Annotated in this window: 54 protein-coding genes (1 of these 54 running past the window's edge); 24 read left to right on the top strand and 30 right to left on the bottom strand. The window is 73.2% G+C overall.

Annotated elements, in window-relative coordinates:
* From AC6H2I_RS26075 to AC6H2I_RS26050, 6 genes are all read right to left on the bottom strand, one after another.
* Positions 1-421, bottom strand: partial view of a hypothetical protein gene (locus AC6H2I_RS26075; protein ID WP_497503693.1) — the 5' portion only. It extends 206 nt beyond the left edge of the window; only the first 421 of its 627 coding nucleotides appear in the window; the start codon lies at positions 419-421; its stop codon lies off the left edge, out of view.
* A gap of 24 nt (positions 422-445) precedes the next feature.
* Positions 446-1,264, bottom strand: a complete 819-nt coding sequence (locus AC6H2I_RS26070) for an ABC transporter permease (RefSeq protein WP_497503692.1) — start codon at positions 1,262-1,264, stop codon at positions 446-448.
* On the bottom strand, positions 1,261-2,067 hold the full coding sequence (locus tag AC6H2I_RS26065; RefSeq protein WP_497503691.1) for an ATP-binding cassette domain-containing protein: 807 nt from the start codon (positions 2,065-2,067) through the stop codon (positions 1,261-1,263). Before AC6H2I_RS26065 ends, AC6H2I_RS26070 begins: the two co-directional genes overlap by 4 nt.
* Positions 2,064-3,038 carry a PQQ-dependent catabolism-associated beta-propeller protein gene (locus tag AC6H2I_RS26060; protein ID WP_497503690.1) on the bottom strand — a complete coding sequence of 325 codons (975 nt, stop codon included), beginning with the start codon at positions 3,036-3,038 and terminating at the stop codon, positions 2,064-2,066. Before AC6H2I_RS26060 ends, AC6H2I_RS26065 begins: the two co-directional genes overlap by 4 nt.
* A gap of 52 nt (positions 3,039-3,090) precedes the next feature.
* The gene (locus AC6H2I_RS26055; protein WP_497503689.1) at positions 3,091-4,437 is read right to left on the bottom strand and encodes an ABC transporter substrate-binding protein; all 1,347 of its coding nucleotides are present in this window, start codon (positions 4,435-4,437) and stop codon (positions 3,091-3,093) included.
* Between the two features lie 73 nt (positions 4,438-4,510).
* On the bottom strand, positions 4,511-5,770 hold the full coding sequence (locus AC6H2I_RS26050; protein WP_497503688.1) for a methyl-accepting chemotaxis protein: 1,260 nt from the start codon (positions 5,768-5,770) through the stop codon (positions 4,511-4,513).
* Between the two features lie 235 nt (positions 5,771-6,005).
* On the opposite strand from AC6H2I_RS26050, the gene AC6H2I_RS26045 reads away from it, so the two are divergent.
* The 3 genes from AC6H2I_RS26045 to AC6H2I_RS26035 are packed head-to-tail and all read left to right on the top strand — an operon-like array spanning position 6,006 to position 7,461.
* Positions 6,006-6,452, top strand: a complete 447-nt coding sequence (locus AC6H2I_RS26045) for a c-type cytochrome (RefSeq protein WP_497503687.1) — start codon at positions 6,006-6,008, stop codon at positions 6,450-6,452.
* A gap of 29 nt (positions 6,453-6,481) precedes the next feature.
* Positions 6,482-6,937 carry a cupredoxin domain-containing protein gene (locus tag AC6H2I_RS26040; protein WP_497503686.1) on the top strand — a complete coding sequence of 152 codons (456 nt, stop codon included), beginning with the start codon at positions 6,482-6,484 and terminating at the stop codon, positions 6,935-6,937.
* Positions 6,937-7,461 carry a DUF2380 domain-containing protein gene (locus AC6H2I_RS26035; protein ID WP_497503685.1) on the top strand — a complete coding sequence of 175 codons (525 nt, stop codon included), beginning with the start codon at positions 6,937-6,939 and terminating at the stop codon, positions 7,459-7,461. The genes AC6H2I_RS26040 and AC6H2I_RS26035 overlap by 1 nt, the downstream gene beginning before the upstream one ends.
* A 22-nt stretch (positions 7,462-7,483) precedes the next feature.
* Here the strand turns inward: AC6H2I_RS26035 and AC6H2I_RS26030 are convergent, their stop codons facing one another.
* The 4 genes from AC6H2I_RS26030 to AC6H2I_RS26015 all read right to left on the bottom strand — a co-directional run bounded on the left by AC6H2I_RS26030 (position 7,484) and on the right by AC6H2I_RS26015 (position 11,383).
* Positions 7,484-8,107, bottom strand: coding sequence for a rhodanese-like domain-containing protein (locus AC6H2I_RS26030; protein ID WP_497503684.1), 624 nt, complete (start codon positions 8,105-8,107; stop codon positions 7,484-7,486).
* Between the two features lie 14 nt (positions 8,108-8,121).
* A complete protein-coding gene (locus tag AC6H2I_RS26025) occupies positions 8,122-9,012 on the bottom strand; it encodes a substrate-binding domain-containing protein (protein ID WP_497503683.1) in 891 nt (296 codons plus the stop codon).
* The gene (locus AC6H2I_RS26020) at positions 9,009-9,470 is read right to left on the bottom strand and encodes a c-type cytochrome (protein ID WP_497503682.1); all 462 of its coding nucleotides are present in this window, start codon (positions 9,468-9,470) and stop codon (positions 9,009-9,011) included. The genes AC6H2I_RS26025 and AC6H2I_RS26020 overlap by 4 nt, the downstream gene beginning before the upstream one ends.
* A gap of 110 nt (positions 9,471-9,580) precedes the next feature.
* Positions 9,581-11,383 (bottom strand): methanol/ethanol family PQQ-dependent dehydrogenase, encoded by a 1,803-nt coding sequence (locus tag AC6H2I_RS26015; protein WP_497503681.1) that lies wholly within the window; start codon positions 11,381-11,383, stop codon positions 9,581-9,583.
* A gap of 311 nt (positions 11,384-11,694) precedes the next feature.
* Between AC6H2I_RS26015 and AC6H2I_RS26010 the strand changes: the two genes are divergently transcribed.
* From AC6H2I_RS26010 to AC6H2I_RS25990, 5 genes are all read left to right on the top strand, one after another.
* Positions 11,695-12,654 carry a quinoprotein relay system zinc metallohydrolase 2 gene (locus tag AC6H2I_RS26010; protein ID WP_497503680.1) on the top strand — a complete coding sequence of 320 codons (960 nt, stop codon included), beginning with the start codon at positions 11,695-11,697 and terminating at the stop codon, positions 12,652-12,654.
* A 23-nt stretch (positions 12,655-12,677) separates the two neighbouring features.
* Entirely contained in the window at positions 12,678-13,598 is a 921-nt protein-coding gene (locus AC6H2I_RS26005) for a quinoprotein dehydrogenase-associated SoxYZ-like carrier (RefSeq protein WP_497503679.1), read from the top strand.
* 128 nt (positions 13,599-13,726) lie between these two features.
* Positions 13,727-14,038, top strand: coding sequence for a hypothetical protein (locus tag AC6H2I_RS26000; RefSeq protein WP_497503678.1), 312 nt, complete (start codon positions 13,727-13,729; stop codon positions 14,036-14,038).
* A gap of 37 nt (positions 14,039-14,075) precedes the next feature.
* Complete coding sequence (locus AC6H2I_RS25995; RefSeq protein WP_497503677.1) at positions 14,076-14,621, top strand: SRPBCC family protein; 546 nt, start codon at positions 14,076-14,078, stop codon at positions 14,619-14,621.
* Positions 14,622-15,629 carry a YVTN family beta-propeller repeat protein gene (locus tag AC6H2I_RS25990; protein ID WP_497503676.1) on the top strand — a complete coding sequence of 336 codons (1,008 nt, stop codon included), beginning with the start codon at positions 14,622-14,624 and terminating at the stop codon, positions 15,627-15,629. It begins immediately after the preceding gene.
* A 63-nt stretch (positions 15,630-15,692) separates the two neighbouring features.
* Here the strand turns inward: AC6H2I_RS25990 and AC6H2I_RS25985 are convergent, their stop codons facing one another.
* The 6 genes from AC6H2I_RS25985 to AC6H2I_RS25960 all read right to left on the bottom strand — a co-directional run bounded on the left by AC6H2I_RS25985 (position 15,693) and on the right by AC6H2I_RS25960 (position 22,264).
* Positions 15,693-16,031, bottom strand: a complete 339-nt coding sequence (locus AC6H2I_RS25985; RefSeq protein ID WP_497503675.1) for an EAL domain-containing protein — start codon at positions 16,029-16,031, stop codon at positions 15,693-15,695.
* Positions 16,032-16,258: 227 nt separating this feature from the next.
* Positions 16,259-16,759: a PAS domain-containing protein gene (locus AC6H2I_RS25980; protein ID WP_497503674.1), complete on the bottom strand. Its 501-nt coding sequence runs from the start codon at positions 16,757-16,759 to the stop codon at positions 16,259-16,261.
* 44 nt (positions 16,760-16,803) lie between these two features.
* Positions 16,804-17,325 carry a GNAT family N-acetyltransferase gene (locus AC6H2I_RS25975; protein WP_497503673.1) on the bottom strand — a complete coding sequence of 174 codons (522 nt, stop codon included), beginning with the start codon at positions 17,323-17,325 and terminating at the stop codon, positions 16,804-16,806.
* 79 nt (positions 17,326-17,404) lie between these two features.
* Entirely contained in the window at positions 17,405-20,131 is a 2,727-nt protein-coding gene (locus AC6H2I_RS25970; RefSeq protein WP_497503672.1) for a NahK/ErcS family hybrid sensor histidine kinase/response regulator, read from the bottom strand.
* A complete protein-coding gene (locus tag AC6H2I_RS25965) occupies positions 20,094-21,290 on the bottom strand; it encodes an FIST N-terminal domain-containing protein (RefSeq protein ID WP_497503671.1) in 1,197 nt (398 codons plus the stop codon). Before AC6H2I_RS25965 ends, AC6H2I_RS25970 begins: the two co-directional genes overlap by 38 nt.
* A gap of 158 nt (positions 21,291-21,448) precedes the next feature.
* Entirely contained in the window at positions 21,449-22,264 is an 816-nt protein-coding gene (locus AC6H2I_RS25960) for a DeoR/GlpR family DNA-binding transcription regulator (RefSeq protein ID WP_497503670.1), read from the bottom strand.
* Positions 22,265-22,393: 129 nt separating this feature from the next.
* Here AC6H2I_RS25960 and AC6H2I_RS25955 point away from each other — a divergent pair, with 129 nt between their 5' ends.
* The 8 genes from AC6H2I_RS25955 to AC6H2I_RS25920 all read left to right on the top strand — a co-directional run bounded on the left by AC6H2I_RS25955 (position 22,394) and on the right by AC6H2I_RS25920 (position 28,506).
* Positions 22,394-23,023: an SLOG cluster 4 domain-containing protein gene (locus AC6H2I_RS25955; RefSeq protein WP_497503669.1), complete on the top strand. Its 630-nt coding sequence runs from the start codon at positions 22,394-22,396 to the stop codon at positions 23,021-23,023.
* 106 nt (positions 23,024-23,129) lie between these two features.
* Positions 23,130-23,915, top strand: a complete 786-nt coding sequence (locus tag AC6H2I_RS25950) for an ABC transporter permease (protein WP_497503668.1) — start codon at positions 23,130-23,132, stop codon at positions 23,913-23,915.
* Positions 23,912-24,979, top strand: coding sequence for an ABC transporter ATP-binding protein (locus tag AC6H2I_RS25945; RefSeq protein ID WP_497503667.1), 1,068 nt, complete (start codon positions 23,912-23,914; stop codon positions 24,977-24,979). The genes AC6H2I_RS25950 and AC6H2I_RS25945 overlap by 4 nt, the downstream gene beginning before the upstream one ends.
* On the top strand, positions 24,976-26,064 hold the full coding sequence (locus AC6H2I_RS25940) for an extracellular solute-binding protein (protein WP_497503666.1): 1,089 nt from the start codon (positions 24,976-24,978) through the stop codon (positions 26,062-26,064). The genes AC6H2I_RS25945 and AC6H2I_RS25940 overlap by 4 nt, the downstream gene beginning before the upstream one ends.
* A 26-nt stretch (positions 26,065-26,090) precedes the next feature.
* Positions 26,091-26,915, top strand: a complete 825-nt coding sequence (locus AC6H2I_RS25935) for an ABC transporter permease (protein WP_497503665.1) — start codon at positions 26,091-26,093, stop codon at positions 26,913-26,915.
* Complete coding sequence (locus AC6H2I_RS25930; protein WP_497503664.1) at positions 26,902-27,522, top strand: TIGR00725 family protein; 621 nt, start codon at positions 26,902-26,904, stop codon at positions 27,520-27,522. The genes AC6H2I_RS25935 and AC6H2I_RS25930 overlap by 14 nt, the downstream gene beginning before the upstream one ends.
* A 121-nt stretch (positions 27,523-27,643) precedes the next feature.
* Positions 27,644-28,075 carry an Xre family toxin-antitoxin system antitoxin gene (locus AC6H2I_RS25925; RefSeq protein WP_497503663.1) on the top strand — a complete coding sequence of 144 codons (432 nt, stop codon included), beginning with the start codon at positions 27,644-27,646 and terminating at the stop codon, positions 28,073-28,075.
* Positions 28,075-28,506 (top strand): RES family NAD+ phosphorylase, encoded by a 432-nt coding sequence (locus tag AC6H2I_RS25920; protein ID WP_497503662.1) that lies wholly within the window; start codon positions 28,075-28,077, stop codon positions 28,504-28,506. The genes AC6H2I_RS25925 and AC6H2I_RS25920 overlap by 1 nt, the downstream gene beginning before the upstream one ends.
* Before the next feature lie 24 nt (positions 28,507-28,530).
* Here the strand turns inward: AC6H2I_RS25920 and AC6H2I_RS25915 are convergent, their stop codons facing one another.
* Positions 28,531-29,436, bottom strand: coding sequence for an SDR family oxidoreductase (locus tag AC6H2I_RS25915; protein WP_497503661.1), 906 nt, complete (start codon positions 29,434-29,436; stop codon positions 28,531-28,533).
* 128 nt (positions 29,437-29,564) lie between these two features.
* Between AC6H2I_RS25915 and AC6H2I_RS25910 the strand changes: the two genes are divergently transcribed.
* Complete coding sequence (locus tag AC6H2I_RS25910) at positions 29,565-30,524, top strand: AraC family transcriptional regulator (protein ID WP_497503660.1); 960 nt, start codon at positions 29,565-29,567, stop codon at positions 30,522-30,524.
* Positions 30,525-30,548: 24 nt separating this feature from the next.
* On the opposite strand, the gene AC6H2I_RS25905 is transcribed toward AC6H2I_RS25910, so the two are convergent.
* The 3 genes from AC6H2I_RS25905 to AC6H2I_RS25895 form a co-directional block, all read right to left on the bottom strand.
* Positions 30,549-31,487 (bottom strand): ParB/RepB/Spo0J family partition protein, encoded by a 939-nt coding sequence (locus AC6H2I_RS25905; protein ID WP_497503659.1) that lies wholly within the window; start codon positions 31,485-31,487, stop codon positions 30,549-30,551.
* Positions 31,480-32,430, bottom strand: a complete 951-nt coding sequence (locus tag AC6H2I_RS25900) for an AAA family ATPase (protein WP_497503658.1) — start codon at positions 32,428-32,430, stop codon at positions 31,480-31,482. The genes AC6H2I_RS25905 and AC6H2I_RS25900 overlap by 8 nt, the downstream gene beginning before the upstream one ends.
* 106 nt (positions 32,431-32,536) lie before the next feature.
* Positions 32,537-33,439 (bottom strand): LysR family transcriptional regulator, encoded by a 903-nt coding sequence (locus AC6H2I_RS25895; RefSeq protein ID WP_497503657.1) that lies wholly within the window; start codon positions 33,437-33,439, stop codon positions 32,537-32,539.
* Positions 33,440-33,584: 145 nt separating this feature from the next.
* Between AC6H2I_RS25895 and AC6H2I_RS25890 the strand changes: the two genes are divergently transcribed.
* The 3 genes from AC6H2I_RS25890 to AC6H2I_RS25880 all read left to right on the top strand — a co-directional run bounded on the left by AC6H2I_RS25890 (position 33,585) and on the right by AC6H2I_RS25880 (position 36,142).
* The gene (locus AC6H2I_RS25890; protein ID WP_497503656.1) at positions 33,585-34,595 is read left to right on the top strand and encodes an aldo/keto reductase; all 1,011 of its coding nucleotides are present in this window, start codon (positions 33,585-33,587) and stop codon (positions 34,593-34,595) included.
* A gap of 103 nt (positions 34,596-34,698) precedes the next feature.
* The gene (locus AC6H2I_RS25885) at positions 34,699-35,433 is read left to right on the top strand and encodes an extensin-like domain-containing protein (protein WP_497503655.1); all 735 of its coding nucleotides are present in this window, start codon (positions 34,699-34,701) and stop codon (positions 35,431-35,433) included.
* A gap of 79 nt (positions 35,434-35,512) precedes the next feature.
* Positions 35,513-36,142: an FMN-binding negative transcriptional regulator gene (locus tag AC6H2I_RS25880; protein WP_497503654.1), complete on the top strand. Its 630-nt coding sequence runs from the start codon at positions 35,513-35,515 to the stop codon at positions 36,140-36,142.
* 31 nt (positions 36,143-36,173) lie between these two features.
* Here the strand turns inward: AC6H2I_RS25880 and AC6H2I_RS25875 are convergent, their stop codons facing one another.
* From AC6H2I_RS25875 to AC6H2I_RS25845, 7 genes are all read right to left on the bottom strand, one after another.
* Complete coding sequence (locus AC6H2I_RS25875; RefSeq protein WP_497503653.1) at positions 36,174-37,874, bottom strand: methyl-accepting chemotaxis protein; 1,701 nt, start codon at positions 37,872-37,874, stop codon at positions 36,174-36,176.
* A 215-nt stretch (positions 37,875-38,089) separates the two neighbouring features.
* Entirely contained in the window at positions 38,090-38,878 is a 789-nt protein-coding gene (locus AC6H2I_RS25870; RefSeq protein ID WP_497503652.1) for a MetQ/NlpA family ABC transporter substrate-binding protein, read from the bottom strand.
* 20 nt (positions 38,879-38,898) lie between these two features.
* The gene (locus AC6H2I_RS25865) at positions 38,899-39,567 is read right to left on the bottom strand and encodes a methionine ABC transporter permease (RefSeq protein ID WP_497503651.1); all 669 of its coding nucleotides are present in this window, start codon (positions 39,565-39,567) and stop codon (positions 38,899-38,901) included.
* Complete coding sequence (locus AC6H2I_RS25860; protein ID WP_497503650.1) at positions 39,533-40,597, bottom strand: methionine ABC transporter ATP-binding protein; 1,065 nt, start codon at positions 40,595-40,597, stop codon at positions 39,533-39,535. Before AC6H2I_RS25860 ends, AC6H2I_RS25865 begins: the two co-directional genes overlap by 35 nt.
* A 159-nt stretch (positions 40,598-40,756) precedes the next feature.
* The gene (locus tag AC6H2I_RS25855; RefSeq protein ID WP_497503649.1) at positions 40,757-41,395 is read right to left on the bottom strand and encodes a DUF6064 family protein; all 639 of its coding nucleotides are present in this window, start codon (positions 41,393-41,395) and stop codon (positions 40,757-40,759) included.
* The gene (locus AC6H2I_RS25850; RefSeq protein WP_497503648.1) at positions 41,395-42,384 is read right to left on the bottom strand and encodes an aldo/keto reductase; all 990 of its coding nucleotides are present in this window, start codon (positions 42,382-42,384) and stop codon (positions 41,395-41,397) included. The genes AC6H2I_RS25855 and AC6H2I_RS25850 overlap by 1 nt, the downstream gene beginning before the upstream one ends.
* Before the next feature lie 18 nt (positions 42,385-42,402).
* Positions 42,403-43,713, bottom strand: a complete 1,311-nt coding sequence (locus tag AC6H2I_RS25845) for a pentapeptide repeat-containing protein (protein ID WP_497503647.1) — start codon at positions 43,711-43,713, stop codon at positions 42,403-42,405.
* A gap of 401 nt (positions 43,714-44,114) precedes the next feature.
* On the opposite strand from AC6H2I_RS25845, the gene AC6H2I_RS25840 reads away from it, so the two are divergent.
* Positions 44,115-44,894 carry an HAD family acid phosphatase gene (locus tag AC6H2I_RS25840; RefSeq protein WP_497503646.1) on the top strand — a complete coding sequence of 260 codons (780 nt, stop codon included), beginning with the start codon at positions 44,115-44,117 and terminating at the stop codon, positions 44,892-44,894.
* A 45-nt stretch (positions 44,895-44,939) separates the two neighbouring features.
* Here the strand turns inward: AC6H2I_RS25840 and AC6H2I_RS25835 are convergent, their stop codons facing one another.
* The 3 genes from AC6H2I_RS25835 to AC6H2I_RS25825 all read right to left on the bottom strand — a co-directional run bounded on the left by AC6H2I_RS25835 (position 44,940) and on the right by AC6H2I_RS25825 (position 49,566).
* Positions 44,940-46,937: an ATP-binding protein gene (locus tag AC6H2I_RS25835; protein ID WP_497503645.1), complete on the bottom strand. Its 1,998-nt coding sequence runs from the start codon at positions 46,935-46,937 to the stop codon at positions 44,940-44,942.
* Positions 46,934-47,449: a TOL_0243 family YfiR-like periplasmic protein gene (locus AC6H2I_RS25830; protein ID WP_497503644.1), complete on the bottom strand. Its 516-nt coding sequence runs from the start codon at positions 47,447-47,449 to the stop codon at positions 46,934-46,936. Before AC6H2I_RS25830 ends, AC6H2I_RS25835 begins: the two co-directional genes overlap by 4 nt.
* Before the next feature lie 92 nt (positions 47,450-47,541).
* Entirely contained in the window at positions 47,542-49,566 is a 2,025-nt protein-coding gene (locus AC6H2I_RS25825) for a TonB-dependent receptor plug domain-containing protein (protein ID WP_497503643.1), read from the bottom strand.
* 189 nt (positions 49,567-49,755) lie between these two features.
* Here AC6H2I_RS25825 and AC6H2I_RS25820 point away from each other — a divergent pair, with 189 nt between their 5' ends.
* From AC6H2I_RS25820 to AC6H2I_RS25810, 3 genes are all read left to right on the top strand, one after another.
* Positions 49,756-51,381, top strand: a complete 1,626-nt coding sequence (locus AC6H2I_RS25820) for an alpha-amylase family glycosyl hydrolase (RefSeq protein ID WP_497503642.1) — start codon at positions 49,756-49,758, stop codon at positions 51,379-51,381.
* Positions 51,382-51,474: 93 nt separating this feature from the next.
* The gene (locus AC6H2I_RS25815; RefSeq protein ID WP_497503641.1) at positions 51,475-53,412 is read left to right on the top strand and encodes a sensor histidine kinase; all 1,938 of its coding nucleotides are present in this window, start codon (positions 51,475-51,477) and stop codon (positions 53,410-53,412) included.
* Between the two features lies 1 nt (position 53,413).
* Positions 53,414-54,497, top strand: a 1,084-nt coding sequence (locus AC6H2I_RS25810; protein ID WP_497503640.1) for a DUF3369 domain-containing protein, incomplete at its 3' end; no start/stop codon positions are given.

Raw genomic sequence — 54,497 nt, 5'->3', positions numbered from 1 at the left:
CGCTGATCTGGTCGGCCAGGGTGTTGAGGCTCCCGGCGTGCTCGCGGATGGCGGCGATGGCGGTGTCGCGGTGGGCGTTGGTGCGCTCCAGCACGCCGGCGAACAGCCGGGTCAGCCGTTGCTCGCGCTCCGCCGGGTCGGCGATGGACTGGGCGAAGGCGGCGACCGTCGCGTCGACCTCCGGGTCCGGGGCGGCCATCAGCGCCTCCACCAGGCGGGCCACCTCGGCGTCGCCCCGCCACGCCACGCCGTCGAGCGGCGGGCCGTCCCAGAACGCCGAGGCGGACACCGCCGGCACGAAGCGCTGGACGCACGGCCACAGCGGGTCGGTGGCGTCGACCGCGGCGGCGGGGCCGGTGGCGACCGGGACGGCGGCCAGCAGCAGGACGGTTGCGGCAAGGAAGGCGGCGGGCGGCGGCATGGATGGGCTCTCCGTCGGTCGGGGTCAGGCCGTCTGCTTGCGCTGGGTGAAGCCGCGCGCCGGGTCGTAGCCGATGATGGCGGCGCTGAGGAACACCGCGAGCGCGGCGGCGACGACGCCCAGCGCCGTCCCGTTGAGGTCGAGGTAGAGGGCGAAGCGGATCAGCTCCACCGCGTGGGTGAACGGGTTGACGGCGCAGATGTCGGCCAGCAGCGGGCTCGAATCGCGCAGCCGCCACAGCGGGTAGAGGGCGGTCGAGGTGAAGAAGAGCGGGAAGATGACGAAGTTCATCACCCCCGCGAAGTTCTCCAGCTGCTTGATCGCCGAGGACAGCAGCAGCCCCAGCGCGCCCAGCATCAGCCCCGACACCACCAGCGCCGGCAGCGCCGCGAGGTAGCCGAGCGGCTCCAGCTCGATCCCCCAGGCCCAGGCGATGGCCAGGAACACGTACACCTGGACCAGCGACACCGCCACCCCGGCCAGCAGGCGGCACACCAGCAGGTACCAGCGCGGCAGCGGGCTGACCAGCAGGGTGCGCATGCTGCCCATCTCGCGGTCGTAGACCATCGACAGCGAGCTCTGCATGCCGTTGAACAGCTGGATCATCGCCACCAGCCCCGGCACGATGTACACCTCGTACAGCACGTACGTCTCGTACGGCGGGATGATCGACACCCCCAGCACCTGGCGGAAGCCGGCGCCGAAGATGAACAGCCACAGCAGCGGCCGCACCAGGGCCGACAGGAAGCGTTCGCGCTGGTGCACGAAGCGCAGCACCTCGCGGGTGAGGATGCCGTTGAAGCAGCGCAGGGCGTGGACCGCGGTGGGATGGCGTCCGCTCATGGGGCGCCCCCGCCGGCCAGGGCCATGAAGGCGTCGCGCCGGTCGCCACCGTGCCCCTCCAGGGCGTCGGCGACGGTGCCGTCGAAGCGCAGGCGCCCCTGGTGCAGCACCACCAGCCGGTCGCCCGGCTCCGCCTCGTCGGTCAGGTGGGTGGCCCACAGCACGGCCAGCCGCTCGGTGGCGCACAGCGCGCGCACATGGGCCTCGATGTCCTGGCGGCTGCGCACGTCGAGGCCGACGGTCGGCTCGTCCAGCAGCAGCAGGTCGGGGCGGTGCAGCAGCGCCCGGGCGATCTCGACCCGGCGCCGCTGGCCGCCGCTCAGGGAGCGCACCCGGTCGCCGGCGCGGTCGGCCAGGCCGTTGCGCTCCAGCTCCTCGGCGCTGCGGCGGCGCGCCTCGGCGCGGGCCAGGCCGTGGAGCGCGGCGTGGTAGTCCAGGTTCTGGCGCACCGTCAGATCGAGGTCGAGGGTCGATTGCTGGAACACCACGCCCAGGCGCGCCAGGGTGGCCCCGGGCTGGCGCTCCAGCTCGTGGCCGAGGATGCGGATGCTGCCGTGGCGGGTCGAGTAGAGGCGGGTGAGCAGCGAGAACAGGGTCGTCTTGCCGGCCCCGTTGAGGCCGAACAGCACCGCGAAGCGCCCGGCCTCCAGGGTGAAGGACACGTCGTCCAGCGCCTTGCGCGCGCCGAAGGCGTAGGAGACGTGCGCCACCGCCAGCGCCGGTTCCCCGGCGGCGGCGGCGGTGGCGGCGGTCCGCCCCTCCGCCGCCTGGCGCAGGGGTCCGGGCAGGGCGGCCGCGTTCATGGCCGCACCACCACCCCCCACGGCATGCGGCCGACCGGCACGGACTTGATGGCGCGCAGCCGGTCGACCTCGATCACCGTGACGTCGTTGCTGACGCCGTTGGTGGTGAACAGGCGCTGCCCGTCGGGCGCCAGCGCCACGTTCCACACCCGCTGCCCCACCAGCACGTATTTCGTCACCTCGTAGGTGGCGGTGTCGACCACGGCGATGCGGTTGGCCGGGCCCAGCGCCACGAAGGCGTACTTGCCGTCGGCCGACATCTCGATCCCGACGGGCTGGATCGCCTCCGGCTTGATGCCCTGGATTTCGAAGGTGACGGTGTGGACGATGGCGCGGGTCTCGGCGTCGATGACCGAGACGTCGCCGCCGATCTCCGCCGACACCCAGGCGTGGCGGCCGTCGGTGGAGAAGCGGGCGACGCGCGGGCGCGAGCCGACCACCACGTTGTCGACGATCTCGTAGGTCTTGGTGTCGATGAAATGGGCCATGTTGGTGGTTTCCGAGGTGTTCACCAGCAAGGTGCCCGCGGGGTTGATGCCCATCCCTTCGGGCTCCACGCCGACCGGGATCTCGGCCAGCGCCTTGCCCTCCGCGACGTCCACCACGGTGACCATGTTGTCGTTCTCGTTGGCGATGTAGAGATAGCGCCCGTCGGGGTGCAGCGCGAACAGCTCGGGGTCCGGCCCCGACGGCAGGGTGCGCACCACCGTGTTCGTCTCCAGGTCCAGCACCTCGATGTGGTTGTCGTCGCTGGTGCAGATGTAGAGGAAGTTGGTGTCCTTGGAGAGCGTGATGCCGCGCGGCCGCTGCCCGACGGGAATGGTCGCCGTCACCTCCAGGGTGTCGCCGTCGATCACGCTGATCGTGTTGTCCTTCTCGTTCGAGGTGTAGATCGTGTAGGCGCCGGCGGCCGGCGCCATCATCAAGGACGCGGCGACGGCGGCCCCCGCGACGGTCACTGTGCGGATCATCTCTTCCCCCCTGGCCTTCGGCCAATTGTGGTGTGGCGTGCCCCGGTCCCGGTCAGCCCGGTCGTGGGCCGAGGCGGCACGCGCTTTCCGGCTCGTCGTAGCCCAGCGTGTCGAGCTCGCTGCGCTGGTGCAGGAAGCCCGGCTGCGGCGACACCGACACCAGCAGCCGCGGCCCGGCCAGCAGCACCGGCTGCCGGTACTGGCCGTTCCACGGCCGCACCGTCAGCCCCAGCCCCTTGAAGGCGGCGAGGGTGAAATCGGGGCCGCGGACATAGGCGGCGATGGCGGCGGGGTCGGCGGAGCGGGTGCGGGTCGCCGCCTCGCCGACGCTGCGCACCGCCACCCAGGCGGCGTAGTCGCGCTCGCCCATGGTCCGGCCGGCCAGCTTTTCGAAGCGGCTCTGGAACTGGGTGGCGCCCCACTGCTCGTGCACCCGGGCCCACGGCGTCGGCACCAGCCCGTGGGTGCCCGCCACGGGGCGCGGCCGGTAGGTGCGGTAGGCCAGGTACTCGCCGAACGCCTCGCCCTCGTCGGCCACCACCATGACGTCGTACTCCGGCCCCTGGGTGAAGGCGGGGATCTCCGTCTGCTCGGTGGTGTGGCCGCTGTCGGAGCGCCGCGACCCCGCGGCGAACTCCCAGGTCTTCTCGTCGACGATCTTGGCGCCGAACCGCTTGGCGGCGCGCCGCAGGGCGGCGGCGTAGAGCGCGTCGTCGGCGCCGCGGCCCTGCACCAGGTACCAGGTCGACCAGCGCTTGAAGGCGAGGTACTGGGCCAGGGCGTCGGCCAGCATCGCGCGGCTGGGGATGGTGTGCAGCACGTTGGCCCGGCAGTCGGCGTTGCGCAGCCGGTCGTCGGTGGCGCGGGCGTTGAATACCAGCGCGTCGGCCAGCTCCGGCAGGTCGGCGACGGCCAGCAGGCGGTCGGCGCTGAGGTCGGCGACGAAGAACCGGTGCCCCTCCCGGGCCAGCCCGCGCACGGTGTCGGCGGCGCCGGCCCCCTCGGGCAGCACCACCTCGACCAGCGTGAAGTCCTGGCCCATGAAGCGGCCGGTGGTGCGGTTGTCGGCGATGGCCAGCCGCGCCCCCTGGACCGCCGGATCCTCGACCACCGGGTCGAGCAGCGACAGCGGGATCGCCGGCTCCTCCGCCTCGCGCAGCAGGACGACGGGAATGCGCGCCGGCTCCTTTTTGGCGGGGCCGGCTTTGGCGGGTGCGGCGTTGGCGGGGCCCGCCCCGTCCGCGGCGGCGGCCGGGGCCGTGGTGGCGGCGACGCCCGGTCCGGCGGAGGCCGCGACGGACAGGGCGGCGAGGGCGCCGGCCAGAACGGCCGCCCGCGCCCGGCGGGCGGCGCGGTGTCGGATTCGGTCGGCGAGACGGGAGGTCGTCGAATGATCCATGCGACGCATCTTCCGGTGTTCGGCCTTTTCGTTCAATCGCCTGCCGTTTGAACTTTAGTCCAAGGGTGGCGCCTCACCGCCCGGCGGCGAGGGACCCCAGGAAGCTGGCGACCTGCCCGTCCAGGCGCGCGATCTGGTCGGACAGGGCCGAGGCCTCGCCCAGCACCCGCTGCGCCGCGGCGCCGGTGCCCCGGGTGGCGCGCAGCATGGCCGCGACGTCGCCGCCCATGGTGCCGGCGACGCCCCGCGCCGCCTCGATGTTGCCGACCATGGCCCCGGTGATCCGCGCCTGGTTCTCCACCGCGCCGCCGATCGAGCCGACCAGCTGGTCGATGCGGTCGATGGTCTGGACGATGGACTGGGTGACCCGCACCGTGTCGGAGGTGACGGACTGGATGCTGGCGATCTGGGTGGAGATGTCCTCGGTGGCCTTGGCGGTCTGGGTGGCGAGCGTCTTCACCTCGTTGGCGACCACCGCGAAGCCCTTGCCCGCCTCGCCGGCGCGCGCCGCCTCGATGGTGGCGTTCAGCGCCAGCAGGTTGGTCTGGGCGGCGATGCTCTGGATCAGGTTCACCACCTCGCCGATGCGCTGGGCGGCGTCGGCCAGCCCCTGCACGGTTTCCCGCGAGGCCCGCGCCTCGCTCACCGCCGCCCCGGCGATGGAGGCGGATTCGCCGGCCAGCGTGCCGATCTCGCCGGTCAGGTTGCCCAGGGAGTGGGCGGCGTCGGCGGCGGCGCGCACCTCGCCGTCGATGGCGGCGGCCCCGGTGGAGACGGTGTCGGCCAGGCGCGCCGTCGTCCCCGCCGTCTCGTCCATCTCCACGGCCACGCCGCGGAGCTGCGACGCCCCGCCGGCCAGACCGCCGACCATCGTCTTGATGGTCGCCTCGAAGGTCTCGGCGGTGCGCACCCGCTCGGTCACCGGCTGCCAGGTGAGCATGGCGCCGCAATAGGATTTCCCGTTGTCGAACACCGCGGCGACCCGCAGGTCGATGCATTCGTCGCCGATGGCGAGGCGCGCCGTGAAGGGCAGCCGGTCCGGCGCCGGCAGGGCGCGGCGCAGGGCGTCGCCGACGGCCGGGAACAGGTCGGCGGCGTGGCGCCCGGTGACCGTCTCGGCGGTGGCCGGGAAGGCGGCGCCGATGCGCTCCATCAGGGCGCGGCTGGCGGCGTTGACGTAGGTGACGGAGAAGCCCTGGGCCGTGTCGCACCACATCAGCGGGATCGGCACGACGTCCACCATCATCATCGCCGATTCGAACCAGGTCGTCAGCTCGGTGTGCCGGTTTTCCAGCTCCGCCAAGCGGCGTGCCAACGTAAACGGGTTGTTCATCACCCTATCCTCCCTACGCCATCACCCCTCGCAGGACATCACGATAGGACGAATTTGTTAGGCAATGGTGTGTTGTGTGACGGTCTCTCCTTCGACTTTCGTCCAGCGTCGCCGATGCTGCGCTGCGGCACGGTTTGATTTGCTCATTGGACGAAAGTCGGATTGGCAAAGCGGCGCGGCGATGCGGTAATTCGCTCACCAAACGAATTCCGGGAAAAGACCATTGAGGGGAGCGATGATCCTGCGAACCGTGCCGACCGCCGTCATCGGACTGGCCGCCTTCCTGTGGGGGGCGCCGGCCTTCGCCGCCGCCTGCGCGCTCACCGGCGACGCCGAGGCGGGAGCCAAGGTGATCACCTCCTGCAAGGGGTGCCACGCGGTCGAGGCGGACGCCAAGCCGCGCGCCACCGGCCCGAACCTGCACGACGTGTTCGAGCGCAAGGCCGGCAGCGACTCCGGCTACACCCGCTATTCCAAGGCGATGCAGGCGGCCTCCGACGGCGGCCTGGTGTGGGGCGAGGACGACCTCGCCGCCTACGTCGCCGATCCCAAGGCCTACCTTGCGGACAAGAACGGCAAGACCCTGCCCCATGGCATGTTCTTCCAGCTGAAGGACGCCGCCAAGGCCAAGCAGGTCGCCGCCTTCCTCAAGGCCATCAAGGGCAACGCAGACTGCCCGTGACCACCAAACCCGCGACAGGAGAGCCGACCATGCTGTGGAAGCCCTTGATCCTCGCCGCCGCGCTCGCCGCCGGCCTGTCCATGCCGGCCGTGGCCGACGACGACGACGATGACGACAAGCCCGGCTTCACGCCGAGCCTGCGGTCCGAGCAACTGCCCGACCTGGTGCTGGGCAGCGCCAGCGAGGACTTCGTGATCTCGCAGAAGGCCTACGAGCTGAAGCGCGGCCAGCCCTACCGCCTGAAGGTCACCGCCGCCGGGTTCAAGGAGTACATGTTCCGCGCGCCGGAACTGTTCCGCGATTCCTGGGTGCGCCAGATCGTCATCGACGACCTGGAGGTCCACACCTCGTCGTTCTACGGGGTCGAGTTCGACCGCCAGGGCACCATCGAGATCTTCTTCACACCCCAGCAGACGGGCTTCTACGAGTGGTACGTGCCGGGCTTCGAGAAGCGCGGCATGACCGGCACCTTCCAGGTGAAGTGATGGCGCGGCGGCTCGCCGCGGCGGCGGCGGCGGCGGTGCTCCTCGCCGCCGCGCCGGCCGCCCGGGCGGCGCAGGAGCCCTCCCTGGTCGTCTTCGAGGTGGAGGTGGAGGGCGACCTCTCCGAGGCCGCGCGGCGCCCGGAGTGGGCCGGGCGCGCCGCGACGCTGACGGCGCACCTCAAGGACGTCCTCGACGACGAGGGTCTCTACCGGGTCGTCGACACCGCCCCGGCCGCCGACCTGCTGGCCGACCTGGGCATGCGGCGCGAGGCGCACGCCTGCGCCCCCTGCCTGGTCGAGGTGGCGCAGCGCCTCGACGCCGACCGCACGCTGGCGGCCTGGGTGTTCCGGGTCAGCAATCTGGTCCTGGTGCTGAATCTGGAGCTGCGCGACGGCCGCACCGGCGAGATGCTGGCCCGCAAGGTGCTGGACTTCCGCGGCGACAACGACCGCTCCTGGCTGCGCGCCGCCGACTATTTCGTGCGCTGGCTGCGCGAGGAGAAGAGCGCCGCGGCGCGGCCGTGAACGCCCCCCGGTCAGCGGAACGTCAGCGGAACTCCTCGGGACGCACCGCCGGGGTGGCCGGCGCCGTCGGGTGACCGGCCCCGGTCCAGCCCTCGGTTCCCTCGGGGTACCAGCGGACGTCGGCGAATCCCCACGCCGCCAGGCGCCGGGCCGCGTTCCACGAGAGCCAGCAATCGGCCAGGCAATAGGCGACGAGGGTGCGCCCGGCGTGCGCCGCCAGAACGGCGCGGAACCGCGCCTCCCGCGCGGCCGACAGGGTGGGCAGGCCGAGATCGGGAAGCCACAGGCTGCCGGGAATGTCATGCCGCTCCGGCGGCAGCCACAGGCTGCCGGGGCGCAGGGTCGGCGGGCGCGGCGGCGTCGGCAGCACGTCCACCGCCAGCGCGCCGGCATCGAGCAGGTCCCGCACCGCCTCGGTGTCGACGGTGCGCGCCCCGGCGGGCGGGCGGGTGCCGGTCGGGCTGCGGAAGTCCCGGGCCCGGTAGCCGTCGCCGGTGAACAGCGCGCTGTCGAACGGCGGGGGGGCCGGCTCGGCGGCGGGCTGTCCGGGCGCCGCGTCCACGGCCGATGCCGATGCCAACGCGAGGGCGATCGCGAGCGCCCCGCGCAGGAGGAGAAGGTGGCGCCCGGGGGCGGTCGTCCGCATCGCCCGCGCCCGCCCTACTGGGCCGCCTGGCCGATCTGCGCGCGGTCACCGAGCAGCGGCACCCCGTACTCCGTCAACAGCGCCTCGATGCGCGGCCGCAGCGTCTCCAGCGCGGCGTTGAGGGTGTGCTTCCACGTCAGCTGGCCGTAGCGGACGCCCAGCGACACCCGGTAGTCCAGGCGCACGTCGCCGCCCTCCCCGGTCAGCGGCACCACCGTCATCGGGGCGTCCTGGCGGGCGGCGAAATAGCCGCCGATCGGCCCCCACAGCACGGCGGCGTCGAGCGTGCCGGCGGCGAGGTCGGTGATCATGGTGCGCCCCGGCTTGTCGTAGCGGGTGTCGACCAGCAGATGGTAGGGCCGCACCTCCTGCAGGCGGCCGAGCGCCGCCAGCCGGCTGGCCGGCGGCGTGCCGGCGATCACCCCGATCCGCTTGCCGGCGAGCTGCGGGTCCCCCAGGGTGCGGGCGTCCAGGCCGGAATCGGCGCGGTACACCATCACGTAGACAGAGCGGTAATAGGGGTTGGTGTTCAGCACCATCTCCGACGTGGTGGTGATCCCCATCACCACGTCGCAGCGCAGGGCCGACAGGGTGTTGCGCACGAAGCCGATGGTTTGCGGGTACCAGTGATAGGTCACCGGGATGCCCAGCTCGGCCCCGACCATCTCCGCCAGCTTGTTCTCGAACCCCTGGCCGGCGGCGTTGGAGAACGGCAGGTTGTCGGGGTCGGCGCACACCCGCAGCGACTCGTGGCCCCGCACCTCCGGCGTCGCCGTCTGCGCCGCGGCCGGGCGTGCCGCCGACAGCGCGACGGCCAGCACCATGGGCAACGCCAGGAGCAGCGCCGTTCCGGCCGGCGCCAGCCGGCGCCGCGGGACGACCCGGGGGCGGCGCCGGGCGGTCATTTCTGGGCCATCCGTTCCGGGCGGCCGCGGCCGATGGCGCCGTCGGACCGGGCCTTGAGGTAGCCGTAGATGTCCTGGATGTGGTCCATCACGTTGGGGTCGTGGGCGAACGCCGGCATGACGCTCTCGCTGCTCGCCGAGACGTTCTGGCGGCCCCCCGCGACGATGCCGATGAACTCCTCGAACGACAGCCGCTTCAGCGACTCCGTGAGATTCGGGGCGAAGCTGCCGCCCAGGCCGTCGGGGCCGTGGCAGGTGTGGCAGATGCTGTGGTAGCGGCGGAATCCGTTGTACGTGCCCTTGTCGACCTTGCCGTCGACGACGGTGTACGGCTTGTCCCCCTCCACGGTCTTGGCCTCGGCCTCGCCCTGGGCCAGGGCCGCGGCCGGAACGGCCAGGGCCGCAGCACAGAACAGGGCCGCCGCGGCGACGACCGGGATGCACGGGGTGCGCTTCATGGACATGCTTCCTCGTGGATTCGCGAAGACGCTCGTGAATGGCGGAGTCGGGAAAGCGCCCCGGCGCTCCCCCCGGAAGGGGATGCGCCGGGGCAAGGCCCCAGTGAGGGTCAGTCGACCGTGAACACCGTCAGCGTGCCGCCGAGCTGGGTGTAGCTGGACAGCTGCTTGTAGGCGCCCACCGCGCCCAGGCCGGCGGTGTCCTCGGACAGGCCCGCGGCCATGCCGATGCCGGCCCAGCCGCCCACGCCCGACAGCACCGCGACGTACTGCTTGCCTTTGTGGGTGTAGGTGTTGATGTTGCCGATGATGCCGGACGGCGTCTTGAAGCGGTACAGCTCCTTGCCGGTTTCGGCGTCGACCGCCTTCAGGTAGCCTTCCAGCGTGCCGTAGAACACCACGTCACCCGCCGTCGACAGGGCGCCGCTCCACACCGAGAACGGCTCGGGGATCGACCACTTGATCTTGCCCGCCGAGGCGTCCCAGGCGATGAAGTTGCCGAGATGGTCGCCGCCCGGCGCGGGGTACATGCTGAGCGTGGCGCCGACATAGGGCTGGCCGGCCACGTAGGACACCTGGAACGGCTCGTAGTCCATGCAGACGTGGTTGGTCGGCACGTAGAAGGTGCCGGTCTTGGGCGAGAAGGACGCCGGCTGCTGGTCCTTGGTGCCCAGCGCCGCCGGGCAGATGCCCTTGGAGTTGGTGTCCTCGCCGTTCTGGTGGGTGCTGTACTGCGCCACCACCTGCGGCCGACCGGTCTTCATGTCGACGTGGGTGGCCCAGTTCACCGCGGGATCGTACTTCTCGGCGACCAGCAGGGCGCCGTTGGTGCGGTCCATGGTGTAGGCGAAGCCGTTGCGGTCGAAGTGGACCAGCGCCTTGGTCGGCGTGCCCTTCACGTCGATGTCCGCGAGGATCATCTCGTTGACGCCGTCGTAGTCCCACTCGTCGTGGGGCGTCATCTGGTAGACCCACTTCGCCATGCCGCTGTCGGCGTCACGGGCGAAGACGGTCATCGACCAGCGGTTGTCGCCGGGACGCTGCACCGGGTTCCAGGTCGACGGGTTGCCGGAGCCGTAATAGACAAGGTTCAGCGCGGGATCGTAGGTGAACCAGCCCCAGGTGGTGCCGCCGCCGATCTTCCACTGATCGCCTTCCCAGGTGGCGGTGCCGCTGTCCTTGCCGACCGGCTCGCCGAGGTGGGTGGTCTTCTCCGGGTCGAGCAGCGTGTCGCTGTCCGGACCCATGGAATAGCCCCGCCACACCTGCTTGCCGGTCTTGATGTCGTAGGCCGTGAGATGGCCGCGCACACCGAACTCACCGCCGGACGTGCCGACGAAGACCTTGTCCTTGACCACCAGCGGGGCGGCGGTCAGCGTCTCGCCCTTGCTGGGATCGCCGTTGGTGACCGACCACACCTTCTTGCCGGTCTTGGCGTCGAGCGCCACCAGGTTGGTGTCGGCCTGGCTGAGGAAGATCTTGCCGTCACCGTAGGCGACGCCGCGATTGACGGTGTCGCAGCACATCACCGGGATGACGTTCGGGTCCTGCTTCGGCTCGTACTTCCAGATGATGCGCCCGTTGTCGTTCAGGTCGAGCGCGTAGACGATGTTCGGGAAGGGCGTGCTGAAGTACATCACGTCCCCGACCACCAGCGGCCCGCCTTCGTGGCCGCGCAGCACGCCGGTCGAGAAGGTCCAGGCGACCTTCAGATCCTTGACGTTGTCCTTGTTGATCTGGTCGAGCGCGCTGTAGCGCTGGCCGGCGTAGTTGCCGAGCGGCATGACCCACTGGTTGGGGTCCTGCTGCAATTTCAACAGTTCGTCGTTGGCGAACGCCGCACCGCCGGCCGCCGTCATGGCCGCGCCGACGACGGCGCCGGCCAGCAGAACGGCCCTGAGCTTCCCTGTCATCTGGTTTCCTCCCGCATGTTCGTTCAGCACTCGGGCGACGAAGGGCAGACGGCAGGCATGCCGTCGTCACGCTTCTCTGAGGCGCGCCTCGCAGACGAAGCGGATATTGCGTTGGCCATGCGAGCGAAGTGCCAGGAAGTGACGGTTAGAGACTGGCGCGGCCCTTCATTGCACCAAGAGCATACGGGCGACCGCCGACGTTTCAAATTGTACCTTCGTCCAATGGTTTGCATGCCGTGCATTGGTTTACAGTAAGTAACATGGAATCGTTGTTCTCTTGCGCCGGCCGCCGCCGTCCCGGTGCCCGGCGCGTGGCGGTGTGGCTGATCGCGGCGGGCCTGGCCGGTCTGGGGGCCGGCCCGGGGGCCGCGGCGGACGCGCCGTTCGGCGCTGCGGCGGACGCGCCGCCCGGCGCTGCGGCGGACGCGCCGCTGGCGGTGGCGGAGGTCGCGCCCGGGGTTTGGGTGCACCAGGGTGTCCATGCCGAGATCGACGCGGGAAACCAGGGCATGATCGCCAACGTCGGGTTCGTGGTCGGCGACGATGCGGTGGCGGTGATCGACACCGGCGGCAGCGCGGCCGGCGGGCGCCGCCTGCGCGCGGCGGTGCGCGCCGTCACCGGGCGGCCGATCCGCTACGTCGTCAACACCCACGTCCACCCCGACCACATCTTCGGCAACGCCGCCTTCCTGGCCGACGCCCCGGCGTTCATCGGGCACCGCGGCCTGCCCTCGGCCCTGGCCCGCCGCGGCGCCCACTACGCGGCGGCGCAGCGCGCGGCCTTCGGGGCGGAGGCCGCAGCCGTGGTGGGGCCGACGCGGCTGGTGGAGGACCGCCTCGACCTCGACCTGGGCGGCCGCACCCTCACGGTGCGCGCCCACCCCACGGCGCACACCGACAACGACCTGTCGGTGTTCGACCCGCACACCGGCACCCTGTTCGCCGCGGACCTGCTGTTCGTCGAGCGGGTGCCGGTGGTGGACGGCAGCGCGCTGGGCTGGCTGTCGGTGCTGGACGGCCTGGCCGCCCTCCCCGCCCGGCGCGTCGTTCCCGGCCACGGGCCGGTGTCGCTCTGGCCCGAGGCCCTGGCCGGCGAGCGCCGCTATCTGGAGGCCCTGGTGCGCGAGATCCGCGCCCTGCAGAAGGCCGGCGGCACCATCGAGGAGGCGGTGACCAGCGTCGGCCGCGGCGAGGCCGGGCGCTGGGCGCTGTTCGACGCCTACCATGGACGCAACGTGACCGCCGTGTTCGCCGAGCTGGAGTGGGAGTGACCCTCAAGGAAGGAGGCCGTGCCATGACACGCCACCATGCCATCCGCCGTGCCGTCCGCCGCATCATCGCCGCCCTGGGCGCCACCTGGGGCACCGCCGGGAGTGTCGTCCGGGGCGCCGCCCTGGTGGCCGCCCTGTCGGCCGCCCCGGCGGCCGCCCCGGCGGTCGCCGCCGACCCCGCCACCCCCGCGCCCGACCCCCTCGCCCGTGACGACGGGCGCTGGGCGGAGATCCGCGTCGCGCTGTTCGGCGACCGCGCCATCGAGGACGCCGGCGACCGGCTGGTGCTGGAGGCGCCGCAACGCGCCCTGGACGCCGCCATCGTGCCCGTGTCCTTCACCGCCCGCGCCCCGCACAGCAGCCCGGACGGGGTGACCCGCGTCCACCTCATCATCGACAACAACCCGGCGCCGCTGGCCGCCGTCTTCCAGTTTCCGCCGGGCGGCGCGGCGCCGGCCATCGCCACGCGCGTCCGCATCAACGCGTACACGCCGGTGCGCGCGGTGGCCGAGACCGCCGACGGCCGGCTGCTGATGGCCGAGCGCTTCGTCAAGGCCTCGGGCGGCTGCTCGGCGCCGGCCGGCAAGGACCAGGAGGCGGCAATGGCCCGTCTGGGGCGCATGAAGCTCAACGGTGTCGCCGGCGCCGAGGCGGGCCGGCCGGTGACCGCCCAGCTCCTGGTCAGCCACCCCAACAACTCCGGCCTGCAGTTCGACCAGATCGCCCGCACCTACGTCCCGCCCCACTACGTCACCGAGGTGGCGGTGGCCCATGCCGGCCGGCCCCTGTTCTCGGTCGCCTCCGACATCTCGATCAGCGAGGATCCCAGCTTCCACTTCACCTTCGTGCCCGACGGACCGGGCGATCTCACGGCCCGCGTCACCGATACCGAGGACACGGTCTTCCAGGGGGCGTGGCCGGTCGCCGCCGGGTCCGGCGGGTGACTCCCCGCGTTCGCGATTGAACCAAAGTACCGTTGCGGCGCGCGCTCGGCCCGGCACACACTTCCGTCGAATAACGGGCGCCGGTGCGCAAAAGGCGGCCCGACGACAAGCGGCGGGAGGACAGGGCGATGGATGGTGTTCGCGAAGACCCGGCGATCGCGCAGCTCATGGCGTCTTCCATCGGCGGCGCGAAGGATTTCGGACTGCGCGAGATCCTGGCGCGCCATCTGGGCTCCTGGGTGCGGGTGAACCTGGCCGACATGGGGCAGTTCCGCCGCGCCGCGATCGTCGGGGTGGGGCGGGATTGCGTGACCGTCTACGACGGGGAACGCAGCTACACCCTCGCCTTCTCGTCGGTCCTGGCGGTTTCGGAGACCGTCGAGGCCGGCGACGTGGCGGTGGTGGTCAACCCGCTGGCCGTCACCCGCCGCTCCATCTGATCCGACACGGACGTTCACGAAGAAGAGGACACGACTCATGAGAGGACTGGGGCTGCTGCTGGCCGCCACCACCGCCGCGGTCGTCGCGGCGACGCCGATGCACGCCGACGCCCACGGCCCGACGCGCCAGAAGGTGACCAAGACCGTCGCGGTCGCGGCACCGCCGGAGACGGTGTGGGCGCTGATCGGCGACTTCGGGGCGATGGAACGCTGGCACCCCGTGGTGGAGACGACGGAGGCGACCGACGGCAACACCCCCGGCTCGGTGCGCGTGCTCACCCTCAAGGGCGGCCCGACGATCACCGAGACCCTGGAGAAGCACGACCCCAAGGCGATGATGTACTTCTACCGCATCACCGACGTGGACATCGACGTGCTGCCGGTGACCAATTATTCGTCCTGGCTGTCGGTCAAGCCCGGCGACGGCGGCGGCTCGGTCGTGGAATGGAAGGGTGCGTTCTACCGCGGCTATCCCAACAACGACCCGCCCGAGAAGTACAGCGACGACGCCGCGCGCGCCGCGGTCTCCGGCGTCTACGAGGCCGGCCTGGCCAACATCAAGACCCTGGCGGAACGCAAGTAGATGGCGGCGCCGGCGATCGCCGCCGTCCTGGCCGTTCTCCTGCTCGGCGGCCGCCCGGCGGCGGCGCAGCTCGCCTGGATCACCAACCAGGCCGCCAACACCGTCTCGGTGGTCGACACGGCGACCCAGACGGTGGTGGCGACGGTGCCGGTCAGCGGCGCCCCGGCCGGGGTCGCCGCCGGACCCGGCGGGCGCCACGTCTTCGTCACCGGACCGGACGACCGCAGCGTGCAGCGCATCGACGTGGCGGGCCGGGTGGTCGACCTCCACCGCGCCGTGGGCGAGGGGCCGCTCGGCCTGGCCGTGGCCGGCGACGGCAGCCGCGTCTACGTCGCGGACTGGTACGGCAACCGCCTCTTCGTGCTCGACGCCGACAGCCTGGAGACCCGCGCCGAGATCCCGGTGGGCCGGGCGCCCGCCGGGGTGGCCGTCGCCGCCCGGCGCGGCCTGGTCCTGGTCGCCAACCGCGACGACAGCACCGTGTCGGTGGTGGCGGGCGAGCGCGTGGCGGCCACCGTCCCCGTGGGCAACCATCCGTTCGGCCTGACCGTCGGTCCCGGTGAACGCCGCGCCTGGGTCGCCAACGTCGGCAGCAACGACGTCAGCGTGCTCGACCTCGACACCCTGGCGGTGGTGGCGACCGTTCCCGTCGGCGCGATGCCCTACGCCGTCGCGGTCACCCCCGACGGCGGGCTGGCGTTCGTCACCGACCAGCTCGGCAACGCGGTGACGGTGATCGACACCGCGACCCTGGCGGTGCGCGCCACCATCCCGGTGGGCGAGTACCCCGAGGGCATCGCCGCCCACCCCGACGGCCGCCGGGTGTTCGTCGCCAACTGGTTCAGCAACGAGCTCAGCGTCATCGACACGGCCACCCTGGCGGTGGTCGCCACCATTCCCACCGGCGACGGCAGCCGCGCCTTCGGGGCCTTCATCGGACCGGCCACCGGCCCGGCCGCGGCGACCGACCCGCCCCCGCGCCGTGACCCGGTGTCCCCGTTGCCATAGGTCGAGGGGGCCCGGCCCCGCTGTCGCCCCCGCGGCACCGAGCCACAGGCGGGCCGGACGGGATCATTGCGCCACCGGAACGGACGGGGCGGGGGCCGCGAGGGCCATCGGGTGGCCGCCGACGGTGAGGCTGGCGACCGGCGCGGGGCGGCCGATCAGAAAGCCCTGGACCTGGTCGCACGCCTCGTCCTTCAGCATCTGGAACTGGGCCGGGGTCTCGACGCCCTCGGCGGTCACGGTGATGCCGAGACTGCGGACCAGGGCGAGGATGGTGCGGATCGAGGAGGCCGCGCCGTCCCGCCGGAACGGCACCGGCGACAGGTTGACGGCGACGCGCACGTCGTTCGGCCACGACACCGCCTCGCGGCAGGCGGTGCGCAGCACGTAGTCGCCCAAGGGCATGATCAGCCCGGCTTCTTCCGCAAGCGGAATGAAATCGGACGGGGGGAATCATGCCATGCTCGGGATGCTTCCACCGAACCAGCGCCTCGAAGCCGCCGACCGCCATCCGCTGGCCGCCCAGGTCGAGGGAGTGGACGCCGACGCAGTGGCCCTGCCGCCCGGCGTTGCCCAGCGCCACGTCGATCCGGTATCGAAACAAGGTTCGGTTGGGAAGGCCCGTCAGCGCGTCATGGGTGGCCATGCGGCGGATCGCCGCGCGATGCTCCGGTGCCACGAACTCCAGAACGGACCGGCCGATGAAATGCTTCTGGGGGGTGCCCGAGCAGGCTGGCGAACGCCCGGTTGGCGTCGAGGATGACGCCGCCGCGGTGGATGATGATCCCCTCCGAGGTCGCGTCGGCGCGTTGCCGGAACCGCTCCTCGCTTGCCCGGAGAAGGGTCGTGTCGCGAGCGGAATGATCGGCGAGGCGCTGGTCGACGGCGGGGCTCGCCAGGCTGAGCGCCATGATCACCGTCGCAATCACCGCGACCGCGGCGGCCGGCCATGCCGATGCCCGGCGCCCGGTCGACGGCACCGGCAACGGGTCGGGGGGCAGCACGGCCGCGGGCATGCCGGTGACGTGCAGGCCGCGGATGGCGGCCGCCAGCAGCACCGCGCGGCACACCGGGCGCTGGTGCCGGCGAACAACCTTCACGAAAAGGTTGTGACTGCCCGTGCGGGTCGACAACGGATGGACGTGCGGCGCCGGCCCTCGACGCGCGTGGCGGCGGGCTACGGGCGCTTGGATGACGTGGAGCGCCCGGCAACGCTCTGGCGGGGCGGCGGCGCCTCGCGCGCCAACCGCATGGCGACGTGAGGGATGCCGACGTCGTCGTAGGGTTCGCCGGTGCGGCGGAACCCGAAGCCGGTGTAGAATCCCTCCAGGTGGAGCTGCGCCCCGATCGCCACGGGGTGGCCGGGCCAGGTCTCGTCCAGGCACTCCAGAGCGGCGGCGACCAGGCGCCGGCCCAGGCCCGTGCCGCGCGCCGCGGGGTGGACCGCCAGCCGGCCGAAGCGGACGGCGGCGACCGGCCCGGTCTCCGGCGCGCCCTCGGGGCCGAGGCAGCGCACGCAGCCGATCGGCGCCCCGTCGCCGGGCGACAGGGCGACGAGGTGGATGGCGCCGGCATCCTGGCCGTCGATGTCGGCGTAGGGGCAGGCCTGCTCCACCACGAACACGTCCTGGCGCAGGCGCAGCAGGTCGTGGACCGCGCGGGCGGTCAGGGTGTCGAAGGTCACGCGTCGGATGTCCATGGCGGCGGTCCCGGGGGCTGGTGGCGGGTCGGCGCCGATGCTCCCACGCCGGCGGCCGCGGGGCAAACGCCGCGCCGCCCTACACCCCGCGGCGGTTCAGCAGGTGGGCCACGGTGGCGCGCAGGCGGGCCGGCTTCACCGGCTTGGACAGCAGCTGATGCCCGTGCTCCTTCACCGCGGCCTGCATCTGCGGGGTGCGGTCGGCGGTGATGACCACGGCCGGGATGTAGCGGCCGCAATGCTCGCGGATGGTGCGGATGGCGTCCAGCCCGGTGCGGTTGTCGTGCAGGTGGAAATCGGCGACGATCAGGTCCAGCGCGTCGCGCCGTGCGCCGATCACCGCCCTGGCCTCCTCCTCCGTCTCCACCGTCAGCACCTCGCAGCCCCATTCCTGGAGCAGCGAGGCCATGCTGGTCAGGGTCGCCGGCTCGTTGTCGATGACCAGCAGGGAGGCTCCGGCGATGGCCCCGGCCCCCTTGGCCGGGCACGGCGGCGCCCCCGGTTCGATGAAGCTGCGGTCGCCGTAGGGGACGCGCACCGCGAACATGGAGCCGCGGCCCGAGGTCGAGCGCAGCAGCACCGGGTGGTCGAGGCGGCGGGCGATGCGCTCGACGATGGCCAGGCCCAGGCCGGCGCCCCGGCTCAGCTTGTCGGACCCGCCCTTGAGGCGGCGGAACTCCTGGAACACCTCCTCCAGCTTGTCCGGCGGGATGCCCACCCCGGTGTCCCAGACGCCGATGCGCAGCCCCTCGGCGTCGCGCCGGCAGCCCAGCACGACGCGCCCCGAGGGCGTGTAGCGGATGGCGTTGGTCAGGAAGTTGCGCAGGATGCGCCCCAGCAGGGCGGCGTCGCTCTTCACCACCAGGCCGCAGGTGTGCACCTTGAGGGCCAGCCCGCGCTCCAGCGCCAGCGGCTGGAACTCGGTGGCGAGGTGGCGCAGCAGGGTGTCGAGCTCGAAATGGGCGATGCAGGTGGGCAGCACCCCGGCGTCCAGCTTGGACATGTCGAGGAGCGTCGTCAGCATCTCGTCGACCGTCTCCAGCGACTGGGTCAGGTTGTCCACCAGCTCCATGTTGCGCTGGCCCAGCCGCCGCTCGGCCAGCGCCGCGGCGAAGACGCGGGCGGCGTTCAGGGGCTGCAGCAGGTCGTGGCTGGCCGCCGCCAGGAACTTCGTCTTCGACAGGTTGGCCCGCTCGGCCTCCGCCTTGGCGATGCGGAGCGCGACCTCGGCCGCGGAGCGCTCGGCCACCTGCTGGCGCAGCTCGTCGTTGACGGTCGTCAGCTCCGAGGTGCGCTCGGCGACCCGGCGCTCCAGGGTGCGGTTGGCCTCTTCGAGCTGGGACGCCGTGCGCTTGCGCTCGGTGATGTCCTGGATCAGCGCGAAGAAGCCCTGCACCGTGCCGTCGGGGGCGCGGTGCGGCACGTAGATGGCGTGGGCGTAGGTCGGCCCCTCGCCGCCCCGGCCGTCGCGGTCGGGCAGGTCGGAGACGAAGTCGAACTCCTGGGGCTCGCCCTTCAGCACCTTTTCCACCTGGGGCTGGCGCAGGCTGTACTGCCGGTCGTCCAGCACCTCGGCCATGCGGCGGCCGTCGATCTCGCTGCGCGGCCGCCCGAACCACCCCTCGTAGGCCTTGTTGGTGAAGCAGTAGCGCTCGTCGGTGTCGAGGTAGGCGATCAGCGCCGGCATGGCGTCGGTCACCAGGCGGATGCGCCGCTCGCTGTCGCGCAGCGCCTCCTCGGAATGGCGGTGGTCGGTGATGTCGGTGTAGGTGGTGACGAATCCGCCGGTGGGCATCGGGTTGCTGCGCACCTCCAGCGCCCGCCCGTCGGCGCAGGCGATCTCCAGGGAGCGCGGCGGGAAATGGCGGGCCGCCTTGAGGTCGCGCTCCAGCTCGCGCGGCGCGATGGCGTCGTCGGTGAACTGGCGGCGCACCGCGGGGATGTGCAGGAACTCCTCCAGCGCGGCACCGCTGTGCAGCCGGTCCTCGGGGATGCCCAGCAGCTCGGCCAGGCGGCGGTTCCAGGCCACCAGCTCCAGGTTGGCGTCGAACACCGACACCGCCTGGGAGAGGTTGTCGAGGGTCGCCTGCAACAGCGTCGACTTGGCGGCCAGCTCGCGCTCCCGCCGCCGCCGCTCCAGCGCCTTGATGGACGTCACGTCGCTGTGGATGCCGACCGACCCGCCCTCGCGGGTCTGGCGCTCGGAGATGCGCAGCCAGGTGCCGTTGGCCAGCTCCAGCACCAGCGGCGTCTGGCGGAACCGGCGCCGCGCCCGCATGTCCAGCCAGCGCCGCGCCTCCTTGTCGTTGCGCACCAGGGCGCCGTCGATGGCCTGGGCGATCAGCCGGTCGAACGGCTCGCCCGGCCGCAGCACCTCGCCCATGCCGCGCCACAGCTCGCGGAACTTGGCGTTGAAGACGACGATGCGGTCGTCGACGTCGCACAGCACGAAGCCGTCGGAAACCGCCTCCAGGGCGTCGTTCAGGCGGTCCTGCGCGGTCTCCAGCTCGCGTTTGGCCGCCTGCAGGTCGCGGATCGAGCCGGCATGGTCGCGCAGCACCGCCTCCAGGGCGCGGGTGCGCTCGCGGACCTGCTGCTCCAGCAGGGTCGCCGTCTGGAACAGGGCGAAGGCGCTGCCATGCAGCTCCATGTTGCGCTCGACCCGGTCCATCAGCGCCGTGTTCACCCGGGTCAGCCGCTCCACCTCGCTCTCCAGCGCGGCGATGCGTTCGGCCGCGGCGGGATCCGGGCGGCGGTCGCCGGCGGGGTCAGGCCGGCCGATCCGTTCCAGGGTCGAACTGGGCAATCGCCACTCCCGTGAAGGTCTGGTTGATGTGCATGGATTTGAACTGCTCGCCGTAGGTGCAGAAGCCGACGACGTTGTTGTCGGCGAGGATGCGCCCGGCCTGGGCGGTGAGCTGCTTCTGCTGCAGCTCCAGGAAGCGCAGGATGCATTCGCAGCCGATCACCAGCTGCAGGGTGCCCAGCCGCTCGCGCAGTTCGGCCAGGCGCCGCTCCAGGTCCTCGATGATCCCGATGTTCCGGCCCAGGCGCAGCACCAGCCCCTCGTCGATGGCGCACATGAAGGTGAGGCTGCCGTCCGGGTTCACCTGCTGGATGGAGCGCACGTAGTTGCCGCCGCCCGAGCGCACCAGCAGCGGGTTGGCGGCGAACACCGCCGGCGTCAGCTCCTCGGGGCCGACCCCGGTGAGGCGGGCGTACTCGGCCGCCGCCGGGCGGCCGTTGATGCCGTAGACGATGCGCCGGTCCGGCGCCGCCGCGGTCACCACCAGGCGCTTGTCGGACGCCACGAAATGCTCGGTCTTGAACACCTCGAAGGGGTGGTGGGTGGCGACGAGGATGAGCACGGCGCTCTTGTCGTGGAATCCGTCGCCGTGCAGCACCCAGCTGTTCTCGAACGCCAGGTCGTCGCCGGCCGAGCCGCCGACCAGCGGGATGTGGCCGAGCACGCTCTGCAGCGAGCTCACCACCGTCTCCTCGCAGCACGACAGCCCGTCGATCAGCAGCATGGCGAAGATCTGCACCGGCCGGCGGGCCGGCTGGGTGCGCTCCGACATCTCGTCCAGTGCGTCGTCCACCAGGGTCTGGCCGCGCTCGATGCCGAAGGTGGTCAGGTCGTCGATGCGCCGCGTCACCGCGAAGAAGTCGGGGCGGCCCAGGCCGATGCCGATGATCGAGTTGGCGGCGTAGCCGTCCGGCGTGATCTCCCGGGTGGTGGTGCAGCCCGCGATCTCCGCCTCCGGCCAGCGCGCCCGCAGCGCCGGGCCGAGGCGTGCGCGGTCGGAGGTGGCGGAGCAGAAGAACAGCATCAGCGACGGGTCGTCCTGCTGCAACCCCGCCGCCAGCTCCTCCACGGCCTCCGCCGCGTCGGTGCGGCGGGTGACCGCCAGCCGCACGCAGGACGTCCCGGCGCGGTCCTGGAGCGTCGCCCCGGAACCTTCCATGGCCTTCCCCCCTTCGGTCCGCCGGGTCCCCCTCCCCGGCGGTCGGCGGGCGGCGCGGCGGCATTGTGTTCGTTGACGGATAATATGATCGCCCAACAGTGATCCTGCAAGGGTGTGCGGGCCGGCCTGGCAGGGCGCGTCGGGTGGCGCGCCGGCCGTCAGCCGATGACGAGCTCGACCGCGCCGGCGTCGAGCAGGTCGGCGACGCGCCGCGGCGGCGGTGCGTCGGTGACCAGGCAGTCGAACTGGGAGGGCGATGCCACGCGGACCAGGGCCGAGCGGTGAAGCTTCGAGGCCTCGCCGACGGCGGTCGTCCGGCGCGCCGCGGCGAGGGCGGCCTGCTTGACGGCGACCTTCTGCAGGTCGAAGTCCATCAGCGTGGCGTCGTCGTCGATGCCGGAGAAGCCGATCACCGCCAGGTCGAACCGGAAGCGGCGGAGACTCGCGGTGGCCATGTCGCCGATCAGCGAGCCGTCGGCGCCGCGCAGGATGCCCCCGGTGACGACCACCTCCGCGCTGGGATGGCCGGCGAAGACCATGGCGGCCGGCAGGCTGCTGGTGACGATGCGCAGTCCGGAATGACCGGTCAGCGCCCGGGCCACCGCCTCCACCGTCGTGCCGACGTCGAGGAAGAGCGCCGCGCCGTCGGGAACCGTGGCCGCCAGCCGCTCGGCGATCCGACGCTTGGGCTCGGCCGCCCGGCCGCGCTTTTCGGTGTAGCCGAGGCGCACCGTCGCCTCGCGCGGGCCGGCACCGCCATGGAACCGCTGCAACAGCCCCGCCCGGTCCAGGCGGATGATGTCGCGCCGGATCGACTGGGCCGACACGTCGAACTCCCGCGCCAGCGCGTCGACGGTGGCGAAGCCCTGGCCGGCGACGATCGCCAGGATGCGTTTCTGCCGGGCGGTCACGCCGGCCGCCGCGCCCGGCCCGGCGTCGCCGTGGTCGTCGGTGGAATCGGCGGCATCGTGCATCGGTCGATCCGGAAGTGAAGGCGGCGGGCGCGACGATCCTATATCGCCATGGCGGCGGCGGCGATGGTAATCTGCCGCCGCGCGTGTTGGTTTTCTTCCATATGAGCGGCGCCCCCGGACGGAACGACCATGTCCACCCTCCTGCATTCGCCCGGCCAGGGCTCCCTGCACCGCGAGACCGCGCGATTCGACGGCTGGTCGCTGCGCTGGAGCGAGGCCGGGCCGCCCCCCGGCGACGCGCGGCCGGTGGGGGCGGTGGCGGCGCTGGGCCTTCTCTACGGTGGGGCGGTTCCGGCCCGCCGTGTCCCGCTGGGCGTCATCGGCCCGCGCGACGCCACCGACGCGCAGCGCCGGCTGGCGGACCGCCTCGGCCACCGGCTCGGCGAGCTGCGGATACCCCTGCTGACCGGGGGCGGTGCCGGCATCATGGACGCCTGCAGCCGGGCCTGTCTGGCGGCCGGCGGCTTGCCGCTGGCCCTGCTTCCCGGCGAGGACTGGCGGTGGGCCAACGACGGTGTGGCGGTGCCGATCGCCACCGGGCTCGGTTCCGCCCGCAACGCGGTGATCGCCCGCGCGGCGCTGGCCCTGGTGGCGGTCGGCGGCGGTTACGGCACCCTGTCGGAGATCGCCTTCGCCCTCCATTTCGGGCGCCCCGTCTTCGGCATCGGCGATCCCCCGGCGGTGGACGGACTGCGGCTGTGCGCCGATGTGGAGGAGGTTCTGGAGGGGGTGGCGGCGGTCTATCTGGGCCTCGGCTGACCGGCGCCAGGCCGCCGAAGGAATCCGGCGGCATGTCATCAAACGGTCATTCCGGCGTGATATGTAAGTTTTCGTTCAGAACGCCTGATCGGACGGGAACGCCGCCGTGGCCATCGTCACCTGGATCTACCTCGCCTATCTCCTCGCCCCGATGCTGCTGCTGGCGCTCGGCTCGGTGGGGGAGGCCTGGACCAACACGCTGCTGCCGACCGGGCTGACCGGGCGCTGGTACGCCGACCTGCTGGCCGATCCCAGCTTCATCCGCGCCTTCCGGTCCAGCCTGATCGTCTGCGCCGCGACCTGCGCGGTCACCGCCGCCATCGGGCTGCCGCTGGCCTACGCCATCTACGCCACCGCCCATCGCGGCGTGCGGGTGGCGGCCCGCATCCTCTACCTGCTGCCGATCGCGGCCCCTCCCCTGGTGCTGGGCTTCGGCTTCATCCTGGTCTTCTCCTCCGACGCCCTGCCCTTCCTCGGCAGCACCTGGCTGCTGGTGGCGGCCCATGTGGTGCTGACCCTGCCCTATCTGATGCAGACCCTGGTCGCCGACATGCGCCACCTCGACCTGGCCACGCTGGAGGCGGCCGCGGAGTCCCTGGGCGCCGGAGTCTGGGCGCGGTTTCGCGACGTGGTGATCCCCAGCGTGCGGCACAGCCTCGCCTCCGGCCTGATCATGGTGGCGGCGCTGTCGATCGGCGAGTTCCAGATGTCCAACCTGATCGCCGGCTTCCTGTCGCGCACCTATCCGGTGGTTCTGCTGCAGGCCTTCTACGGCGCCACCGGCTTCGCCTGCGCGGCGACCATGGTGCTGCTGGTGCTGGCCGCCCTGGCCGCCGTCGCCTCGGCCAAGGCCGGGCACGGCGTCGCGGTCGCCGGGAGGGCCGTGGCATGAGCGTGTCCATCGAGGACGTCGCCTTCCGTTACGCACCCGGCGGCGCCGGCGTCGAGGGGGTGACGCTGCCGGTGGAGACCGGTGCGTTCTGCGCGGTGATCGGCCCGTCGGGCTGCGGCAAGAGCACCCTGCTGAAGCTGGTCGGTGGCTTCCTGTTCCCCGACCGGGGCGCCATCCGGATCGCCGGCCAGGACATGGGCCGGCGGCCGCCCGCCGGCCGCGAGCTGGGCGTGGTGTTCCAGAGCTACGCCCTGTTCCCGCACATGAGCGCGCTGGAGAACGTCGCCTACCCGCTGAAGCTGCGTGGCCTGCCGGCGGCCGAGCGCCGCCGCCGGGCCGGCGAGGCGCTGGAGCGCGCCGGCCTCGGCGCCCTCCTCGACCGCGCCCCGGGCCAGCTCTCCGGCGGCCAGCAGCAGCGCGTGGCGCTGGCCCGCGCCCTGGTGTTCCGGCCGCGCGCCCTGCTGCTCGACGAGCCGCTGTCGGCCCTGGACGCCGCGCAGCGGGCGGCGATGCGCGACGAGATCCGCGCGGTCCAGCGCGAGCATTCGATCGCCACGCTGCTGGTGACCCACGACCAGGAGGAGGCGCTGTCGATCGCCGACACGGTGGCGGTGATGGCCGAGGGGCGCCTGCTCCAGCTCGCCGCGCCGCGCGACCTCTACGACCGGCCGGCCAACCGCTTCGTCGCCGGCTTCGTCGGCCACGCCAACCTGTTCGACGGCGTGGTGCGCGGCCCGGCGCGGGTCGACACGCCCCTGGGTCCGCTGGCCTGCGCGGCCCACGGCCACGCCGACGGCGCGTCGGTCACCGTCCTGATCCGGCCCGAGGCGGTGCAGCCGCTGCCCGCCGGCGCCGCCGGACCGGAGGTGAACCGCTTTTGCGGCCGGGTCGTCCGCGACCGCTTCCTCGGCGCGCTGCGCCGGTTCGACCTGGCCGTGGACGGGGGACTCCTGGTGGGGGAGACGGCGTCGCGCGACGCCGTCGCCACCGTCCACGTCGCTCCCGACCGCATCCTCCTGCTTCCCGCCGACCCACCCCAACGAACCGAGAGAGCCGCGCCATGAGGACCAGCATCGCATTCGCCGTTGCCGCCACGCTCGCCGCGAGCCTGCCGGCCACCGCCCAGACGGTCACCGCCCAGACGGTCACCGACGGTCCGGAGCTCTATCCGGGCGAGAAGGCGCTCTACGCCAAGGCCGCCGAGGAGGGGATCGTGGTCTCCTTCGACACCGGCCCGACCTGGGCCAACTGGCGCGCCCTGTTCAACGCCTTCAAGGCGCGCTACCCCGATGTCGAGATCACCTACAACGACCTGGGCTCCGCCGCGACGGTGGTGGCGCTGGACAAGGCCCGCGGCCGGCCGCAGGCCGACACCGCCTACTACTTCGCCGCCAGCGCCGTCGACGCCGCGGCCAAGGGCCTGCTGGAGCCGTTCGAGCCGGTCAACCACGACGCCCTGCCCGCGGTGTTCCGCGACGCGGACTCCCGCTGGTTCACCATCCACTCGCTGACCGTCGGCTTCTGCGTCAACGCCAAGCTGGTCCCCACCCCGCCGACGGGCTGGGCCGACCTGCTGAAGGCCGACTACAAGGCCTCGGTGGTCTACCTCGACCCGCGCTCGACCGGCCAGGGCCAGGTCGTCGTCTTCGCCGCCAACGCCGCCAACGGCGGCGACACCGACAACGTCCAGCCCGGCATCGACTACCTGGGCAAGCTGCACAAGGCCGGCAACGTCCTGCGGATCGAGGGCACCACCCCCTACGCCAAGTTCATCAAGGGTGAGATCCCGATCTGGATCGCCTACGAGAACGACTGCCTGAAGGCCCGCCACACCGACGGCATGGCCGATGCGGTGTCGATCGTGCCGGCCGAGGCGTCGGTGACCGCCCCCTACGCCATCAGCCTGGTCAAGAACGGACCCAACCCCGACGCCGGCAAGCTGTGGCTGAACTTCACCATGACCGAGGCCGGGCAGCGCCTGTTCGCGGAAGGCTTCGTGCGCCCCGCGGTGCCCGGCGTCGCGCTGCCGGCCAGCGTCGCCGACAAGATGCCGGCGACCCCGCAGGTCAAGCCGCTCGACGTCACCGCCGCCGCCGCCCGGAAGGCGGAGATCGACGCCGGCTGGGCCAAGGCGGCGCTCGGCAACTGATGCGGACCGCGACGAGGGGGGGCGCCATGGCGCGCGGCACACGCAACCTGGCCCTCGGCCTGCCCGGGCTGGTGGTGCTCGCCCTCTTCTTCGGGCTGCCGCTGGCGGCCGTCGGGGTGGAGGCGTTCGACGACGGCGCCTTCGCCCGCTTCGTCGCGCGCGCCGACATGCTCGACGCGCTGGCGCGCTCGCTGGCCCTGGGGACCTCGGCCGGCGCCCTTTCCCTGGCGGTCGGGATGGTGGTCGCCCTGCATCTGTCCGGCCTGCCGCCGGCCCGGCGGGCGGTGGCGCAGGTGCTGATCGCCCTGCCGTTGACCTTTTCCGGCCTGATCGTCGCCTACGGGTTCATCCTGGTGCTGGGCCGGGCCGGTTTCGTGACCCTGCTGCTGGCCCGCCTCGGCCTCGACCCCGCCGCCATCGCCGCCCTGCTCTACAGCGAGCCCGGCCTGGTCATCGCCTACGCCTACTACCTCATCCCCCGGGTGGTGCTGATCCTGCTGCCGGTCTTCGCCAATTTCGACCGGCGCCAGCTCGACGCCGCGGAATCCCTGGGGGCCGGGCGTCTGCGGGCGCTGGTCGACGTGATGGCGCCCCAGGTGGCGCCGACCGCCTTCGCCGCCTTCTGCCTGGTGGTCGCGGTCGCCGTCGGCGCCTACGGCACAGCGCTGGCCCTGGTGGGCAGCCAGATCAACATCCTGCCGCTGCGCCTCTACAGCCTGGTGTCCGACGCGGGCACCGATTTCCCCCTGGCGGCGGCGGTGTCGCTGGTGCTGCTGGCCATCTGTTCCCTCATCATGGCGGTCGCCGAGCTGACCGTCGCCGCCACCGAGAGCACGCATGTTCGCCATTGACGCCGACACCGGCCGCCTCCTGCACGGCGGCCGCGCCTTCGACCCCCGCACCCGGCGCTGGGAGCCGATGCAGGCCCCGCCCTTCGTCGAGCGCGTCGGTGCCGAGCGCGCGCTGTCCTGGCTGCAGCGCGACAGCGGCCATCCGGAGCGCGCCCCGGTCGGCGTGATCGGCCCGCGCGAGGCCACCGCGGCGCAGGCGGCGGTCGCCGAGACGGTCGGCGCGCTGCTGGGGCGCTGCGGATTGACCCTGGTGTGCGGCGGTCATGGCGGAATCATGGAGGCGGCGTCGCGGGGTGCGGCCCTGGCCGGCGGCGTCGTCGTGGGCCTGCTTCCGGGGGACGACGCCGATGCCGCCAACCCCTTCGTCACCATCCCCGTGGCCACCGGCATCGGCGAGGCCCGCAACGCCGTGATCGCCCGGGCCAGCCGGGCCGTGGTCGCGGTCGGCGACAGCTACGGCACGCTGTCGGAGGTGGCGCTCGCCCTGCGCTTCGGCAAGACGGTGTTCGGCCTGGCCGGTGCCGCCGCGGTCGACGGCGTCGTGCAGCTCCCCGACGCCGCGGCGCTGACCGCGGCGCTCGCCCACACCCTCCTGCGCCTGGAGTGAGGGGCGGACCCCAGCTTGCCCGGCCTGCCCGGCCTCCGGCAATCCCGGACCTTTGGTGCCTTGCGCCCGACCGGCCATTTCGCCATGTTATAGGGGCAAATGGCCGAACGAGGAAACGTCCGTGATCGATCCAACGCGAACGGCAGAGATCGTCGGTGGCCGGCCGGTCATGGGGCGCGCGATCCATGGCGGCCTCGACCTGGTCCGCGCGGTCCGTCAAGGCTTGCCGGTTGCGGCCGTGCAGCACCTGCTCGATACGGGCCGACTGACGGCGGGAGAGATCGACCGGGTGGTCTTGCCGCGCAGGACGCTCGCCAACCGCCGCAAGGTCGGCTCGCTGACGCCCGAGCAGTCCGACCGGTTGCTCCGCGTCGCGCGGGTCGTGGCCCTGGCGGAGGACACGTTCGGAACCCCGCCCAAAGCCGCTGCGTGGCTGCGCCGGCCCACAACGGTGCTGGCCGGCGAACGCCCGCTTGACCTGCTCGACACCGACGAGGGCGCACGGGAGGTGGAGACCCTGCTCGGGCGCATCGCGCACGGCATCGCTGCCTGATGCGGGCATGGCGGCTCTGCCGTGCGCCTTTCGCCGACCTGACGGGCGAGGGTGCGCGGCGGTTTGGGGGGCGTTGGAACACCCCCGGACACCCGCTGGTCTACGCGGCCTCGACCGCGGCGCTCGCCGTTCTGGAGGTGCGCGTTCATCTCGATCTCCCCCCCGATCTGATCCCAGAGGACTACGTCCTGCTCGCCATTGGCCTGGATGACCTGCCGGTGGAAGCCGTGACGGACCTGCCGGACGATCCGCGCGCCTTTGGCGACCGTTGGTTGGCCGAGCGCCGCACCCCGGTTCTCCAGGTGCCGTCGGCGATCGTGCCGGAGAGCGCCAATCTCCTCCTCAATCCCGCCCACCCGCTGGCAACCGGCGTCGACGTCCTCTCGACTCGGCGGTTCTCCTTCGACCCGCGGCTGTGGGCCTCCCGCTGAGGCCCGTCCGGCGGCCGGTCCGACTCACGCGGGCGGTGCGAAGTAGTCGGTTCCGAGCAGATCGTCCAGCAGGCCGGGTCCGGTCGGCCGCCAGCCCAGCCGCTCGCGGGTGAGGTGGCTGGAGGCCGGTCCGTCCAGCGCCGCGAAATGGGCGAACCAGCCGAAATGGCCGGCCGCCTCCGCGGCGGGCAGGCTGGCCACGGGCACGCCGAGGCCGCGGCCGATCGCCTCGGCGATGGTCCGCATCGGCACCCCCTCCTCCTCCGCCACGGCGTGGAGGCGGGGTTCGGGGGCGGCCGCCTCCAGCGCCAGGCGGTAGAGCCGGGCGGCATCGCGGCGGTGCACTGCCGGCCAGCGGTTGGCGCCCTCGCCCACATAGGCCGAGACGCCGGTGCGCCGCGCCAGCGCCACGAGGTGCGGCACGAAGCCGTGGTCGCCGGCCCCGTGCACGGAGGGCGGCAGGCGGACCGACGTCACCCGCACCCCGCGCGCCGCCACCGCCTCCGCGGCCTCCTCCGAGGCCATGCGGGGGCTGGTGGCGGTCGCGGCGGTGGCCCGGTCGTCCTCGGTCAGCGCCCGCCCGACGGAGAGGATGCCGGTGGCGGAGGTGACGATCAGCGGGCGCCCCGTGCCCTCCAGTCCGGCGCCCAGCGCGGCGACGACGCCGCGCTCGATCGCGCAGCTCTCCTGGTAGCGGGTGAAGTCGTGGATGAAGGCGGTGTGGACGACCGCGTCCGCCTCGGCGGCGGCGCGGCGCAGCCCGTCGGTGTCGGTGAGGTCGCCGCGCCGCACCGTGGCGCCCCGCGTGGCGAGGCCGGCGGCGGCGGCGTCGGAGCGCACGAGCCCGGTCACCCGGTGGCCGGCGGCCAGCAATTCCTCCACGACCGCCGAGCCGACGAAGCCGCTGGCGCCGGTGACGAAGACATGCATGGGCGTGATCCTTTCGCGCAATCTGTGGTCCGGCTGGTGCCGTGGCCTGGCCCCGACGATAGCGGTTCCGGCGGTACGATCCATGCTGTAGGCTCCGGAACACCGTCGCGATCGTCCGGAATGGCCCCATGGACCCGCTCTCCGATGTGCTGTCCCTGCTGCGCCCGCGTAGCCTGCTGTCGGCCGGCCTGGACGCCGGCGACCCGTGGGCCATCGGCTTTCCCGGGGCGGCGGGGACCATCAAGTGCGGCGCGGTGGTGAGCGGCGCCTGCCGCCTCGCCATGGACGGGGTGGCCGGCGCGGTGACGCTGGCGGCCGGCGACTTCTTCCTGCTGCCGCACGGCCGGCCGTTCCGCCTGGCCGGTGGGGCGTCGGTGCCGCCCGCCGACGCCGCGGCGGTGTTCGCGCCGGCGCGCGACGGCGGCATCCTCGTCCACAACGGGGGCAGCCGCCCCGGCGCCGGCGCGGTCCTGGTGAGCAGCCGCTTCTCCCTGGCCGGCGATCACGCCGCGGTCCTGCTGGGCATGCTGCCGGCCGTCGTCCACCTGCGCGGCAGCGCCGAACCGGCGGGGCTGCGCGGCTCGGTCGAGCGCATGATGCGCGAGCTGCGCGAGCCGCGGCCGGGCGGCACCCTGGTGCTGCAGCACCTCGCCCACCTGATGCTGGTCCAGGCCCTGCGCGACCACCTGGCGGCGGCGCCGCCGGGCGGAGTCGGCTGGCTGTTCGCCCTGGCCGACCGGCGCATGGCGGCGGCCATCGCCGCCATGCACGGCGACCCGGCGCACCGCTGGACGGTGGAGGCGCTGGCGCGGCGGGCCGGCATGTCGCGCTCCAGCTTCGCCCAGGCGTTCCGAACCAGGGTCGGGGTCGCGCCCATGGAGTATCTGACGCGCTGGCGCATGACGCTGGCCGCCGACCGGCTGGCCCGCGGCGGAGAGCCCGTGTCGGTGGTCGCCCCGGCGCTCGGCTACGAATCCGACAGCGCCTTCAGCGCCGCCTTCAAGCGGGTGATGGGCCGCTCGCCGCGCCAGCACGGCCACCGCTCCGGTGGCGCGGCGGCATCGGACCTCCGGTCGGGACCCGCATAGGGCTCCGGACGCACCGGCGCCGCCTCATCCGCCGTGGAGCAACCCGTCGATGGCGCGCCGGCAGGCGGCGAGCTGGTCGTCCAGGGTACGCAGCCGTTGCGCGTCGGCCCGGGAGAGACCGCCACCCTGCCCGCCCAGCGCCGCCAGCCCGGCCTCCAGGTCCCCGGCGAGGGCGGCCAGCGCCGCGACGCCCCCGCTCCCGCTCCGCCCGGCGGCGCCCGGGGCCGCGGGCGGCGTTCTCCGGCCCCCCTCCCCCGCCCGCCCCTTGCGCGTGTCGCGCGCCGCGCGCACGGTCAGCCGGCCGTCGCGGGCGCGCTCCCACACGGCGCGCTGGTCGGCCTCGGGGGTGCGGGCGATCTCCAGCAGCAGCGCCTTGGGCAAGTCCGCGTGCGACGTCACACACTCCGTGCGGATGGCGGGATCGAGGCGCAGCAGGGAGAGCGTCGTGTTGACCTCGGTGCGCGAGCGGCCCAGCAGGTCGCCGGCCTGCTCCTGGCTGTAGCCGTGGCGGTCGATCAGGCGCTGGATGCCCTCGGCCTCCTCCACCGGCGACAGGTTCACCCGCTGCAGGTTCTCGATCAGCGCGATCTGGTCGGCATCGGTGTCGGCGGGCAGGATGTGGGCGGCGATGGTGGCGAGGCCGGCCAGCCCGGCGGCGCGCCACCGCCGCTCCCCGGCGATCAGCAGGTAGCGCCGCGGCTCCGCCGGGTGCGGCTTGACGAGGACGGGGGAGAGCTGGCCGACCGCCTCCAGGGACGCCGCGAGCTGGGCCAGCTCGGCGTCGTCGAAGAAGCGGCGGGGCTGCTCGGGGTTGGGCGCCACATCGCCCAGGCGCAGGGCGACGGTGTCGCGCAGGCTCCCGTCGCCGCCGAACAGCAGGTCGCCCCCTGCCCCGCCCCTCACCCCGGCCAGGCCGCGGGCCAGCGCCTCGCCGCCGGCCGCCTTGCGCCAGTTCCTAGTCATCGGCGATCTCCCGGGCGATGGCGCGGTAGGCGCCGATCGAATGGCTGCGCGGCAGCACGCGGATCGGCAGCTCGCCGGCGTAGGTGGCCTGGTCGATCTCGGTCGAGCGCGGCACCGGCTCGAAGATCCGCACCCGCCCGTCGAGCAGCGCCTTGAGGTCGCTCAGCACCTGCTGCTCCACCGCATAGCCGCGGTTGAACATGGTCGGCAGGATGCCGAGGATGCCCAGCGACGGATTCTGGCGTCGCTTGATCTTGCCCACGGTGTCGAGGATCAGCGGGATGCCGCGCACGTCGTAGCGGCTGGCCCGGGTCGGGATCAGCACCCGGTCGGCCGCCACCAGCGCCGTCACGGTGATCAGCGCCAGCTCGGGCGGGCAGTCGATCAGCACCACGTCGTAGTCGTGCTGCACCGCCTCCAGCCGCTCGCGCAGCACGTAGCGGCCGTCGTCGGGGTCGAGCAGGATCTTGATCTGCGCCTCGGCCAGGGCGATGGTGCAGGGCAGGATGTCGAACCGCTCGCGCGGCACGATGGCGGCGTGGATGTCGGTCTGCCCGAACAGCACGTCCTCCAGGCCGCGCCGCTCGTCCTGCACGGCGATCGGGTCGATGCCCGCGCCTTCGGTGGCGGTGGCCTGCTGGTCGGCGTCGATCACCAGGACGCGCCGCCCCAGCTCCCCCAGCGCGTAGGCGAGGTTGAGGGCGGTGGTGGTCTTGCCGACGCCGCCCTTCTGGTTGGCGACGGCGATGACGCGGGCGGGGCGCGAGGCCTCCCCCGCCAGGAACTCGGCCACCTTCGCGGGGATGCGCTCGCCCCCGGATTCCCAGCGGCTGATGGTGGCGTTGTCGTATTTGCGGCCGAGCCGGCCGTTCAGCCATTGAGCGAAGCCGGCCTGGCTCTCGCCGCGGCGTTCGCGCAGCGCGCGCAGGGCATCGGGGGGCATCGGGCACCGCCGGATCGGGGGAGGAGTCGGGTTGAGGGTTGCCTCAAATCGTCGCCCCTGTCAAGGCACCGCCGGGGTGTGCGGCGTCGCACACCCCGGCGCCGCCCTACCCGGCGGTGCGGCGCCACTGCCGGACGAAGGCGACGAAGGCGGCCAGCGTCGGCGGTGGCTGGCGGCGGCTGGGGTAGTAGAGGAAGGGCCCGGAGAAGGGCTCGCACCACGCCTGCAGCACCGGCACCAGCCGGCCTGCGGCGACGTGGTCGCGCACGTAGCCCTCGAACGTCGCCAGGAATCCGATGCCGGCCAGGGCGGCCTCGATCTGCAAGGAGGGTTGCCCGGCGGCGAAGCGCAGGGGCGGCGCCACCCGCACCGCGCGCCCCTCGCGCTCGAAGTCCCAGGCCAGGCGCGCGCCGCTGGCGAACACCGTGCCGATGCACGGCCGGGTCAGCAGCTCCTCCGGCTCCTGCGGCTCGCCATGCACGGCCAGCAGCGCCGGCGCGGCGACCACCTGGTAGCGCTCCGGCGGGCCGAGCGACACCGCCACCATGTCCTGGGCCAGGGTCTCCTCGTAGCGCACCCCGGCGTCGAAGCCGGCGGCGACGATGTCGACCAGGGCGGCCTCGACCACCACCTCCAGCTCGACGCGGGGATGGGCGGCCAGGAAGGCCGGGATCATCGGCTTCAGCACCAGGTCCACCGCCGGGGCGGGCGCGTTGATGCGCAGCCGCCCGGTGGGCTCGCCGGGCAGGCTGCGGATGCGGTCCAGGGCGTCGCCCACCGTGCGCAGGGCGGGGCCGACCGCGTCCAGCAGCCGCTCCCCCGCCTCCGTCGGCGCCACGCTGCGGGTGGTGCGGTTCAACAGGCGCACGCCCAGCCGCGCCTCCAGCTCGCGCAGGCGCTGGCTGAGGCCGGAGACCGAGACGCCCAGCTCGCGCGCGGCGCGGCGGAAGCTGCGGTGGCGGGCCACGGCGACGAAGGTGGTGAGGTCGCGCAGGTCCGGCTCGGTCATGGTCGGCTCCCGTCGGGCGGCGGCATTGTCCATGTGGTCGAACAGAGCATTCGTGATTGTCCATCTTAACGCACGCCGTGGCCACGGCCTATGGTCAATCCACGGCGGCACCGCCCGTCCAACCACGCGCACAGAGGACACCGTCATGGACCACCGCACGCTCGGCACCCACGGCCCGCGGGTCTCGGCACTCGGACTCGGCTGCATGGGCATGTCCGCCCTCTACGGACCGGCCGACCGCGACGAGGGCATCGCCACCATCCACGCCGCGCTGGACGCCGGCGTCACCCTGCTCGACACCGGCGACTTCTATGGCATGGGCCACAACGAGATGCTGATCGGCGAGGCGCTGCGCGGCCGCCCGGGCGCCCGCGACCAGGCCCTGGTCAGCGTCAAGTTCGGCGCCCTGCGCGCGCCGTCCGGGGCATGGCTGGGATTCGACGCGCGGCCGGCGGCGGTGAAGACCTTCGCCGCCTACTCCCTGCAGCGCCTCGGCCTCGACCACATCGACATCTACCGCCCCGCCCGTCTCGACCCGCAGGTGCCGATCGAGGACACCGTCGGCGCCATCGCCGATCTGGTGGCGGCGGGGGTGGTGCGCCACATCGGCCTGTCGGAGGTGGGCGCGCAGACCATCCGGCGCGCCCACGCCGTCCACCCCATCGCCGACCTGCAGATCGAGTACTCGCTGATCTCCCGCGGCATCGAGGACGAGATCCTGCCGACCTGCCGCGAGCTGGGCATCGGCGTCACCGCCTACGGCGTGCTGTCGCGGGGCCTCATCAGCGGCCACTGGACCCGCGATCAAGGGACCGCGCCGGGCGACTACCGGGCCATGAGCCCGCGCTTCCAGGGCGCCAACCTGGAGCACAACCTGGACCTGGTGGAGCGGCTGCGGGCGGTCGCCGCGGCGCTGGGCGCCAGCGTGGCGCAGGTGGCGATCGCCTGGGTGGCGGGGCAGGGCGGCGACATCGTGCCCCTGGTGGGGGCGCGCCGCCGCGACCGCCTGGCCGAGGCGCTGGGGGGGCTGGACCTCGCCCTCTCCGACGCCGACCTGGCCGCCCTGGCCGAGGCGGTTCCGCCCGGCGCCGCCGCCGGCGCGCGGTACCCCGAGGCGCAGCAGGCGATGCTCGACAGCGAGCGCGGCCGGGGCTGACGGGGCAGGGCAGGGCACCCGGCCGCCGGGTGTGCGACGTCGCACACCCCGCGACCCCGGCGGCCGCTGGGACCCACCGGCCGCCGGGCGCGTTCACCACGGCATGAGCCCCGCCGCCCACCGGATTGCCGTCGCCGCCACGCTGGCGGCCCTCCTGGCCGCCGCCCTGGCCGTGGCGCTGGCCGAGTGGCGTGGCGTGGCGGTGGTGCCGGCGCGCTGGAACCCCTGGGCGCCGATCGACCTCACCCGACCGCCCACACCGCTCACGCGCTTCAAGCTGCACCGGCTGGAGGGCGAGGGCGCGGCGTGCCGGGCGGCGCTGGCGGCGACGCCGCTGGTCGCGGCGGCGGTGCCGGACCGCACCACCGGCCCCGGCTGCGGGTTCCGCGACGCGGTGCGGGTGGTGCGCTCGGGGGTGGGCTTCAACGGCCCCTTCGCCGTGACCTGCCCGCTTGCCGCGGCGTGGTCGCTGTTCGAGGCGCACACCCTGCAGCCGGCGGCGCGGCGCCATTTCGGCCAGGCGGTGGTCGCGGTGCGCCACCTCGGCAGCTACGCCTGCCGCAACCTCTACGGCCGGGCCGGCGGGCGGCGCAGCCAGCACGCCACCGCCAACGCCCTGGACGTCGCCGGCTTCACCCTGGCCGACGGCACCACCATCAGCCTGGTGGCCGACTGGGGCGCCCGCGGCGGGGCGGGGCAGGGGCCCCGGGCCGCGTTCCTGCGCGACCTGCGCGACGGCGCCTGCCGGGTCTTCGACACGGTGCTGGGGCCGGACTACAACGCCGCCCACCGCGACCATTTCCACCTGGACATGGGCAGCGGCCGGGTGTGCCGGTGAGCGGCCGCTTCCGCGGTCGCCCGGACGGTGCCACAGTGGGCCCACCCCTCGCCGCCCCCCGCCCCCGGAGCCACCCGCCATGTACGCCCCCGTCCCCTTCCGCGAGGACCGCGCCGCCGTCCTCCACGACGCGATCCGGCGCACCGGCCTCGCCACCCTGGTGACGGTGGGACCGGACGGGCCGGACGCGACGCCGCTGCCGATGCTGCTGGACCCCAGCGACGGGCCGTACGGGACGCTCACCGGCCACCTCGCCCGCGCCAACCCGCAATGGCGCGACGCCGCGGCGGGCGTGCCGGCGCTCGCCCTCTTCGCCGGCCCGGAGGCGTATGTCAGCCCGTCGTGGTACGCCGCCAAGGCGGAGACCGGAAAGGTCGTGCCGACCTGGAACTACGTCACGGTCCAGGCGCGCGGCCCCCTCGCCGTCTTCGAGGATGCGGAGTCGCTGCTGGCCCTGGTGAGCGCCCTGACCGACCGTCACGAGGCCGGGCGGCCCGACCCCTGGGCGGTGGCCGACGCGCCGGCCGGCTATGTGGCCGGCATGCTCAAGGGGATCGTCGGCGTCCGCCTGCGCATCGAGCGGCTCGAGGGCAAGTGGAAGACCAGCCAGAACCGGCCCCCGGCCGACCGGGCGGGGGTGGTCCGCGGCCTCGCCGGCGGCGACGCCGCCGCCCGGGCGATGGCCGCCCTGGTGGCCAGGGACGGCTGACGCGCCGCCGCCCCCCGCCGCCCGGGCCGGCTCAGGCGGCGCGCACCTCGGCCAGGAAGGTGTCGACGGCCATCTTCAGGCCGGCCGACTGCTCGGCCAGCGCGTCGGAGGCCACCTTCACCGTCGCGGCGGCGCTGCCGGTGTCGCCGGCCGCCTGCTGGATGCCGACGACGTTGCGCGTGACCTCGGCCGTGCCGGTGGCCGCCTCCTGGGCGTTGCGGCTGATCTCGGTGGTCGCCACGCTCTGCTGCTCCACCGACGCCGCCATCGCCCCGGTGCTGCGGTCGATGTCGGCCACCTGGGCCATGATGGCCTGCATCGCCTGCAGGGTGTTGGCTGCCGCGGCCTTCACCGCGGCGATCTGGCCGCCGATCTGCTCGGTCATGCCATGGGTCTGGCTGGCGAGGCTCTTGACCTCCTCGGCCACGACGGCGAAGCCGCGGCCGGCCTCGCCGGCGCGCGCCGCCTCGATGGTGGCGTTGAGCGCCAGCAGGTTGGTCTGGGCCGCCACCGTGTTGATCGCCGCCACCACGTGGTCGACCTGCTCCATGGCCGCGGCCAGCGCGTCCAGCTCGCGCCGTGCCGCGGTGGCGCCGTCGGCGGCGGCGCGGGACTGCCCGGCGGCGCTGCCGATCCGCTGCGACAGGTCGTGGATCGAGGCCGCCATCTCCTCCGAGGCGGTGGCGACGGTCTGGACGTTGGCGCTGGCCTGCTCGGCGGCGGCGGCCACCGCGGTGCTCTGGGCGCCCGCCTCGTCCACCGCCGCGGCAAGCTGGGCGGCGGTGGCCTGGAGCTCGGTGGCGGCCCCGCCGACCCCGCCGACGATGGTTCCGACCCGCGCCTCGAACCGGCCGGCCAGCTCCAACATCGCCTGGCGCTTCTCCGACTGGGCCCGCTCCTCGGCCTCGCGGGCCTCGCGCTCCATCTCGCGGGTGCGCAGCAGGTTGCGCTTGAAGACCTCGGCGGTGTCGGCGATCGCGCCGATCTCGTCGCGGCGTCCCACCCCGTAGACGGCGGTGTCGAGCCGGCCATCGGCCAGGCCGCGCAGGCAGGCGACCACCGCCTTGATCGGGCGGACGATGCCGAACGCCGACACCAGCCACCCCAGGCCCAGCGCCGTGGCCGTGCCGCCGGCGGCCAGGGCGACCAGCAGCAGGGTGCGCTGCTCGGCCTCGCGGGCGGCCCCCGCGGCGAGGCGGATGCCCTTGTCGTCGGTGTAGGCGATGTAGGCCTGCACCGCCGCGACCATGCGGTCGGCCTCGATGCGGCTTTCGTCCAGCAGGGCGACGATGGCGCGCTGGCGCTCGTCCAGGACCGTGGTCTCGCGGTCCCGGCCGGCGGCGTCGAGGGTGCGGTCGATCTCGGTTCCGTAGAGGTCGACCTCGTGCTCCACCGTGGCCAGCAGCCGCGCCTGCTCGGCGTCGGCGGTCTGCTTGGCGTGGCCCAGGATGTCCAGCACCTCCGCCCGGGTCGCGCCGATGGCGGTCACCACCGTGTCGAACGTCGTGGGGTCGGCGGCGAGCCGGTATTCGTCGCGGCTCAACACCACGGCCAGGCGGTTGAGATCGCCGCTGAGGCGGATCTCGTGGGCGGCCACGTCGATCCGCTCGGACGCCGCGCTCAGCGCCCCGAGGCTGTCGACCGCGAGGGTGGTGATCGCCGCGCACACCAGGCCCAGCAGCCCGATGATCGACAGGATCTTGGTGGACACCTTGAGGTGGGCGAGGGTCATGGCGTGTCGTCCGTTCCGGCTCTGGGATGCACGGACGCACAGTGGATCCCGCGGACGTTAACGGTCCGTTACTCGGGGTAGAAAAACAATATTGCTGCGCCTACCGATCGGTTTTGTTGCGCCGACCGGGACCGCCTATGGTCGTGTACGAAGTGAACGGAAGGCTCGGCGCCGCGGGTCCGGCCTCGCGCAGGGCCGCGAGGCCGGACGGTCGGTCACCAGGCCGGGGCGACGGCGCCCTTGAAGGTCTCCATGACGAACCGCTTCACCTCCGGGCTGTGGTAGGCGTCGAGCAGCGCGGCGACCCACGGCTTGCCCCGGTCGGCGCCGCGCACCGCGATGATGTTGGTGTAGGGGCTGTCCGCGCTCTCCCGGGCGATGGCGTCCTTGTTCGGGTCGAGGCCGGACTCCATGGCGTAGTTGGTGTTCACGGCCGCGGCGTCGACGTCGTCGAGCGAGCGCGGAAGCTGCGCTGCGTCCAGCTCGATGATCTCCAGGTTCCTGGGGTTCGCCACGATGTCCACCGGCGACGCCTTGAGGCCGGCGCCGTCGCGCAGCGTGATCAGCCCGTTGGCCTGCAGCAGCAGCAGCGCCCGGCCGCCGTTGGTCGGGTCGTTGGGCACCGCGACCTTGGCGCCGTCGCCCAGCTCGGCCAGGGATTTCACCGCCTTGGAGTAGATCCCCATGGGGAACACGACCGTCTTGCCGACGCTGACGAGGTCGTAGCCGCGGTCGGCCACCTGGTTGTCCAGGTAGGGCTCGTGCTGGAAGGAGTTGGCCTGCAGGTCGCCGTCGGACAGGGCCTGGTTGGGGATGACGTAATCGGTGAACTCGATGATCTCGATGTCGAGATCCGTCCGCGCGGCGACCGTCCGCACCTGCTCCATGATCTGGGCGTGCGGGCCGGCGGACACGCCGACCGTGATGGTTTCGGCGGTGGCCACCGCGGCGGAGGTCAGGGCGGCGACGCCGAGGGCGGCGCCGATCAGGCGGGCACGGAGCATGTCTCTTATCCTCGCGGGCTTCAGGATTTCAGGGTGCGCTTGTTGAAACGGCGGGCCAGGCGGTCGCCGGCCGACTGGACGATCTGCACCAGCACGACCAGGACGACCACCACGGCCAGCATCACCTCCGGCAGGAAGCGCTGGTAGCCGTAGCGGATGCCCAGGTCGCCCAGGCCGCCGCCGCCCACCGCCCCGACCATGGCCGAATAGCCGATCAGGCTGACCGCGGCCAGGGTGAGGCCGAGCGTGATCGACGACAGCGCCTCGGGCAGCAGGACCTTGCGGATGATCTGGAACGGCGTCGCCCCCATCGCCTGCGCCGTCTCGACCAGGCCGCGGTCGACCTCGCGCACCGCGCTCTCGACGATGCGGGCGATGAAGGGGATGGCGGCGACGGTCAGCGGCACGATCGCCGCCGCGGTGCCGATGGAGGTGCCGGCGACCAGGCGGGTGAACGGGATGATCGCCACCACCAGGATGATGAAGGGGGTCGAGCGGGCGATGTTCACGACCGCGCCGACGAGGCGGTTGAAGACGAGGCTCTCCAGCAGCTCGCCCCGGCCGGTGACCGCCAGCAGAACGCCGATGGGCAGGCCGACCGCGGTGCCGATCACCCCCGACACCGCCACCATGTGCAGCGTGTCGAGCGTCGCCTCAAACAGCAGCGCGATGATTTGCGGAGACAGCATGGCCGAGCACCTCGACTCCCAGGTTGTTCAGGGTGAGGAAGCCGATCGCCTCCTCGATGGCGGACGGCGCGCCCGCCGCCTCGACCACCAGGGTGCCGAAGGGGGCGCCCTGGATCTCGTCGATCTGGCCGTGCCAGATGTTCAGGTCGATGCCGTACGCGCGGCTCAGGTGGCTGATCACCGGGGTGGTGGCGCGCGCCCCGGTGAAGGTGATGCGCAGCACCGGGTGGCTGCCGGCGACCGGCGCCGGCGCCAGGCGCCCCTTCAGGCTGTCCGGCAGGCCGCGGTTGATCACCGGGTCGACGAAGCTGCGCGTCACCGCGGTCCGCGGGCGGGCGAAGATGTCGAAGACCGGGCCGGTCTCGATCACCCGGCCGCCCTCCAGCACCGCCACCTTGTGGCAGATCTCCTTGATCACCGCGATCTCGTGGGTGATCAGCACGATGGTCAGGCCGAGACGGCGGTTGATGTCCGCCAGCAGGTGCAGGATCTGCTCGGTCGTTTCCGGGTCGAGCGCCGAGGTCGCCTCGTCCGACAGCAGCACCTTGGGCTTGGAGGCCAGCGCCCGGGCGATGCCGACGCGCTGCTTCTGTCCGCCCGACAGCTCGGCCGGGTAGCGGTCGCGCTTGTCGGTCAGGCCGACCAGCTCCAGCAGCGGCTCGACCGCCGCGCGGATGCCGGCCCTGGGGGTGCCGACCAGCTCCAGCGGCAGCGCCACGTTGTCGAACACGGTGCGCGAGGACAGCAGGTTGAAGTGCTGGAAGATCATGCCGATGGTGTGGCGCGCGGCGCGCAGCTCGGCCGGCGTCAGCGCGGTCATGTCGACCCCGTCGACGCGGATGCGGCCGCGGGTCGGCGTCTCCAGCAGGTTGATGGTGCGCAGCAGGGTGCTCTTGCCGGCCCCGGAGCGGCCGATGATGCCGAAGATCTCGCCCCGCTCGATGGTCAGGGTGGTGTCGGCCAGCGCCGTCACCGGGGCGCTGCCGCCCCGTGCGGGGTAGGTCTTTTCGATGCTCTCGAGGGTGATCATGACGGGCCGGTGCCGTGCCAAGGGGAACGGGGGGATGCATCTTTTAGTCAGGGCCGCGCCACCATACCAGTGCGTTGTGGGGGCATCAGCCAACGGTGGGGTGCGCGCGGTTGCGCATCCGCAATACGGAAAATAGATGGCGATCTGTTTCCGTTCCGGCTAGCGCGGCGCCCGGTGTGCTGGACGGGCGGCAATGGCGATCGCGGCCGCGGCGGCCGGCGCCCAGGCGACGGGCGCGCCGAGCGTCGCCAGGGTCGCCGTGCTCGCCAGGCACCACAGCGCCGGCACCGCGAGCAGGGCGGTGCCCCACCGCCCGCCGCGCAGCACCAGGAACCCCAGGGTCGCCACGGCCGTCGGGTCCGGCGCCATGCCGAACAGCTCGGCCTCGGCCCACGGCCGCCCGGCCAGGGGGGCCAGCAGCGGGTGGCCGGCGACCCCCGCCGCCAGCAGCGCGGCACCGGCGAACCGCCGCCATCCCCGCGCCGCCGTGCCGTCTCCCGCGGTGCCGGCCAGGGCCAGCGCCAGGGCCTGCACCCAGAACGCGGGCGCGACGGACGGGGCGGCCCAGTTGACGCTGGCGTAGCGCTCCCAGAAGAAGCTCCAGCCGACGAAGGCCCACACCGCGCCCAGGGCGGGCGCCGCCCACCGCCGCGGCGCCACCGCCAGCGCGGCGCCGATCGCCAGCATCGCCAGCGGCAGCGGCCACCATGCGTCGTTCTGCAGGGCGAACAGGCGCCAGTAGACGCGGTCGGAGAACAGCAGGAAGTCCTCCGGCCTGTAGCTCCACCACACCGCCATCACAGGTCCCGCAGATGGGCGGCGATGCGGGCGCGCAGCGCCGCGTCGGGCATCGGCCCGGCGGCGGCGGCGAGGTTCTCGCGCACATGGTCGACCCGGGTCGTGGCCGGAATGGCCACGGTCACCGCGGGGTGGCTGACGATGAACTTGAGGATCAGCTGGGCCCAGCTCGCCGCCCCCGCCGCGGCCGCCCAGCCGGGCAGGGGCTCGCGCGCCAGGCGGCGGGTCAGCGCGCCCTGGCGGAACGGGCGGTTGACGATGACGGCGATGCCGCGCTCGCGCGCCAGCGGCAGGATGCGCTGTTCCACCGCGCGGTCCAGCGGGTTGTAGGTGACCTGGACGACGTCCAGGGGCCGCTCGCGCATCACCCGCTCGAACAGGTCGTGGCGCCGCCCCTCGGAGGTGGTGATGCCCACGTACCGCACGGCGCCGGCCGCCTTCATGGCCGCCAGGGTGTCGAGATGGGCCTCCCAGGCCAGCAGGTTGTGCACCTGCATCAGGTCGAACCGGGGCACGCCCCAGTGGCCGCGCGACTCCGCGATCTGGCCGGGCCCGGCGTCGGCGGAGGAGGTCCACACCTTGTCGGCGGAGAACAGCGCCGGCGGGCGCCCCAGCGCGGCCAGCCCGTGGCCGATCACCGCCTGGGAGGAGCCGTACATGGGCGAGCTGTCGATCATCGCCCCGCCGCCGGCGAAGAACGCCCCCATCACGGCCGCGCACTCCGCACGCAGCACCGGGTCGTCGCCGACGTTGAAGGTGATCCAGGACCCCAGCCCGACGGCGGGGATCGTCTCGCCGCTGGACGGGATGATCCGGCGTCCCGGCGCCGGTGCGGCGGCGGCGCCCTGGGCGCGGGGCCGCCGTGCCCCCAAGGCGGCGGCTCCGCCGGCCGCGAGAAGCCCCGTCAGCAGCGTTCGCCGGCTCGTTCTCATGGCGCCCTCCGTCGCGTGCACCGCCTTGATGTTGGCGGCGGCGGCGGCGCCGTCCACCCCCCTCCCGCCGGCCGGTCAGGCGCGGCGGGCGTGGGGCAGGGTCGAGGCGCTGGTGTCGGCCCGCGCGATGTCGCAGCCCCGCAGCTCCGCCCCGGCGAGGTTGCAGCCGGCGAGCGTCGCCCCGGCCAGCCGCGCCTGGGTGAGATCGGCGCCCCGCAGGTCGGCGTCGCCGAGGTCGGCGTTGCGCAGGTCGGCCGGCCATTCCCGGCCCGACACGGCGCCGCTGCGCGTGCGCAGCGCGATCGGCCGCAGCACGGCGTTGCGCAGCAGCGCCCCGCCGAGATCGGCGCCGCCCAGGGCCGCCCCCGCGAGGTCCGCGTGCTCCAGATTGGCCTCGCGCAGCGTCGCCCCCTTGAGCGAGGCCAGCTGCAGGCGGCAGTCGCGCAGATTGGCCTTGGCCAGGTTGCAGCCGTCCAGCATGGCGCCGCTGAGGTCGGAGCCTTCGAGGTCAAGCCCGGCGAGGTCGGCGGCGGGCAGGGCCAGCCGCTCGCCCTGCCGCCCGGCGGAGCCGATCCAGGCACGGTGCCCGTCGAGCTTCCGGCGCAGCTCCTCCGGCAGGTCCTTGCGGCGGCGCTGGAACACCGCCCCGTCGAGGGCCGCGCCGTGCCAGTCCGCCAGCGCCATGTCGACGTTGCGCAGCTCGGCGTCGCGGGCGTCGACGTTGCGGAACACCGCGCCGTCGATCCTGACATTGTTGAGTAGGGCGCCCTTGAGCTTGGCGCCGCTGAAATCGGCGCCGCCGAGGTCGCATCCCTCCAGATTGGCCGAGAACAGCCGGCTGTTGCGGAAGTCGGCACCGCGCAGGTTGGCGTGGGAGAGGTCGGCGCCGCTGAGGTCGGCCTCCTGAAAGCTGGCGCCGTCCACGGCGGCGGCGTCGTCGCCGTCGCCCTCCCCGGTCCTGCGGCGTGGCCGCCACTGCATCAGCTGCCCGGCGCGCAGGTCGGCGCGCGCCAGGGCGGCGCCGCGCAGGTTGGCGCGCAGGAAGTTGGCGCCGCGCAGATCGGCCGACACCAGGGAGGCGGCGGTGAGATCGGCCCCGGTCAGGCTGGCGCCGAACAGGTCCGCCCCGTCGAGGCGGACGTTCATCAGGCGCGCCCGTTCGAAATTGGCGCCGGAGAGCACCGCGTCGCGCAGGTCGAGGTTGGACAGGGTCACCCCCGACAGGTCCGTGCCCTTCAGGATCAGGCGCCGGCCGTTGGGGCGCCGCTCCAGGTAGAGGCGGTGGCGGGCCAGACCCAACGCAAGCTCCTCCATGTCCGGGCCGGCGGCACCGAACTTGGCGGGGGGTGTCCCCCGGTTGGTCGGGATTGTTGCCTCCGCGGTCATCGTCAGATCCCCCCGCTGCCGCCGGAACGCCCCGGCGGCGGGTGGCGACTAAGCAATGTTCGTGCCGTGCAAAGCGGAGCCCGCGGCCCTTGGAATCGGCCGATGGTGGCCGGTCACCGGCCGCTGCGGCCGGGTGCGCCGCCGGGATCACCGGTGCCGACCCGCACCGTGCGATGCAGCTTGCGAATCCTGGGGCGATCGCCCGGCCGGCGGCGCGGGTCGGACGCCAGTCGCCGGACACAGTGATCGCCCTGCCTGGGGAGCAATCACAGCCACATTCCGAAGTGAAATCCCAATGTTATATTCATAATACTGACGCTTATCACCGCTACGGTCGAACACACGCAGCGAACGAGGCAGGAAAAATGTTTAAGTCCATGATTTGCGCCGGGGTTTTCACCATGCTGGCGACGACGGCGCTACACGCGCAGGAGCGGCCGGACAGCAACGCGCTCGGCTATGCGGTGGCGTGGAAGCAGACGGCGGCGGAGTACCGGGCGCTGTACCACCAGGGCTTCAACATCGCCCGCATGCACGTGGAGGCCGCCCTTGCCAAGCGCAAGGACGGTGACAAGCCGCTGGCCATCTCCACCGACCTGGACGACACGCTGGTGCTGCCGCTGGAGTACTGGGGCCGCCTGATCACGGACAACGGCGAGTTCTTCGACGATCCCCTGTGGGATCGCTGGATCCCCACCGACGGCATGGTGCCGTCACCGGGTGCCAAGGAGTTTCTCGAGTTCTGCGCCAAGAATGGCGTCGAGATCTTCTACATCACCTCGCGCGACCAGGGCGAGTCCACCTACGACCTGGCGCGCCAGAACATCAAGGCGATGGGCTTCCCCTACGCGGGCGACGATCACCTGACGGTTCTGCGGGACACCTCCAACAAGGAAAACCGCCAGAACGAGATCATGCAGCAGTACGACGTGGTGGTCTTCCTGGGGGACAGCCTCAACGATTTCCGGCGCAAGTACTACATCAAGAACGACGTGGCCGGCCGCATCGCCGCCATGGAGGCGGACAAGGACCTGTACGGCTCCAAGTACGTCCTGTTCCCCAACCCCACCGACGGGCACTGGATCGCCGCCATCTTCGGCGAGTCCGAGCCGCCGGCGAGCCCCGAAAACCTCGCCAAGCTGAAGAAGGCCGCGACCAGCACCGCCTGGGACGGCAAGTAGGGGACGGCAAGCGGGGGGGCCGCAGCGCCCCGACTCCGCGCGGTCTCAGGGCTTGGCGAGGTGCGACCGCAGCATGCGGTGCACCGCGTCGCGGGTGATGGGCTTGCCCAGATGGTCGTCCATCCCCGCGGCCAGGCAGTCCTCGCGATCCTCCGTCAGCACGTTGGCGGTGAGGGCGACGATGATCTGGCGCCGCGCGGACGCGGTCCCCGCGGCCGCACCGGCTTCCAGGGCGCGGATGCGGCGGGTCGCCTCGAACCCGTCCATCCGCGGCATCTGGCAGTCCATCAGCACCAGGTCGTAGCGGCCGGGCCGCCAGAGGTCGAGCGCCTCGACCCCGTCGCGCGCGGTGTCGACGGTGCAGCCGAAGCGGCCCAGCAGGGCGCGGGTGACCTCGGCGTTGATGGCGTTGTCCTCCACCAGCAGGACATGGCCGCTGGTCGGCCCCGCGGCGGTCTCGGCGGCCGGCGGCGGCGCGTCCGGTGCGTCCCTGCCCCGGCGGAGGCGGATGCGCACGTGGAAGGTGGAGCCCTGTCCCGGTTCGCTCTCCACCGTCAGGTCGCCGCCCATCCGCACCGCCAGGTCGCGGGCGATGGTCAGGCCCAGCCCGGTGCCGCCGTAGCGGCGGGTGGTGGAGCCGTCGGCCTGGGCGAAGGCGTCGAAGATGCGCTCGCGCGCCGCGGGGGCGATGCCGATGCCGGTGTCCTGCACGGCGATGGCCACCGCCACAGTCCCGGTCGTGCCGCCACCGGCCTCCGGCTCCGCGGCGTCGGCCGGCTCCACCGTCACCGAGATCGTGCCGCGCTCGGTGAACTTCACCGCGTTGCCCAGCAGGTTGACCAGGATCTGGCGCAGCCGGTTCGGGTCGCCCTCCACGGCCGCCGGCACGGCGGCGGCGATGCGCCGGTGCAGGGCCACGCCCTTGGCCCGGGCGCGGGGGGTGAAGCCGTCGCACACGTCCGCGACCAGGGCGTGCAGGTCGAACGGGATGGTTTCCAGCTCCAGCTTGCCGGCCTCGATCTTCGACAGGTCGAGGACGCTGTTGATAAGGCCGAGGAGGGTGACCGCCGAGGCCCGCGCGGTGTCGGCGAAATGGCGCTGGCGGTCGTCGAGGTCGCCGTCCAGCAGCAGCTCCAGCATGCCCAGCGTGCCGTTCATCGGCGTGCGGATCTCGTGGCTCATGTTGGCCAGGAACTGCGATTTGGCCCGGCTCGCCGCCTCCGCCGCCTCCTTGGCCAGGCGCAGGTCGGCCACCGAGCGCTCGAGGTCGGCGGTGCGCGCCGCCACCTCGCGCTCCAGGTTGGCGCGGTGGTCGGCCAGCGCCCGGTCGCGCTGCTCGATCTGCGCCAGCATGCCGTTGAAGCCGTCGATCAGGACGCCCAGCTCGTCGCCGCCGCTGCGCGGCACGCGCACGGCGTAGTCGCCGCCAGCGGCGATCCGCGTCACCGCCGCCTGGAGGCGGCGGATCGGCTCCGAGATCAGGCGTTGCAGCACCAGCGAGAGGACCGCGGCGGCCAGCAGGGCCAGGGCGGTGATGGCGGCGGCCTTGGCGATGTAGGCGCGCAGCCGCGCGGTGAGGTGGCCGAGGTCGGCGGCGATGCCGACGCGCCCCAACCGCTCGCCCTCCAGCATCACCGGGCGGACCACCACCAGGGACTGGCCGTCGATGCGGCTGCCGGGATCGAGGGCGGCCGGGGCGGCCGGCAGCACCGGCGGCGGCCCCGGGCCGTCGGGCCGGTAGACGGCCAACGTGTTTCCGTCCGCGTCGACCACCCAGGCGAGGCGGACATGGGCCTGGGCCTGCAGCGCGCCCAGGGTGTCGGCCGCGGCGTCGGGGTCGGAGAAGGCGAGGGGGGCGGCGAGGTTGCTGGCCATCACCCGGGCGACGCTGTCGAGCTCCTCCACCGCCTGGTGGCGCATGGACTCCATGACGTCGACGGCCAGCGCCGCCGCGGTGCCGACGATGCCCAGCCCGCACACCACCAGCATGATCGCGATCAGCTTCCTGGCGATGGGGAGGTCGCGGAAGATGCGGACGATCATGACGGGCCCCCGACGATCCGGGCCAATCGGAGCACCTGGGAGCTCAAGGTGACGGCGCTTCCCTCCAGGGCCGCCAGGTTGACCTCGAAGCGTACGCGCCCGTCGGCGAGGTACAGGTTGATCGCCCCGCCGCGCCGGGCGAACCCGTCGCTGTCGCCGACGGTCAGCACCGGCCGCCCCTGGAGGCTCGGGGCGAGCGCCGCGAAATCCTCGACGGCGGGGCGCGCGACGAAGAGGAGATGGCAGGGGGCCACCGCGTCCAGGCCGACCTCGCGCACCACCAGACGGCGCTGGCCCGCCGGTTTGCCGTCGAGGGTGGCGAGGGCGTGTCCGAACGGGTTGCCGCCGGCGACGCACACCACCAGCGGCGCCCCCGGGCCGGCGAAGGCGTCGGGCGGCCAGGAGCCGAACTTGGCGAAGTTGTAGACGAACGCGGCCTTCAGCTCGTACTCCCCCACCGGAACCGTTTGCGCCGCCGCGCCGTGGCCACACCCCGGCGCGAGGCCCAGCATCGCCCCGACCGCACCGCCCATGACGGTGCGGAGGACGCGTTGGCCGCAAGGCCGCCGGGGGCTCCGCGTCATCATGGTGGCGCACCCGCCGTTCAAAACCGCCGGGTCACTCTGGCGTAGACCCCCCGCTCCACCCGGCTGGGCGTCTGGTCGATGGTGGTGAACGCCGATTCCAGACGGTCGGACCCGATCAGGTTCTGGCCCACCACCGCCAGCTCCCACCCCTCCGCCGGCCGCCAGCCCAGGCGCACGTCGACGGTGGCGTAGCCGTCCGGCCCGCCCTCGCCGGTGTGGTCGACCGCCCGCAGCGCCAGGTCGAGCTGGAGATCCTCGGTCAGGTCGTGGGACGAGCGCACGACGAACTGGTGGACCGGGCTGCCGTCCTCGGCGGTCGCCGCCGCCTGGTCGCCGGCGGCCGAGGATGCCTTCGGTTCGAGGTCCATCCACAGCGCGCTGTACGCGCCGCGCAGGCGCCAGCCGGGGCGCACGTCCCATTCGGCCGCGACCTCGACGCCGTATGTGTGGCCTTCCAGCCCGTTGCGCGCGACCAGCGGCACCAGCAGGTACGGCATCGGCCCGCCGACCACGGTCGGGCTGGCCGCCTCGAAGCTGCGGAGATCGGAATAGACATTGTAGTAGGCGGCCACGTCCAGCGACACCGCCGGCACCGGCCGGACGCGGTAGCCCGCCTCGTAGGCGACGACGCTTTCCGAGGCCACGGACTCGCTGCCCATCAGCGACAGGGCGACCGGCAGGCCGCCGGGCACCGGCACCACCTGCTGGATGCCGGTGAAATCGCGCTCCGAGCGCGAGGGCGTGCGCACCGCCCGCGACACCGCCGCCCACACCGACTGGTCGGCGTCCGGCGTCCAGGTGGCGCGCAAGGTCGGCTGCACGGCGAACCCGGCGTAGTCGGTGTGCTCGATCTTGGTGCCGACGGTGAGGGTGAGGGTGGCGGGAACCAGGGTGACGGTGTCCTGGACGAAGGCGCTGAACAGGGTGTCGGTTTCGCTCGGCGGGTCGGCCTGGATCAGCCCGCCGGCGATCCGGCTGCGGTACCAGCGGGCCCCCATCCCCCACACCAGGTCGTGGCCTTGGGCGGGTGCGAGGCGGTGTTCCACCTCGAGGTCGGCGGTCTCCTCCAGGAAGTCGCCGAGCACGCTGTCGAAGCGGTTGTTCTGGTAGTAGACCTGGACGGCGAGGTGCGAGCGGTCGGACAGGGTGCGGTTCCAGCGCGCCCGCAGGCTGGCCGTGCCCTCGTCGGAATCGGCCGGCACCGCGCGCGACCAGGGCGGCCCGAACACCGGGGCGAAGGTGACGTCCTCGTTGCGGCCGTGCAGGATGTCGCCCTGCAGCGTCACCGTGTCGCGGGCGGACAGGGTCAGGTCGGCGCGGCCGCCGGCGCGGCGGAACCGGCTCTTGTCCTCCAGCGATCCCGGGCCGGCCTCGCCGCCGGCGTCGCGGGCGCCGAACTCGCCATAGACCCTGAAATGGCCGATGTCGCCGATCCGCCCGCCATGGCGCAGGCCGAGATGGCCGCGCTCCTCGGTGCCCGCGGTGGCGGTCGCCAGGGTGCCCTGGGTTTCGGCGGCCGGCTTGGTGACGATGTTGATGACGCCGTTGACGGCGTTGGCGCCCCACAGCGACGCGCCGGGGCCACGCACCACCTCGATGCGGTCGATGTCCTCCAGGAACGCCCCCTCGCGTTCCCACAGGATGCCGGAGAACAGCGGGGTGTAGGCGCTGACGCCGTCGATCAGCACCAGCAGCTTGTTGGAATCGCGCCCGTTGAAGCCGCGCGCCGTGACGAACCACTTGTTGGCGCCGATGCGGGTCACCTGGACGCCGGGCACCAGGCGCAGGGCGTCGGGGATGCTGACGACGCCGGACCGGCGGATCTCCTCCCCGGTCAGCACGAACACCGCCGCCGCCGTGTCGCCCAGACGCTGCGGCCGCTTGGCGGCGGAGGTCACGGTGACCTCGATGGACATCAGCTCCTCGAGGCTGAGCGTGGTCAGGTCGCCGCCGGTCAGCGCCGCCCGCGCATCGGCCGATCCCAGCGCCAGGCACACGCCGGCCAGGCCACCGAGGCCCCTCCTGCAGACAGTCCCCCGCATCGCCTTCCCCCACCGGCCGGCCGTCCCGGGCACCGCGAACCGGGACGCCCGCCTCCGCGGCCCTGAAAAAACTTTAGGCCAAAACTAATACGTTGCCGGGGCGAATGGAACAACCGTCCGGAACCGCGTCCGGGCGTTGCTGTTGGCCACCCGGGATGGCGCCGCGGCGCGCGGCCACGGAGGATCTTCATGAACGAACCCGTGTGGTGGAAGCGGGGCACCGTCTACCAGGTGTACCCACGCTCGTTCCAGGACAGCGACGGCGACGGGATCGGCGATCTCGACGGCATCCGCGGCCGCGTCGACCACCTGCGGTGGCTGGGCGTCGACGCCCTCTGGGTCTCGCCGATCTATCCCTCGCCGATGGCCGATTTCGGCTACGACGTGGCCGACTACACCGGCGTCCACCCGCTGTTCGGCGACCTCGCGGCCTTCGACGCCCTGGTGGCCGAGGTGCACCGCCGCGGCATGCACCTCATCCTCGATTTCGTGCCCAACCACAGCTCCGATGCCCATCCGTGGTTCCGCGAATCACGGGCCTCGCGGGACAACCCCAAGCGGGACTGGTACATCTGGCGCGACCCGGCCCCGGACGGCGGGCCTCCGACCAACTGGCTGTCGGAGTTCGGCGGCAGCGCCTGGGCCTTCGACCCGGGCACCGGCCAGTACTATTACCACGCCTTCCTCGACCGCCAGCCCGACCTGAACTGGCGCAACCCGGAGGTCGTCGCGGCCATGCACGACGTCCTGCGCTTCTGGATGGAGCGGGGCGTCGACGGCTTCCGCGTCGACGTGATCTGGCACCTGATCAAGGACGACCGCTTCCGCGACAACCCGCCCAACCCCGGCCACCAGCCGGGCGACGCCCCCAACCGCGCCGTCATCCCCCGCTACACCGCCGACCGGCCCGAGGTGCACGGGGTGATCGAGGGCCTGCGCGCGGTGGTCGACGAATACCCCGACCGCCTGCTGATCGGCGAGATCTACCTGCCGGTGGACCGGCTGGTGGCCTATTATGGCCGGGACCTCAGGGGCGTGCACCTGCCCTTCAACTTCCAGCTCCTGCAGACCGAATGGCACGCCGGGCCGCTGGCCGCGCTGATCCGCGAGTACGAGGACGCGCTGCCCGCCGGCGGCTGGCCCAACTGGGTGCTGGGGAACCATGACAAGCCGCGCATCGCCAGCCGGGTCGGCCAGACCCAGGCGCGGGTCGCCGCCATGCTGCTTCTCACGCTGCGGGGCACGCCGACCCTCTACTACGGCGACGAGATCGGCATGTGCGACGTGGCCATCCCGCCGGGGCAGGTGCAGGACCCGTTCGAGCGCAACGTGCCGGGTCTCGGCCTCGGCCGCGATCCCCAGCGCACGCCGATGCTGTGGACCGGCGAGCCGGGCGCCGGGTTCACGACCGGCGCGCCGTGGCTGCCGCTGGGCGGCGATGCCGGAACCCGCAGCGTCGCCGCCCAGCGCGACGATCCCGACAGCCTCCTCACCCTGTACCGGCGCCTGATCGCGCTGCGCCGCGCCGAACCGGCGCTGCACGCCGGCGCCATCGCCATGGTGGAGGCGCGCGGCGACGTGCTGGCGTACCGCCGCCACCACGGGGACCGCTCCTTCCTGGTCGCCCTCAACCTCGGCCCGTCGCCGCAGCGGCTCGCGCTGCCCGGCGGCATCCCCCGGTGCCGGGTGCTCCTGTCGACCGACCGCCGGCGCGACGGCGCCGACGCCGCGGGCGTGCTGGATCTCGCGCCCGGGGAAGGGGTGGTCGCGGCGCCCCTCGACGGCCCCGCGCGGCACGGCGGCGCACCGCCTTGACCCCGGGCCGGTGCCTTGCCATGCTCTCCCCTGGCGTGTGCGCGGACGACGTCCTTCGCGGGTGCAAGAAGGCGGCAGCGGTGGCAACAGTCGATGGGGCTTCTTGACGGACCGGCAGGCGCGGGGAATGGCGGGGCGGCCGCGTCGCGCCTGTTCCTCGGCGTGTTCGTCGGGCTGACGGTCGCCCTGCTCGTGCTGTGGGGCACGCCCCACTATTTCGAGGCCCTGCTGGAGAACGGCCGGCTGCGCCTGGCCGCGCGGGACGCGGTGGAGCGCACCCGCGACGCCATCGGCAAGGCCCTGCTCGACAACACCGCCGACCTCAAGATCGTCGCGGCGGGGCGCGCGCTGCAACGGCTCGCCGCGGGCGACGCCACGGCCCTCCCGGAGGTGACCGAGGACTTCGCGACGGTCGTCCGGGAAAAGGCCTACATTGCCCGCCTGCGCTACCTCGACGGCGGCGGGAGGGCGGTGATCCGGGTCGACGAGGGGGCGGCCGGCAGCGCCGTCGTCGTCGCCCCCCCGTCCCCCGGCCCCTCCGGCGGCCCGGCCCCCGACCCCCACGACCGGGCGCTGTTCGAACAGGCGGCCGGGCTGCCGGAGGGCGGGCTGTTCATCGCACCGATCGCCCTCGACCGCGAGGGCGGCGCCGTGGTCGTGCCGTGGCGGCCGTTGCTGCGGCTGGCGTCGCCGGTCCGCGCCGCCGCCCCGGGCGGCGGTGCCGTGGTGGTGGCGGACATCGCGGTCGGTGACCTGCTGGCCACCGTCGGCCCGCCGCACCCCGGCGAGCCCACCTCCTTGCAGGTGCTGGACCGTGCCGGCTACTGGCTGGCCGGGGCGCCGGCCGACCAACTCTGGGGCGCCAGCGTCGGCCGCGACACCACCATGGCGGTCCAGGACCCGGCGACCTGGCGGCGCGTCACCGCGGGCGCGGCCGGGGCCTTCGAGCACGCCGGCGGGCATGTCGTCCACCGCTCGCTGGACGCCGCCGCGTACGTCGCGACCGTCGGCGCCGCGACGGCGGTGCGCGGCGACGGCGCGGTGTGGACCGTCCTGGCCACCGTGCCGCCGCTGTCGCTGGCCGCGATGGCGGCGCCGGGCAGCCTGGCGATCCTGGGCGCCGGGATCGCCGCCGCCGCCCTGGCCGCCCTGGGATGGACGCGGGTGGTGTCGGAGCGCCGCGCGGCGGAGGCGGGCCGGCGGCGGGCCGAGATGGAACTGGTGCGCCTGGAACGCCTGGCCGGGCTGGGGGCTCTGGTCGCCGGTGTCGCCCACGAGCTGAACACGCCCATTGGCAACGCCGTCACCGTGGCCAGCACCATGGAACAGATGGCCGAGCGCTTCGCCGCCGATGTGGCGGCGGGGCCGGTCCGCCGCTCGGTGCTCGACGGCTTCGCCGCGGAGATGCGCAAGGGAAGCGCCATCGTCCTGCGCGGCCTGGACCGGGCGAACGGGCTGATCGGCCATTTCAAGCAGGTGGCGGTCGACCAGACCAGCGAGCAGCGCCGCGCGTTCCGCGTCGCCGACCTGGTGAGCGACATCGTCGACACCCTGGGCCCGCAGTTCCGACACGACGCCGTCGTGCTGGACACCGATCTGCGGTCCGCCGCCGTGCTCGACAGCTACCCCGGGGCGCTCGGGCAGGTGCTGCTCAACCTGATCGGCAACGCCCGCACCCACGGCTTCGCCGACGGCGCCGCCGGCCGCGTCACCGTCGCCGCCCGCGACCTGGTGCCCGCCCGGGTGGAGATCGTGGTCCGCGACACCGGCCGGGGCATGCCCCCGGACCTGCTGCGGCGCGCCTTCGAGCCCTTCGTGACCACCCGCCTCGGCCAGGGCGGCAGCGGTCTGGGGCTTGCCGTCGTCCACAACATCGTCACCACCGTGCTGGGCGGCACCATCGACGCGCAGAGCCGTCCCGGGGCCGGGACCACCATGACCGTGCGCATACCCGTATCCGCACCGGCCGGTGCGGACATTCAGGCAGGGAGGACATACGATGTCGGACGGAGCGCCGAACGGACCGGATGACGTGGTTCCCATCCTGGAGGACGGGGAGGGCGGGACCGGACGGACGGACGGGGCGGCGGTGCCGGGCTGGCGCATCCTGGTGGTCGACGACGACGACGACGTGCACGAGACCACCGCCTTCGCCCTCAGCGGCGCGACGGTCCTCGGCCGCCCGCTGGACCTGCTGCACGCCCGCTCCGCCGCCGAGGCCTGGCAGCGGGTGCGGGCGACGCCCGACATCGCGGTGGCGCTGGTCGACGTGGTGATGGAGACGCCGGACGCCGGGCTGCGGCTGGTGCGCGAGCTGCGGGCGGCGGGCCACGACGCCATGCGCATCGTCCTGCGCACCGGCCAGCCGGGATACGCGCCGGAGCTGTCGGTGATCGCCTCCTACGAGATCGACGACTACCGCACCAAGGCCGAGCTGACGCGCACCCGTCTGCTCACCGTGCTGACCGCCAGCGTCCGCGCCTACGACCAGATCCGCACCATCGCCCGCAGCCGCGCCGGGCTGGAGATGATCGTGGAGAGCTCGACCCGGCTGTTCCAGCGCACCAACCTGGAGCTGTTCGCGCGCGGCGTGCTGACGCAGATCGCCGCCCTGCTGCGGGTCCAGCCCAACGGCATCGTCGGCGTCGGCGGCGTCGGCGGCGACAGCGGCGCGGCGCGGGTGGTCAGCGCGCTCGGCCGCTTCGCCGCCTGCGCCGGGGCCACGGTCGACGCCCTCGGCGATGCCGATCTGCGCGACCTGCTGCACGCCGTGCGCGGCACCGACGAGCCGGTGACGAAGGACGGGTACACCGCGCTGCACGTCCGCAGCGAGAGCGGGCGCGAGCTGTCGGCCCTGGTGGAGGCGGGGCGCGCGGTCGACCCCCAGGACCTCACCCTGCTGAAGCTGTTCGCCACCAACATCGGCATCGGCTTCGAGAACCTGACGCTGGTGGAGCGCCTCGACCGCCTCGCCCACGTCGACCCGGTGCTCGACGTGCCCAACGTCAACGCCCTGGAGGCGGCGCTGCACGCCCGGGTGCAGGACGGCTGGGCCGGGGGCCGGATCGCCCTGGTGCGGGTGGACGCCTACCGGTCGGTCGTGGCGGCCTACGGCA

The sequence above is a fragment of the Azospirillum sp. NS33 genome (genome assembly GCF_059703765.1).
This window is presented reverse-complemented; position numbering and strand designations above follow the sequence as displayed.

Bases quoted from the DNA above. Each gene is read 5' to 3' on its own strand.
- AC6H2I_RS26070 (WP_497503692.1), bottom strand. From the start codon at position 1,264: ATGAGCGGACGCCATCCCACCGCGGTCCACGCCCTGCGCTGCTTCAAC.
- AC6H2I_RS26065 (WP_497503691.1), bottom strand. From the start codon at position 2,067: ATGAACGCGGCCGCCCTGCCCGGACCCCTGCGCCAGGCGGCGGAGGGG.
- AC6H2I_RS26060 (WP_497503690.1), bottom strand. From the start codon at position 3,038: ATGATCCGCACAGTGACCGTCGCGGGGGCCGCCGTCGCCGCGTCCTTG.
- AC6H2I_RS26055 (WP_497503689.1), bottom strand. From the start codon at position 4,437: ATGGATCATTCGACGACCTCCCGTCTCGCCGACCGAATCCGACACCGC.
- AC6H2I_RS26050 (WP_497503688.1), bottom strand. From the start codon at position 5,770: ATGAACAACCCGTTTACGTTGGCACGCCGCTTGGCGGAGCTGGAAAAC.
- AC6H2I_RS26045 (WP_497503687.1), top strand. From the start codon at position 6,006: ATGATCCTGCGAACCGTGCCGACCGCCGTCATCGGACTGGCCGCCTTC.
- AC6H2I_RS26040 (WP_497503686.1), top strand. From the start codon at position 6,482: ATGCTGTGGAAGCCCTTGATCCTCGCCGCCGCGCTCGCCGCCGGCCTG.
- AC6H2I_RS26035 (WP_497503685.1), top strand. From the start codon at position 6,937: ATGGCGCGGCGGCTCGCCGCGGCGGCGGCGGCGGCGGTGCTCCTCGCC.
- AC6H2I_RS26030 (WP_497503684.1), bottom strand. From the start codon at position 8,107: ATGCGGACGACCGCCCCCGGGCGCCACCTTCTCCTCCTGCGCGGGGCG.
- AC6H2I_RS26025 (WP_497503683.1), bottom strand. From the start codon at position 9,012: ATGACCGCCCGGCGCCGCCCCCGGGTCGTCCCGCGGCGCCGGCTGGCG.
- AC6H2I_RS26020 (WP_497503682.1), bottom strand. From the start codon at position 9,470: ATGAAGCGCACCCCGTGCATCCCGGTCGTCGCCGCGGCGGCCCTGTTC.
- AC6H2I_RS26015 (WP_497503681.1), bottom strand. From the start codon at position 11,383: ATGACAGGGAAGCTCAGGGCCGTTCTGCTGGCCGGCGCCGTCGTCGGC.
- AC6H2I_RS26005 (WP_497503679.1), top strand. From the start codon at position 12,678: ATGACACGCCACCATGCCATCCGCCGTGCCGTCCGCCGCATCATCGCC.
- AC6H2I_RS26000 (WP_497503678.1), top strand. From the start codon at position 13,727: ATGGATGGTGTTCGCGAAGACCCGGCGATCGCGCAGCTCATGGCGTCT.
- AC6H2I_RS25995 (WP_497503677.1), top strand. From the start codon at position 14,076: ATGAGAGGACTGGGGCTGCTGCTGGCCGCCACCACCGCCGCGGTCGTC.
- AC6H2I_RS25990 (WP_497503676.1), top strand. From the start codon at position 14,622: ATGGCGGCGCCGGCGATCGCCGCCGTCCTGGCCGTTCTCCTGCTCGGC.
- AC6H2I_RS25985 (WP_497503675.1), bottom strand. From the start codon at position 16,031: ATGCCCTTGGGCGACTACGTGCTGCGCACCGCCTGCCGCGAGGCGGTG.
- AC6H2I_RS25975 (WP_497503673.1), bottom strand. From the start codon at position 17,325: ATGGACATCCGACGCGTGACCTTCGACACCCTGACCGCCCGCGCGGTC.
- AC6H2I_RS25965 (WP_497503671.1), bottom strand. From the start codon at position 21,290: ATGGAAGGTTCCGGGGCGACGCTCCAGGACCGCGCCGGGACGTCCTGC.
- AC6H2I_RS25960 (WP_497503670.1), bottom strand. From the start codon at position 22,264: ATGCACGATGCCGCCGATTCCACCGACGACCACGGCGACGCCGGGCCG.
- AC6H2I_RS25955 (WP_497503669.1), top strand. From the start codon at position 22,394: ATGTCCACCCTCCTGCATTCGCCCGGCCAGGGCTCCCTGCACCGCGAG.
- AC6H2I_RS25945 (WP_497503667.1), top strand. From the start codon at position 23,912: ATGAGCGTGTCCATCGAGGACGTCGCCTTCCGTTACGCACCCGGCGGC.
- AC6H2I_RS25940 (WP_497503666.1), top strand. From the start codon at position 24,976: ATGAGGACCAGCATCGCATTCGCCGTTGCCGCCACGCTCGCCGCGAGC.
- AC6H2I_RS25935 (WP_497503665.1), top strand. From the start codon at position 26,091: ATGGCGCGCGGCACACGCAACCTGGCCCTCGGCCTGCCCGGGCTGGTG.
- AC6H2I_RS25930 (WP_497503664.1), top strand. From the start codon at position 26,902: ATGTTCGCCATTGACGCCGACACCGGCCGCCTCCTGCACGGCGGCCGC.
- AC6H2I_RS25920 (WP_497503662.1), top strand. From the start codon at position 28,075: ATGCGGGCATGGCGGCTCTGCCGTGCGCCTTTCGCCGACCTGACGGGC.
- AC6H2I_RS25915 (WP_497503661.1), bottom strand. From the start codon at position 29,436: ATGCATGTCTTCGTCACCGGCGCCAGCGGCTTCGTCGGCTCGGCGGTC.
- AC6H2I_RS25910 (WP_497503660.1), top strand. From the start codon at position 29,565: ATGGACCCGCTCTCCGATGTGCTGTCCCTGCTGCGCCCGCGTAGCCTG.
- AC6H2I_RS25905 (WP_497503659.1), bottom strand. From the start codon at position 31,487: ATGACTAGGAACTGGCGCAAGGCGGCCGGCGGCGAGGCGCTGGCCCGC.
- AC6H2I_RS25900 (WP_497503658.1), bottom strand. From the start codon at position 32,430: ATGCCCCCCGATGCCCTGCGCGCGCTGCGCGAACGCCGCGGCGAGAGC.
- AC6H2I_RS25895 (WP_497503657.1), bottom strand. From the start codon at position 33,439: ATGACCGAGCCGGACCTGCGCGACCTCACCACCTTCGTCGCCGTGGCC.
- AC6H2I_RS25890 (WP_497503656.1), top strand. From the start codon at position 33,585: ATGGACCACCGCACGCTCGGCACCCACGGCCCGCGGGTCTCGGCACTC.
- AC6H2I_RS25885 (WP_497503655.1), top strand. From the start codon at position 34,699: ATGAGCCCCGCCGCCCACCGGATTGCCGTCGCCGCCACGCTGGCGGCC.
- AC6H2I_RS25880 (WP_497503654.1), top strand. From the start codon at position 35,513: ATGTACGCCCCCGTCCCCTTCCGCGAGGACCGCGCCGCCGTCCTCCAC.
- AC6H2I_RS25875 (WP_497503653.1), bottom strand. From the start codon at position 37,874: ATGACCCTCGCCCACCTCAAGGTGTCCACCAAGATCCTGTCGATCATC.
- AC6H2I_RS25870 (WP_497503652.1), bottom strand. From the start codon at position 38,878: ATGCTCCGTGCCCGCCTGATCGGCGCCGCCCTCGGCGTCGCCGCCCTG.
- AC6H2I_RS25865 (WP_497503651.1), bottom strand. From the start codon at position 39,567: ATGCTGTCTCCGCAAATCATCGCGCTGCTGTTTGAGGCGACGCTCGAC.
- AC6H2I_RS25860 (WP_497503650.1), bottom strand. From the start codon at position 40,597: ATGATCACCCTCGAGAGCATCGAAAAGACCTACCCCGCACGGGGCGGC.
- AC6H2I_RS25855 (WP_497503649.1), bottom strand. From the start codon at position 41,395: ATGGCGGTGTGGTGGAGCTACAGGCCGGAGGACTTCCTGCTGTTCTCC.
- AC6H2I_RS25845 (WP_497503647.1), bottom strand. From the start codon at position 43,713: ATGACCGCGGAGGCAACAATCCCGACCAACCGGGGGACACCCCCCGCC.
- AC6H2I_RS25840 (WP_497503646.1), top strand. From the start codon at position 44,115: ATGCTGGCGACGACGGCGCTACACGCGCAGGAGCGGCCGGACAGCAAC.
- AC6H2I_RS25835 (WP_497503645.1), bottom strand. From the start codon at position 46,937: ATGATCGTCCGCATCTTCCGCGACCTCCCCATCGCCAGGAAGCTGATC.
- AC6H2I_RS25830 (WP_497503644.1), bottom strand. From the start codon at position 47,449: ATGCTGGGCCTCGCGCCGGGGTGTGGCCACGGCGCGGCGGCGCAAACG.
- AC6H2I_RS25825 (WP_497503643.1), bottom strand. From the start codon at position 49,566: ATGCGGGGGACTGTCTGCAGGAGGGGCCTCGGTGGCCTGGCCGGCGTG.
- AC6H2I_RS25820 (WP_497503642.1), top strand. From the start codon at position 49,756: ATGAACGAACCCGTGTGGTGGAAGCGGGGCACCGTCTACCAGGTGTAC.
- AC6H2I_RS25815 (WP_497503641.1), top strand. From the start codon at position 51,475: ATGGGGCTTCTTGACGGACCGGCAGGCGCGGGGAATGGCGGGGCGGCC.